The 56394-nt window shown below is 61.7% G+C and carries 64 protein-coding genes (1 of these 64 only partly in view); 43 read left to right on the top strand and 21 right to left on the bottom strand.

Annotation, left to right across the window (positions count from 1 at the left end; translation table 11 throughout):
- The 8 genes from rpoB to AC6CH3_RS14710 form a co-directional block, all read left to right on the top strand.
- Positions 1-1762, top strand: the 3' portion of a protein-coding gene (gene rpoB, locus AC6CH3_RS14745) for a DNA-directed RNA polymerase subunit beta (protein WP_498133134.1). Its footprint begins 1745 nt before the window's first position; 1762 of the gene's 3507 nt are visible here — the last part of the coding sequence; its start codon lies off the left edge, out of view; its stop codon occupies positions 1760-1762.
- 103 nt (positions 1763-1865) lie between these two features.
- Complete coding sequence (locus tag AC6CH3_RS14740; RefSeq protein ID WP_498133133.1) at positions 1866-5765, top strand: DNA-directed RNA polymerase subunit beta'; 3900 nt, start codon at positions 1866-1868, stop codon at positions 5763-5765.
- Between the two features lie 431 nt (positions 5766-6196).
- Positions 6197-6571, top strand: coding sequence for a 30S ribosomal protein S12 (gene rpsL, locus AC6CH3_RS14735; RefSeq protein ID WP_018773658.1), 375 nt, complete (start codon positions 6197-6199; stop codon positions 6569-6571).
- Position 6572: 1 nt separating this feature from the next.
- Complete coding sequence (gene rpsG, locus AC6CH3_RS14730) at positions 6573-7043, top strand: 30S ribosomal protein S7 (RefSeq protein ID WP_011692813.1); 471 nt, start codon at positions 6573-6575, stop codon at positions 7041-7043.
- 69 nt (positions 7044-7112) lie between these two features.
- The gene (gene fusA / locus AC6CH3_RS14725; protein ID WP_498133132.1) at positions 7113-9227 is read left to right on the top strand and encodes an elongation factor G; all 2115 of its coding nucleotides are present in this window, start codon (positions 7113-7115) and stop codon (positions 9225-9227) included.
- A 248-nt stretch (positions 9228-9475) separates the two neighbouring features.
- Positions 9476-10666 (top strand): elongation factor Tu, encoded by a 1191-nt coding sequence (gene tuf / locus AC6CH3_RS14720; protein WP_498133131.1) that lies wholly within the window; start codon positions 9476-9478, stop codon positions 10664-10666.
- Between the two features lie 161 nt (positions 10667-10827).
- The gene (locus tag AC6CH3_RS14715) at positions 10828-15024 is read left to right on the top strand and encodes a hypothetical protein (RefSeq protein ID WP_498133130.1); all 4197 of its coding nucleotides are present in this window, start codon (positions 10828-10830) and stop codon (positions 15022-15024) included.
- A 65-nt stretch (positions 15025-15089) separates the two neighbouring features.
- A complete protein-coding gene (locus AC6CH3_RS14710; RefSeq protein WP_498133129.1) occupies positions 15090-15215 on the top strand; it encodes a hypothetical protein in 126 nt (41 codons plus the stop codon).
- A gap of 11 nt (positions 15216-15226) precedes the next feature.
- Here the strand turns inward: AC6CH3_RS14710 and AC6CH3_RS14705 are convergent, their stop codons facing one another.
- Positions 15227-16675: a GH1 family beta-glucosidase gene (locus AC6CH3_RS14705; protein WP_498133128.1), complete on the bottom strand. Its 1449-nt coding sequence runs from the start codon at positions 16673-16675 to the stop codon at positions 15227-15229.
- Positions 16676-17139: 464 nt separating this feature from the next.
- Here AC6CH3_RS14705 and rpsJ point away from each other — a divergent pair, with 464 nt between their 5' ends.
- The 32 genes from rpsJ (at position 17140) to AC6CH3_RS14545 (ending at position 36266) form a co-directional block, all read left to right on the top strand.
- Positions 17140-17448: a 30S ribosomal protein S10 gene (rpsJ, locus tag AC6CH3_RS14700; RefSeq protein ID WP_003803825.1), complete on the top strand. Its 309-nt coding sequence runs from the start codon at positions 17140-17142 to the stop codon at positions 17446-17448.
- Positions 17449-17465: 17 nt separating this feature from the next.
- A complete protein-coding gene (rplC, locus tag AC6CH3_RS14695; protein WP_018769133.1) occupies positions 17466-18116 on the top strand; it encodes a 50S ribosomal protein L3 in 651 nt (216 codons plus the stop codon).
- A gap of 4 nt (positions 18117-18120) precedes the next feature.
- The gene (gene rplD / locus AC6CH3_RS14690) at positions 18121-18741 is read left to right on the top strand and encodes a 50S ribosomal protein L4 (RefSeq protein ID WP_400580291.1); all 621 of its coding nucleotides are present in this window, start codon (positions 18121-18123) and stop codon (positions 18739-18741) included.
- Positions 18738-19043, top strand: a complete 306-nt coding sequence (rplW, locus tag AC6CH3_RS14685; RefSeq protein WP_011692807.1) for a 50S ribosomal protein L23 — start codon at positions 18738-18740, stop codon at positions 19041-19043. Before rplD ends, rplW begins: the two co-directional genes overlap by 4 nt.
- 29 nt (positions 19044-19072) lie before the next feature.
- Positions 19073-19912: a 50S ribosomal protein L2 gene (rplB, locus tag AC6CH3_RS14680; protein WP_205652793.1), complete on the top strand. Its 840-nt coding sequence runs from the start codon at positions 19073-19075 to the stop codon at positions 19910-19912.
- A 12-nt stretch (positions 19913-19924) separates the two neighbouring features.
- A complete protein-coding gene (gene rpsS, locus AC6CH3_RS14675) occupies positions 19925-20206 on the top strand; it encodes a 30S ribosomal protein S19 (RefSeq protein WP_003803803.1) in 282 nt (93 codons plus the stop codon).
- A gap of 38 nt (positions 20207-20244) precedes the next feature.
- A complete protein-coding gene (rplV, locus tag AC6CH3_RS14670) occupies positions 20245-20610 on the top strand; it encodes a 50S ribosomal protein L22 (protein ID WP_003803798.1) in 366 nt (121 codons plus the stop codon).
- Positions 20611-21453, top strand: coding sequence for a 30S ribosomal protein S3 (gene rpsC, locus AC6CH3_RS14665; protein ID WP_400479013.1), 843 nt, complete (start codon positions 20611-20613; stop codon positions 21451-21453). It abuts the gene before it with no gap.
- Positions 21454-21870 carry a 50S ribosomal protein L16 gene (rplP, locus tag AC6CH3_RS14660; RefSeq protein WP_003803795.1) on the top strand — a complete coding sequence of 139 codons (417 nt, stop codon included), beginning with the start codon at positions 21454-21456 and terminating at the stop codon, positions 21868-21870.
- Between the two features lie 2 nt (positions 21871-21872).
- The gene (gene rpmC, locus AC6CH3_RS14655) at positions 21873-22208 is read left to right on the top strand and encodes a 50S ribosomal protein L29 (RefSeq protein WP_400580289.1); all 336 of its coding nucleotides are present in this window, start codon (positions 21873-21875) and stop codon (positions 22206-22208) included.
- The gene (gene rpsQ, locus AC6CH3_RS14650) at positions 22205-22510 is read left to right on the top strand and encodes a 30S ribosomal protein S17 (protein WP_400580287.1); all 306 of its coding nucleotides are present in this window, start codon (positions 22205-22207) and stop codon (positions 22508-22510) included. Before rpmC ends, rpsQ begins: the two co-directional genes overlap by 4 nt.
- Before the next feature lie 417 nt (positions 22511-22927).
- The gene (rplN, locus tag AC6CH3_RS14645) at positions 22928-23296 is read left to right on the top strand and encodes a 50S ribosomal protein L14 (RefSeq protein WP_003803789.1); all 369 of its coding nucleotides are present in this window, start codon (positions 22928-22930) and stop codon (positions 23294-23296) included.
- A 3-nt stretch (positions 23297-23299) separates the two neighbouring features.
- Positions 23300-23659 carry a 50S ribosomal protein L24 gene (gene rplX, locus AC6CH3_RS14640; RefSeq protein ID WP_498133127.1) on the top strand — a complete coding sequence of 120 codons (360 nt, stop codon included), beginning with the start codon at positions 23300-23302 and terminating at the stop codon, positions 23657-23659.
- Positions 23659-24240: a 50S ribosomal protein L5 gene (rplE, locus tag AC6CH3_RS14635; protein WP_400580283.1), complete on the top strand. Its 582-nt coding sequence runs from the start codon at positions 23659-23661 to the stop codon at positions 24238-24240. Before rplX ends, rplE begins: the two co-directional genes overlap by 1 nt.
- 82 nt (positions 24241-24322) lie before the next feature.
- Positions 24323-24721, top strand: a complete 399-nt coding sequence (gene rpsH, locus AC6CH3_RS14630) for a 30S ribosomal protein S8 (protein WP_018769139.1) — start codon at positions 24323-24325, stop codon at positions 24719-24721.
- A gap of 18 nt (positions 24722-24739) precedes the next feature.
- Positions 24740-25276 carry a 50S ribosomal protein L6 gene (rplF, locus tag AC6CH3_RS14625; protein WP_498133126.1) on the top strand — a complete coding sequence of 179 codons (537 nt, stop codon included), beginning with the start codon at positions 24740-24742 and terminating at the stop codon, positions 25274-25276.
- A gap of 2 nt (positions 25277-25278) precedes the next feature.
- Positions 25279-25662, top strand: coding sequence for a 50S ribosomal protein L18 (rplR, locus tag AC6CH3_RS14620; RefSeq protein ID WP_003803763.1), 384 nt, complete (start codon positions 25279-25281; stop codon positions 25660-25662).
- On the top strand, positions 25659-26387 hold the full coding sequence (gene rpsE / locus AC6CH3_RS14615; protein ID WP_494034619.1) for a 30S ribosomal protein S5: 729 nt from the start codon (positions 25659-25661) through the stop codon (positions 26385-26387). Before rplR ends, rpsE begins: the two co-directional genes overlap by 4 nt.
- A 3-nt stretch (positions 26388-26390) precedes the next feature.
- A complete protein-coding gene (gene rpmD, locus AC6CH3_RS14610; RefSeq protein ID WP_056626615.1) occupies positions 26391-26597 on the top strand; it encodes a 50S ribosomal protein L30 in 207 nt (68 codons plus the stop codon).
- Positions 26598-27092, top strand: a complete 495-nt coding sequence (gene rplO / locus AC6CH3_RS14605; protein ID WP_400580277.1) for a 50S ribosomal protein L15 — start codon at positions 26598-26600, stop codon at positions 27090-27092.
- Positions 27093-27285: 193 nt separating this feature from the next.
- A complete protein-coding gene (gene secY, locus AC6CH3_RS14600; protein ID WP_498133125.1) occupies positions 27286-28596 on the top strand; it encodes a preprotein translocase subunit SecY in 1311 nt (436 codons plus the stop codon).
- 5 nt (positions 28597-28601) lie between these two features.
- On the top strand, positions 28602-29171 hold the full coding sequence (locus tag AC6CH3_RS14595) for an adenylate kinase (RefSeq protein WP_498133205.1): 570 nt from the start codon (positions 28602-28604) through the stop codon (positions 29169-29171).
- 123 nt (positions 29172-29294) lie between these two features.
- On the top strand, positions 29295-30122 hold the full coding sequence (gene map, locus AC6CH3_RS14590) for a type I methionyl aminopeptidase (RefSeq protein WP_498133124.1): 828 nt from the start codon (positions 29295-29297) through the stop codon (positions 30120-30122).
- A gap of 127 nt (positions 30123-30249) precedes the next feature.
- Positions 30250-31224, top strand: coding sequence for a P1 family peptidase (locus AC6CH3_RS14585; RefSeq protein WP_498133204.1), 975 nt, complete (start codon positions 30250-30252; stop codon positions 31222-31224).
- A gap of 195 nt (positions 31225-31419) precedes the next feature.
- Positions 31420-31641, top strand: a complete 222-nt coding sequence (gene infA, locus AC6CH3_RS14580; protein ID WP_009358723.1) for a translation initiation factor IF-1 — start codon at positions 31420-31422, stop codon at positions 31639-31641.
- Between the two features lie 70 nt (positions 31642-31711).
- Complete coding sequence (gene rpmJ, locus AC6CH3_RS14575; RefSeq protein WP_009358722.1) at positions 31712-31825, top strand: 50S ribosomal protein L36; 114 nt, start codon at positions 31712-31714, stop codon at positions 31823-31825.
- Between the two features lie 182 nt (positions 31826-32007).
- Positions 32008-32382: a 30S ribosomal protein S13 gene (rpsM, locus tag AC6CH3_RS14570; RefSeq protein WP_090950898.1), complete on the top strand. Its 375-nt coding sequence runs from the start codon at positions 32008-32010 to the stop codon at positions 32380-32382.
- A 102-nt stretch (positions 32383-32484) separates the two neighbouring features.
- Entirely contained in the window at positions 32485-32886 is a 402-nt protein-coding gene (gene rpsK, locus AC6CH3_RS14565; RefSeq protein WP_003803734.1) for a 30S ribosomal protein S11, read from the top strand.
- A 131-nt stretch (positions 32887-33017) separates the two neighbouring features.
- Complete coding sequence (locus AC6CH3_RS14560) at positions 33018-34028, top strand: DNA-directed RNA polymerase subunit alpha (protein WP_056626606.1); 1011 nt, start codon at positions 33018-33020, stop codon at positions 34026-34028.
- Positions 34029-34107: 79 nt separating this feature from the next.
- Positions 34108-34707 (top strand): 50S ribosomal protein L17, encoded by a 600-nt coding sequence (rplQ, locus tag AC6CH3_RS14555; RefSeq protein WP_498133123.1) that lies wholly within the window; start codon positions 34108-34110, stop codon positions 34705-34707.
- 31 nt (positions 34708-34738) lie between these two features.
- Positions 34739-35629, top strand: coding sequence for a tRNA pseudouridine(38-40) synthase TruA (gene truA / locus AC6CH3_RS14550; protein ID WP_498133122.1), 891 nt, complete (start codon positions 34739-34741; stop codon positions 35627-35629).
- Positions 35630-35783: 154 nt separating this feature from the next.
- A complete protein-coding gene (locus AC6CH3_RS14545) occupies positions 35784-36266 on the top strand; it encodes a sensor histidine kinase (protein WP_498133121.1) in 483 nt (160 codons plus the stop codon).
- 54 nt (positions 36267-36320) lie between these two features.
- On the opposite strand, the gene AC6CH3_RS14540 is transcribed toward AC6CH3_RS14545, so the two are convergent.
- Both AC6CH3_RS14540 and AC6CH3_RS14535 read right to left on the bottom strand, forming a co-directional pair.
- A complete protein-coding gene (locus tag AC6CH3_RS14540; protein WP_498133120.1) occupies positions 36321-37613 on the bottom strand; it encodes a sensor histidine kinase in 1293 nt (430 codons plus the stop codon).
- Positions 37614-38130: 517 nt separating this feature from the next.
- Positions 38131-38373, bottom strand: coding sequence for a hypothetical protein (locus AC6CH3_RS14535; RefSeq protein WP_498133208.1), 243 nt, complete (start codon positions 38371-38373; stop codon positions 38131-38133).
- Here AC6CH3_RS14535 and AC6CH3_RS14530 point away from each other — a divergent pair.
- Positions 38257-39015: a response regulator transcription factor gene (locus AC6CH3_RS14530; protein ID WP_498133203.1), complete on the top strand. Its 759-nt coding sequence runs from the start codon at positions 38257-38259 to the stop codon at positions 39013-39015. The genes AC6CH3_RS14535 and AC6CH3_RS14530 overlap by 117 nt on opposite strands.
- A gap of 54 nt (positions 39016-39069) precedes the next feature.
- Here the strand turns inward: AC6CH3_RS14530 and AC6CH3_RS14525 are convergent, their stop codons facing one another.
- From AC6CH3_RS14525 to AC6CH3_RS14440, 18 genes are all read right to left on the bottom strand, one after another.
- Positions 39070-39522, bottom strand: a complete 453-nt coding sequence (locus AC6CH3_RS14525; RefSeq protein ID WP_498133119.1) for an Hpt domain-containing protein — start codon at positions 39520-39522, stop codon at positions 39070-39072.
- Between the two features lie 107 nt (positions 39523-39629).
- The gene (locus tag AC6CH3_RS14520) at positions 39630-40514 is read right to left on the bottom strand and encodes a type II secretion system F family protein (RefSeq protein ID WP_498133118.1); all 885 of its coding nucleotides are present in this window, start codon (positions 40512-40514) and stop codon (positions 39630-39632) included.
- Positions 40515-40522: 8 nt separating this feature from the next.
- Entirely contained in the window at positions 40523-41455 is a 933-nt protein-coding gene (locus tag AC6CH3_RS14515; RefSeq protein WP_498133117.1) for a type II secretion system F family protein, read from the bottom strand.
- Positions 41452-43023 (bottom strand): TadA family conjugal transfer-associated ATPase, encoded by a 1572-nt coding sequence (locus AC6CH3_RS14510; RefSeq protein ID WP_498133116.1) that lies wholly within the window; start codon positions 43021-43023, stop codon positions 41452-41454. The genes AC6CH3_RS14515 and AC6CH3_RS14510 overlap by 4 nt, the downstream gene beginning before the upstream one ends.
- The gene (locus tag AC6CH3_RS14505) at positions 43023-44231 is read right to left on the bottom strand and encodes a CpaE/TadZ family protein (protein ID WP_498133115.1); all 1209 of its coding nucleotides are present in this window, start codon (positions 44229-44231) and stop codon (positions 43023-43025) included. Before AC6CH3_RS14505 ends, AC6CH3_RS14510 begins: the two co-directional genes overlap by 1 nt.
- Positions 44228-45001, bottom strand: a complete 774-nt coding sequence (cpaB, locus tag AC6CH3_RS14500; RefSeq protein ID WP_498133114.1) for a Flp pilus assembly protein CpaB — start codon at positions 44999-45001, stop codon at positions 44228-44230. Before cpaB (AC6CH3_RS14500) ends, AC6CH3_RS14505 begins: the two co-directional genes overlap by 4 nt.
- 27 nt (positions 45002-45028) lie before the next feature.
- The gene (locus AC6CH3_RS14495) at positions 45029-46057 is read right to left on the bottom strand and encodes a pilus assembly protein TadG-related protein (RefSeq protein ID WP_498133113.1); all 1029 of its coding nucleotides are present in this window, start codon (positions 46055-46057) and stop codon (positions 45029-45031) included.
- Entirely contained in the window at positions 46045-46419 is a 375-nt protein-coding gene (locus AC6CH3_RS14490) for a TadE/TadG family type IV pilus assembly protein (protein ID WP_498133112.1), read from the bottom strand. The genes AC6CH3_RS14495 and AC6CH3_RS14490 overlap by 13 nt, the downstream gene beginning before the upstream one ends.
- A gap of 115 nt (positions 46420-46534) precedes the next feature.
- Entirely contained in the window at positions 46535-46774 is a 240-nt protein-coding gene (locus AC6CH3_RS14485) for a Flp family type IVb pilin (RefSeq protein WP_498133111.1), read from the bottom strand.
- 258 nt (positions 46775-47032) lie between these two features.
- A complete protein-coding gene (locus AC6CH3_RS14480) occupies positions 47033-47914 on the bottom strand; it encodes a type II secretion system F family protein (protein ID WP_498133110.1) in 882 nt (293 codons plus the stop codon).
- 10 nt (positions 47915-47924) lie between these two features.
- Positions 47925-48869, bottom strand: a complete 945-nt coding sequence (locus AC6CH3_RS14475; RefSeq protein WP_498133109.1) for a type II secretion system F family protein — start codon at positions 48867-48869, stop codon at positions 47925-47927.
- A 2-nt stretch (positions 48870-48871) separates the two neighbouring features.
- Positions 48872-50344 (bottom strand): TadA family conjugal transfer-associated ATPase, encoded by a 1473-nt coding sequence (locus AC6CH3_RS14470; protein ID WP_498133108.1) that lies wholly within the window; start codon positions 50342-50344, stop codon positions 48872-48874.
- Positions 50341-51540 (bottom strand): CpaE/TadZ family protein, encoded by a 1200-nt coding sequence (locus AC6CH3_RS14465; protein ID WP_498133107.1) that lies wholly within the window; start codon positions 51538-51540, stop codon positions 50341-50343. Before AC6CH3_RS14465 ends, AC6CH3_RS14470 begins: the two co-directional genes overlap by 4 nt.
- Positions 51540-52310, bottom strand: coding sequence for a Flp pilus assembly protein CpaB (cpaB, locus tag AC6CH3_RS14460; protein ID WP_498133106.1), 771 nt, complete (start codon positions 52308-52310; stop codon positions 51540-51542). The genes AC6CH3_RS14465 and cpaB (AC6CH3_RS14460) overlap by 1 nt, the downstream gene beginning before the upstream one ends.
- Positions 52311-52369: 59 nt before the next feature.
- The gene (locus tag AC6CH3_RS14455; protein ID WP_498133105.1) at positions 52370-53404 is read right to left on the bottom strand and encodes a pilus assembly protein TadG-related protein; all 1035 of its coding nucleotides are present in this window, start codon (positions 53402-53404) and stop codon (positions 52370-52372) included.
- 29 nt (positions 53405-53433) lie between these two features.
- A complete protein-coding gene (locus AC6CH3_RS14450; RefSeq protein WP_498133104.1) occupies positions 53434-53841 on the bottom strand; it encodes a TadE/TadG family type IV pilus assembly protein in 408 nt (135 codons plus the stop codon).
- 117 nt (positions 53842-53958) lie between these two features.
- Positions 53959-54165, bottom strand: coding sequence for a Flp family type IVb pilin (locus AC6CH3_RS14445; RefSeq protein ID WP_498133103.1), 207 nt, complete (start codon positions 54163-54165; stop codon positions 53959-53961).
- Between the two features lie 283 nt (positions 54166-54448).
- The gene (locus AC6CH3_RS14440) at positions 54449-55114 is read right to left on the bottom strand and encodes a prepilin peptidase (protein WP_498133102.1); all 666 of its coding nucleotides are present in this window, start codon (positions 55112-55114) and stop codon (positions 54449-54451) included.
- A 297-nt stretch (positions 55115-55411) separates the two neighbouring features.
- On the opposite strand from AC6CH3_RS14440, the gene rplM reads away from it, so the two are divergent.
- Positions 55412-55855, top strand: coding sequence for a 50S ribosomal protein L13 (gene rplM, locus AC6CH3_RS14435; RefSeq protein WP_400478972.1), 444 nt, complete (start codon positions 55412-55414; stop codon positions 55853-55855).
- Positions 55856-55891: 36 nt separating this feature from the next.
- The coding region (gene rpsI / locus AC6CH3_RS14430; protein ID WP_498133101.1) for a 30S ribosomal protein S9 at positions 55892-56394 on the top strand (503 nt) is incomplete at its 3' end.

Here is a 56394-nt window from a genome sequence, read left to right as displayed (position 1 = left end):
GGTGTCCGTGGCAACCGCCCTGATCCCGTTCCTCGAGCACGACGACGCCAACCGTGCACTCATGGGTGCCAACATGCAGCGCCAGGCTGTGCCGCTGGTCCGTTCCGAAGCCCCGTTCGTGGGTACCGGCATGGAACGCGCGGCAGCCGTCGACGCCGGTGACGTTGTCATCGCGAAGAAGGCCGGTGTGGTCACCGAGGTTTCCGCTGAGCTCGTCATCATGCTCAACGACGACGGTACGGAGACCAACTACCGCATCAACAAGTTCGCCCGCTCCAACCAGGGCAACTGCTACAACCACCGCGTTCTGGTGAGCGAAGGCCAGCGCCTGGAGGTCGGCGGCATCATCGCCGACGGCCCGGCAACGGACCAGGGCGAGCTCGCCCTCGGTAAGAACCTGCTCGTGGCATTCATGTCATGGGAAGGCCACAACTTCGAGGATGCGATCATCCTGTCCCAGCGCATCGTGGCTGAGGACGTTCTTTCCTCCATCCACATCGAGGAGCACGAGATCGATGCCCGCGACACCAAGCTTGGTGCCGAGGAAATCACCCGTGACATCCCCAACGTGTCTGAGGAAGTCCTTGCAGGTTTGGACGAGCGCGGCATCATCCACATCGGTGCCGAGGTTGAAGCAGGCGACATCCTGGTCGGAAAGGTCACCCCTAAGGGTGAAACCGAACTGACCCCGGAAGAGCGCCTGCTGCGCGCCATCTTCGGTGAGAAGTCCCGCGAAGTGCGCGACACCTCCCTGAAGGTGCCCCACGGCGAGTCGGGCACCGTCATCGGCGTCCGCGTCTTCGACCGCGACAACGACGACGAGTTGCCCCCAGGCGTGAACCAGCTGGTCCGCGTCTACGTTGCTGCCAAGCGCAAGATCACCGACGGCGACAAGCTCGCCGGCCGCCACGGCAACAAGGGTGTTATCTCCAAGATCCTTCCGGTCGAGGACATGCCCTTCCTTGCCGACGGTACCCCCGTCGATATCGTCCTGAACCCGCTGGGTGTCCCGGGCCGTATGAACGTCGGCCAGGTGCTGGAAACGCACCTGGGCTGGGTTGCCAAGACCGGCTGGAAGATCGAAGGCGAGCCCGAGTGGGCCAAGCAGCTGCCGAACCTGCCGCGCGAGAGTGGCCAGACCACTGTTGCAACGCCGGTCTTCGACGGTGCCCGCGAAGAGGAAATCACGGGCCTGCTGGACTCCACCAACCTGACCCGCGACGGTGAGCGCCTGATCAACTCCTCGGGCAAGACCCGCCTGTTCGACGGCCGCTCCGGCGAGCCGTTCCCGGATCCGATCTCGGTCGGCTACATGTACATCCTGAAGCTCCACCACCTGGTGGACGACAAGATCCACGCGCGCTCCACGGGCCCGTACTCCATGATCACGCAGCAGCCGCTGGGTGGTAAGGCACAGTTCGGTGGCCAGCGCTTCGGTGAAATGGAAGTGTGGGCCCTCGAAGCTTACGGCGCCGCCTACACGCTCCAGGAGCTCCTGACGATCAAGTCGGATGACATCCACGGTCGTGTGAAGGTCTACGAAGCCATCGTCAAGGGCGAGAACATCCCCGAGCCGGGCGTTCCTGAGTCCTTCAAGGTCTTGATCAAGGAAATGCAGTCGCTGTGCCTGAACGTGGAAGTGCTTTCCACGGACGGAACCACAATTGAAATGCGTGACTCTGATGACGCAGTCTTCACGGCTGCGGAAGAACTGGGCATCGATCTGTCTCGTGCAGAGCCCAGTTCCGTAGAAGAGGTTTAGCAGGGGTTTACGACGGCGGGTTCGCACCCGCCGTCGTACGCCACCTTCCTCATCCCGCAACCAAGACTTCAGAATTTAGAGAACAAGAGAGAACAGGGACCATATGTCCAGCGAATCCTCCTTCGGCCTCATGCAGATCGGCCTCGCCACCGCGGAAGACATCCGCGGCTGGTCGTACGGCGAGGTTAAGAAGCCGGAAACCATCAACTACCGCACGCTCAAGCCCGAGAAGGACGGCCTCTTCTGCGAGAAGATCTTCGGCCCGTCCCGTGACTGGGAATGCTACTGCGGCAAGTACAAGCGTGTGCGCTTCAAGGGCATCATCTGTGAGCGGTGTGGCGTTGAAGTCACCCGTGCCAAGGTGCGCCGTGAGCGCATGGGCCACATCGAGCTGGCTGCGCCTGTAACCCACATCTGGTACTTCAAGGGTGTTCCCTCCCGCCTGGGCTACCTCCTTGACCTGGCACCGAAGGACCTGGAAAAGGTCATCTACTTCGCTGCCTACATGATCACCAGCGTCGATGAGGAAAGCCGCCACGCGGAGCTGCCCAACCTGCAGGTTGAGCACGACATCGAGAAGAAGCAGCTGATCGACAACCGCGACTCCGACATCGCGACGATCGCCCGCGACCTTGAGAACGAGCTTGCCCGTCTCGAGGGTGAAGGCGCCAAGGCCGCCGACAAGAAGAAGGCCCGCGATTCGGCTGACCGCCAGATGGCGAACGTCCGCAAGCGTGCCGACGCCGAGATCGAGCGCCTCGAGCAGGTCTGGGACCGGTTCAAGAACCTGAAGGTCGCCGACCTGGAAGGTGACGAAGGCCTGTACCGTGAGCTGCGCGACCGCTACGGCATCTACTTCGAAGGCTCCATGGGTGCCGAAGCCATCAAGAAGCGTCTTGAGAGCTTCGACATGCAGGCCGAGTCCGACGCGCTGCGCGACGTCATCGCCAACGGCAAGGGCCAGCGCAAGACCCGCGCCCTGAAGCGTCTGAAGGTTGTCAACGCGTTCCTGACCACCAACAACAGCCCGCTCGGCATGGTGCTGGACGCTGTCCCGGTGATCCCGCCGGAACTGCGCCCGATGGTCCAGCTGGACGGTGGCCGCTTCGCGACCTCCGACCTCAACGACCTGTACCGCCGTGTGATCAACCGCAACAACCGCCTCAAGCGTCTGCTTGACCTGGGTGCTCCGGAGATCATCGTCAACAACGAGAAGCGCATGCTTCAGGAAGCTGTTGACAGCCTCTTCGACAACGGCCGCCGCGGCCGTCCGGTCACCGGACCGGGCAACCGTCCGCTGAAGTCCCTGAGCGACATGCTCAAGGGCAAGCAGGGCCGTTTCCGCCAGAACCTCCTCGGCAAGCGCGTTGACTACTCCGGCCGTTCGGTCATCGTGGTCGGCCCGCAGCTGAAGCTGCACCAGTGTGGTCTGCCCAAGCAGATGGCCCTGGAGCTCTTCAAGCCGTTCGTGATGAAGCGCCTGGTTGACCTCAACCACGCCCAGAACATCAAGTCGGCCAAGCGCATGGTTGAGCGTTACCGTCCGCAGGTCTGGGACGTCCTGGAAGAGATCATCACCGAGCACCCCGTGCTGCTGAACCGTGCACCTACCCTGCACCGCCTCGGCATCCAGGCGTTCGAGCCCCAGCTTGTTGAAGGCAAGGCCATCCAGCTTCACCCGCTGGTCTGTGGCGCCTTCAACGCTGACTTCGACGGCGACCAGATGGCAGTGCACCTGCCGCTGAGCCCCGAGGCCCAGGCCGAGGCACGTATCCTGATGCTTTCGTCGAACAACATCCTGAAGCCGTCCGACGGCCGTCCGGTGACCCTGCCTTCGCAGGATATGATCATCGGCCTCTACCACCTGACCACTAAGCGTGTCGGTTCAGCTGGCGAAGGCCGGATCTTCGGTTCGGTGTCGGAAGCCATCATGGCGTTCGATGCCCACGACCTGCACCTGAACTCCCAGGTCAAGATCCGCCTCGAGGGCTTCGTCCCTTACGCGGGCTGGGAAGCTCCGGAAGGCTGGGAACAGGGTCAGCCTGCGCTGGTCCAGACCTCGCTCGGCCAGGTCCTCTTCAACGAGACCCTGCCCGAGGACTACCCGTGGGTTGAGGCTGTTGCTGACAAGGGCGAACTGTCCCGCATCGTCAACGACCTCGCCGAGCGCTACCCGAAGGTTGTTACCGCGGCAACGCTGGACAACCTGAAGGATGCCGGCTTCTACTGGGCCACCCGCTCGGGCGTCACCGTCGCCATCTCCGACATTGAGGTCCCGGCCTCCAAGCCGGCGCTTCTGGCCGGCTACGAGGAGCGAGCTGCGAAGATTCAGGGCCAGTACGACAAGGGCCTGATCGACGACGACGAGCGCCGCCAGGAACTGATCGAGATCTGGAACAAGGCGACCAACGAGATTGCCCAGGCAATGCGTGACAGCCTCTCACCAATGAACACCATCAACCGCATGGTGTCCTCCGGTGCACGTGGTAACTGGATGCAGGTCCGTCAGATCGCGGGTATCCGTGGCCTGGTGGCCAACCCGAAGGGTGAAATCATCCCGCGTCCGATTAAGTCCTCCTACCGTGAGGGCCTGTCGGTGCTGGAATACTTCATCGCCACGCACGGCGCCCGTAAGGGTCTGGCTGACACCGCGCTGCGTACCGCCAACTCGGGTTACCTGACCCGTCGTCTGGTGGACGTTTCGCAGGACGTCATCGTCCGTGAAGAGGACTGCGGCACCGAGCGCGGCCTGGTGACTCCGATCGCCGTCGCCGATGCCAACGGTGAACTGGTGCTGGACGAGAACGTCGAGAACAGCGCCTACGCCCGTACGCTCGCCGTCGACGTCACCGATGCCAAGGGCAATGTCCTGGCAGCGGCCGGCACCGACTGCGGCGACGTCGTCATTGCCGAACTGTTCGCAGCCGGCATCACCGAGGTCAAGGTCCGCTCCGTACTCACCTGTGAGTCCAGCGTCGGCACCTGCGCCCTCTGCTACGGCCGTTCGCTGGCCACCGGCAAGACCGTGGACATCGGTGAGGCTGTCGGCATCATCGCCGCGCAGTCCATCGGTGAGCCGGGCACCCAGCTGACCATGCGTACGTTCCACACCGGTGGTGCAGTTTCCGCCGGCGGCGGCGACGACATCACCCAGGGTCTGCCCCGTATCCAGGAGCTCTTCGAAGCCCGTACTCCGAAGGGTGTCGCGCCGATTGCTGAAGCAGCCGGCCGCATCACCATCGAAGAGTCCGAGCGCCAGATGCGTCTGGTCATCACCCCGGATGACGGCTCCGAAGAGATCGCGTACCCGGTCCTGCGCCGTTCGCGCCTCCTGATCGAGGACGGCCAGCACGTCACGGTGGGCCAGAAGCTCATCAACGGCCCGGTCGACCCGAAGCAGGTCCTGCGCATCATGGGCCCGCGTGCCGCACAGAAGTTCCTTGTGGACGAAGTGCAGGGCGTGTACCGCAGCCAGGGTATTGGCATCCACGACAAGCACGTGGAAGTCATCGTCCGCCAGATGCTGCGCCGCGTCACGGTCATCGAATCCGGCGAATCCGACCTGCTCCCGGGTGAGCTGGCCGAGCGCAGCCGGTTTGAGGATGCCAACCGCCGCGTTGTGTCCGAGGGCAAGACTCCGGCTTCCGGGCGTCCTGAGCTCATGGGCATCACCAAGGCCTCCCTGGCCACCGAGTCCTGGCTGTCCGCAGCTTCCTTCCAGGAGACCACCCGCGTCCTGACGCAGGCGGCCATGGAAGGCAAGAGCGATCCGCTGCTCGGCCTCAAGGAGAACGTCATCATCGGTAAGCTGATTCCGGCCGGCACGGGTCTCCCGCGCTACACGGAGGTCACGGTGGAACCGACTGAAGAAGCAAAGGCCAACCTGTTCACCGGCCCGAGCGCATTCAGCGACTTCTCCTACGATTCCCTGGGCGGCGACGGAGCTCCTGAGTTCCACGCCATCCCGCTGGATGACTACGACCTGGGCAACGACTTCCGGTAACGGAACGCCTGGCGAAAGGCCCCGTTCACGCTCTGCTTTCATCAGCGGAGCGGGGCGGGGCCTTTCCCGTTCGGGCCCCGATCCCGTTCGGGCCCCGATTAAGGTCTCGGACCCGTCCATGTTAGACTGAGTACCAATTGTTATTGTGGCAGTGGATGAGTGCGCCCGGTTTAGCTAGATGGCTGTATCAGCCTAAAGGCAGAACCAGAGCGACGTTTCCGGTTTGCAGGGTTCTTGTGCAACGTATGCCACATTTTTGCATGCCTAGGGACCTTTGAGGACGAAAGTCTGGTCATTCCCCATGTGTGCGATCCGACTATTAAGGCTTCGCCTCAGCTGCTCTGGAGACTTCTTCAAAGCTCGGGCGGCGAGGCAAAGCAAAAAGAGAGCGGCTGTAAGAGGCTGTTCCGGATAAAACGGAGAACACGAAAGTGCCTACGATTAACCAGCTGGTCCGCAAGGGCCGCACGCCGAAGGTCAAAAAGACCAAGGCTCCAGCGCTTAACGGCAGCCCGATGCGCCGCGGTGTCTGCACCCGCGTGTACACCACCACCCCGAAGAAGCCGAACTCGGCTCTGCGTAAGGTTGCACGTGTGCGCCTTAACGGTGGCATTGAAGTCACCGCCTACATCCCCGGTGTAGGCCACAACCTCCAGGAGCACTCCATTGTGCTCGTTCGTGGTGGTCGTGTGAAGGACCTCCCCGGTGTCCGCTACAAGATCGTCCGCGGCGCCCTCGATACCCAGGGTGTCAAGAACCGTAAGCAGGCCCGCAGCCGCTACGGCGCAAAGATGGAGAAGAAGTAATATGCCTCGCAAGGGTCCGGCCCCCAAGCGGCCGCTCGTACTAGATCCCGTTTACGGCTCCCCGCTGGTCACCCAGCTGATCAACAAGGTGCTCGTTGACGGCAAGAAGTCCACTGCAGAGCGCATCGTTTACGGTGCCCTCGAGGGTGCACGTGCCAAGTCCGGCGGCGACCCCGTTGCTGCCCTCAAGAAGGCCATGGAGAACGTCAAGCCTTCCCTCGAGGTCCGCTCCCGCCGTGTCGGTGGCGCCACCTACCAGGTTCCGGTTGAGGTCAAGCCCGGCCGTTCCACCGCCCTCGCGCTGCGCTGGCTGGTCGGCTACTCCAAGGCCCGCCGCGAAAAGACGATGACCGAGCGCCTCCAGAACGAAATCCTGGATGCCTCCAACGGTCTCGGTGCCGCTGTGAAGCGTCGCGAAGACACCCACAAGATGGCCGAGTCGAACAAGGCCTTCGCACACTACCGCTGGTAAAACTTCCCGGACGCCGCCGGCTCAGACGAGCCGGCGGCGAACGCGTAGTCCATCCGAAAGGGAGACACCGTGGCACAGGACGTGCTTACAGACCTTAGTAAGGTCCGCAACATCGGCATCATGGCCCACATTGATGCTGGCAAGACCACCACCACCGAGCGCATTCTGTTCTACACAGGTGTGAACCACAAGATCGGCGAAACGCACGACGGCGCGTCGACCACCGACTGGATGGAACAGGAGAAGGAACGCGGCATCACCATCACGTCTGCCGCCGTGACCTGCTTCTGGGAAAACAACCAGATCAACATCATTGACACCCCCGGCCACGTGGACTTCACCGTTGAGGTTGAGCGCTCCCTGCGCGTCCTCGACGGTGCCGTTGCCGTCTTTGATGGCAAGGAAGGCGTTGAGCCGCAGTCCGAGACCGTATGGCGTCAGGCTGACAAGTACAACGTTCCCCGTATCTGCTTCGTCAACAAGATGGACAAGCTGGGTGCTGACTTCTACTTCACCGTAGACACCATCATCAGCCGCCTTGGTGCCAAGCCGCTGGTCATGCAGCTGCCCATCGGTGCCGAGAACGACTTCATCGGCGTCGTGGACCTGCTCTACATGCGTGCACTGGTATGGCCTGGCGATGCCAAGGGTGACGTCACCATGGGCGCTAAGTACGAGATCCGTGAAATCCCGGCGGACCTCCAGGCCAAGGCCGAGGAATACCGTGCAAACCTCGTTGAGGCTGTCGCAGAGTCCTCCGAGGAACTCATGGAGAAGTACCTCGAGGGCGAAGAGATCTCTATCGACGAGCTCAAGGCCGGCATCCGCAAGATGACGATCAACTCGGAGATCTACCCGGTGTTCTGTGGTTCCGCGTTCAAGAACCGCGGCGTTCAGCCGATGCTGGATGCCGTCGTTGACTACCTGCCGAACCCGCTCGACGTCCCGCCGATGATCGGTCACGATCCCCGCGACGAAGAGAAGGAACTGACGCGCAAGCCTTCTTCGGAAGAGCCCTTCTCGGCTCTTGCCTTCAAGATTGCCGCGCACCCGTTCTTCGGTCAGCTGACCTTCATCCGCGTGTACTCCGGTCACGTGGAAGCAGGCGCGCAGGTGGTCAACTCCACCAAGGGCAAGAAGGAGCGCATCGGCAAGCTGTTCCAGATGCACGCCAACAAGGAAATGCCTGTTGAGGGCGCTACCGCCGGCCACATCTACGCAGCCATCGGTCTGAAGGACACCACCACGGGCGACACCCTGTGCGACTCCAGCAACCAGATCGTCCTCGAGTCCATGAGCTTCCCGGAGCCCGTGATCTCGGTTGCCATCGAGCCGAACACCAAGGGTGACCAGGAGAAGCTCTCCACGGCTATCCAGAAGCTCTCCGCTGAGGACCCGACTTTCCAGGTCTCCCTCAACGAAGACACCGGCCAGACCATCATCGCCGGCATGGGCGAGCTCCACCTGGACATCCTGGTGGACCGCATGCGCCGCGAGTTCAAGGTCGAGGCCAATGTTGGCAAGCCGCAGGTTGCTTACCGCGAGACCATCAAGCGCGCTGTAGAGCGTCATGACTACACGCACAAGAAGCAGACCGGTGGTTCCGGCCAGTTCGCAAAGATCCAGATTGCGATCGAGCCGCTGGACACCGCTGAGGGCGAGCTGTACGAGTTCGAGAACAAGGTCACCGGTGGCCGCGTTCCGCGCGAGTACATCCCGTCTGTCGATGCCGGTATCCAGGATGCGCTGAACGACGGCGTCCTGGCCGGATACCCGGTTGTCGGCATCAAGGCCACGCTGATTGACGGCGCCTACCACGATGTTGACTCCTCGGAAATGGCGTTCAAGATCGCCGGCCGTATGGCTTTCAAGGAAGCCGCACGCAAGGCGAACCCTGTTCTGCTCGAACCGCTGATGGATGTTGAGGTCCGCACCCCTGAGGAATACATGGGTGAAGTTATCGGTGACCTCAACTCCCGCCGTGGCCAGATGCAGTCCATGGAGGATGCCCAGGGCGTCAAGGTTGTCCGTGCGCACGTCCCGCTGTCCGGCATGTTCGGCTACATCGGTGACCTGCGTTCGAAGACCCAGGGCCGCGCTGTGTACTCCATGACGTTCAACAGCTACGCCGAGGTCCCGAAGGCAGTTGCCGACGAGATCATCCAGAAGACCCGCGGCGAATAGTCTTCCAACTGTTCACGCGAAAAACTCGGGTGCGTTTTCCGGCAACGGGAACCCGCCTGGCTCAGGCGGCCGGCTTCCGGTCCAGACCGGATCCGGCCGCCTGAGCCGAACAGGCTCTAGGGGCTAGTATTAGTTCCTGAATCTGCAATTTCACCAATCCAAAGCCCCCAAGTAGACTTACTGGAGTTTCTGCCGCGACAAGCGCGGTCGAAGGGTAAGTCATTTGAAAAACGTTCTAGGAGGAACCTGTGGCAAAGGCAAAGTTCGAGCGGACTAAGCCGCACGTTAACATCGGTACCATTGGTCACGTTGACCACGGTAAGACGACGTTGACGGCCGCCATTTCCAAGGTGCTGTACGACAAGTACCCGACTCTCAACGAGAAGCGTGACTTCGCGTCGATCGACTCTGCTCCCGAAGAGCGTCAGCGCGGCATTACCATCAACATCTCCCACGTTGAGTACCAGACCGAGAAGCGCCACTACGCACACGTAGACGCTCCGGGTCACGCTGACTACATCAAGAACATGATCACCGGCGCTGCCCAGATGGACGGTGCAATCCTCGTGGTTGCCGCCACTGACGGTCCGATGGCCCAGACCCGCGAGCACGTTCTGCTCGCCCGCCAGGTTGGCGTTCCCTACCTGCTGGTCGCGCTGAACAAGGCAGACATGGTTGATGACGAGGAACTCCTCGACCTCGTCGAAATGGAAGTTCGTGAGCTCCTGAGCTCCCAGGGCTTCGACGGCGACGAAGCTCCGGTTGTCCGCGTTTCCGGCCTGAAGGCCCTGGAAGGCGACCCCGAGTGGGTCAAGTCCGTTGAGGACCTGATGGCTGCTGTCGACGAGTCCGTTCCGGACCCCGTACGTGACCGCGACAAGCCGTTCCTGATGCCGATCGAAGACGTCTTCACCATCACCGGCCGTGGCACCGTTGTTACAGGCCGCGCCGAGCGTGGAACCCTCGCCATCAACTCTGAGGTCGAGATCGTCGGCATCCGCCCGATCCAGAAGACCACGGTCACCGGTATCGAGATGTTCCACAAGCAGCTCGACGAAGCATGGGCCGGCGAGAACTGTGGCCTCCTGCTCCGCGGTCTGAAGCGCGATGACGTCGAGCGTGGCCAGGTTGTCGTGAAGCCGGGTTCCATCACCCCGCACACCGACTTCGAGGCCAACGTCTACATCCTCTCCAAGGACGAAGGCGGACGTCACAACCCGTTCTACTCGAACTACCGCCCGCAGTTCTACTTCCGCACCACGGACGTCACCGGCGTTATCACCCTGCCGGAAGGCACGGAAATGGTTATGCCCGGCGACAACACTGAGATGACCGTTGCGCTCATCCAGCCGATCGCTATGGAAGAGGGCCTCGGCTTCGCTATCCGCGAAGGCGGCCGCACCGTTGGTTCGGGACGTGTCACCAAGATCATCAAGTAGTAACTTGCTGATCATGGATCGGAAGGCCTAAGGGCCGGACAGATCTTCTAAACAGCCCCGCTGCTAGTGCAGCGGGGCTGTTTTTTGCTACTCTTAATCCATTCATTGGATTAATTGCTGCCGGAATCTCGTGGCGTCAGCAATAGTCGGAAGGCGGCGGCATGTGGACCTCGACGGATGAGGCGTACAACGCCGGCTACCGGGCCGGACACCTCCAGGGTTGGGTGGACGCTCTGGCCCATTCCGGAGCTGCGGCCCAACCGGCTGCGCCCTCACCGGCTGCGCCCCCGAACAGCGCACCCGCGGGAACTGGTGCCCATGCACCCGAACCCCCGGGACCGAAGCCCTCGCCGCCCAAGCCCGTGTGGCCCGAACCCCGGCGGCTGGCACCGCAGCCACGCCAGGTCGGTCAAGCAGCAGGACCGGCCGCCTGGGAACGTCCGTCGTCCATTCCTCCTCGCACACAGGTCGAACTCCGTACAGATGCCGAACTCATGGCCGAGCGCGAGCAGGCGCGCGCCAAGCGCGAGCGGCAAAATATCAACGTCACGCTCTACGTTGCCAGCCTGCTCCTCGTCGCCGCCGGATCGCTCTTTATCGGCACCGGACTCCCCGCACCGTTGCGGTTCGCGGGTGTCTGCACCATCACCGCCCTGTTCTATGTGGCGGGCCTGGTCCTGCACCGGCGGGCACCGCGGCTTAAGCCGGCCGCCGTCGCCTTCTCCGGAACAGGGCTGGCCCTGATACCGGTGACCGGCCTGGCCATGGACACCCTTGTCCTGGAGAATGCGCCGCTGTCCTGGCTGGCCACCTCAGCCGTAGGGACAGCGGCCTATGCCGTAGCGGCCGTTCGCCTGGAGAGCCGGGTCCTGGTCTATCTCTCGCTGTCATTCCTCGCAACCACCGCGTGGTCGGGGGTCGCGGTCCTTGGCGGGGCGCTGATCTGGTATTTCACGGCACTTATTGGGGTGGCGGTGTTCTTCACGGTCCTTGCCATCCTGCAGCCCCGGTGGCTGCCGCCGCTGTACCTCCGGCCGCTAGCCCGGCTGCATCCCTTCATCGTTCCGGCAGTGGCGGTTGCCGCCACAATCGTTCCTCTGATGCTTGGACTGGGGGATTATGCGCGCATTATGGCGATGTGCGGCTGCTACTTCGCGGTGACCTCCCTGTCAGCAGGGGCGGTTTTTCGAACACTTCAGTTCCTGGCGGCCAGGGTCAGCCTGACGGTGGCGGCGTCCGTCGCGGTATGGGACCTGACAAACCGGGGGAGTGCCGCCCTCGCCGCGGCAGCCATGCTGCTGGCCGCCCAGGCACTGGCAACTGTCCTTTTTGCCGGCCGGCTGGGAAGGGGGCCGTTCCAGGACACGGTCACCGGAGTCATACGCCACCGCAGGTGGCAGGCGGACGTGCTCGCCACTTTTGGCTGTCAGCTGCTGGTGACCGTGGTCTTCTCGGCCGCCGAGCCCTTGGATCTGATGATGGGGCTGGCAGGCGCAGCTGAAGGATGGATGCTGCCGGCACTGACGTGGATGGCGCTCCTGACAGGCATGGTGCTTGCCGCCAGGCAACGCGGGCCTGCGGAGTGGGCCCCTGTTGGAGCGCTCGGCATGGCCGTCCTCCTGGCGGGCCCGCTGGGTGCCTGGACGCTGGCTGGACTGCTCGCCGCCGCAGCCGTCTTTTGGATCCTGCGGGCGCTCCCGCCCGCTGCGGCGCTGCGGCTCCATTTCATCCTCGCGGCCCGCCTTGCCGTGAGCCTCGCGGCACCGGTTATGACGGCTGCGGTCGTTGGTGACAGCGACGCACGGTTCCAGTACGCCGTCCTGGTGCTGGTCCTGGTATTGGCCCTTCAGCAGCTGGGAACCGCTGCCTTGCTCCGGCGCCGCATTCGGGCCTTGGCACCGCAGGCCACCCTCGCGCTGTTCACCGCCGCAGGCGTGGGGGCCATGACGGTGCTGGCACTCGTTGAGGAGGAGTCCTCGCTGTTTCCTGAGGCGGAGCACGTAGGAGGCATAGCCCTCGGTGCCCAGCTTCTTGCTTCGCTGGTCGTGGGCGTGATGCTGTTTACGCGGCAGGAAAACAAAGGTGGCTGGCGTCCATCCATCCCCGAGGCTGTTCCGCTGTTCGTTTCCGCTGCAGCCGTGCCCCTGGCCTTCGAAACCCTCACACTCCCGCTGGGCAATGCGGCGCTTTTCGTCACTACGGGCTACCTTGCGCTGACGGCCGTCCGGGCAGGGAAGGACGCTGCCCCCATGGCGACCAGGGGAGCGCCGGCCGAGCCGTCGGTCCGTGGAGGAACCACGCGCGGGCGATGCTACTGGTGGCTCGCCCGTGCTGCCGCAACGGCACTGGTGCTGACCCTGTTCCACCAGCTCGTCCGCGACGCCGGTCCCGTGCGGCTCGGCGGGGAGCACCTTGCGCCGGCCACTGTCCTCGCCGTCGCGCTGTTCCTTCAGCTCGCTGTTCCGTTGAGGGCGGCACTCCGGGGGACGGCAAAAGGACATGATTTGGCGGACGCCGCCGTCCTTCTCGTGCTGCAGGCAGCAGCTATCGTTGCCGTGGATATCCCTGCGTCCGTCTTCGATCCGGAGACACTGTCGCCGCATGCCCTGTTCACCACGGTGCTCCTCTCCAGCGGTGCCGCCGCTGCGGGCTATCTGCTCCGGCGTCAGCCATGGTCGGCGGTGTTCGCTCCGGCTACGCTCGCCTTCCTGCTGCTGATACGCGGCGACAACCTTCCCGCCGTTGAGATTCTGCTGGCCGTCTTCGCGGTCTTCAGCGCAGCCATGGTGGTTGGCATGGAGAACCGCATGTGGAGAGGCGGGTACTTCGCGGCGGCCCGCGTCCTTGCTGCAGCGCTGGCGGTGGTGCTCAGCTACGACGTCTCGGCATCAGCCACCGTCGTCGCGGTGGCCTTCGCACTGGTGCTCGCGGCCCAGCACGTCATCCGCTGGGTCATGCGGTACCGCCTGGCGGACGTCCCGTTCCAGCAGGCAGCGGTCTGGATCACGCTGGCAGGCCAGGTGTTGCTTCCGCTCGTATATCTTGCCCAGCCGTTCCGTGGGGATCTTACCGCGGACGACGGCGGCCGTTGGGTCGTGCTGTTGTCCTTGCTTCTGCTGCTGCTCTCCGCCGTGGCGGCCGGCCGGTTCTTTGCCGCCCGGGGAGCTGTTTACCTCGCCGTCTACGCTGCGGCCTTCGCCGTGATCGCGCTGGGGCCGCTGCTGACCTTCCCTCCGCTTTCCTCGGCTGCCGTGTTCCTCGCAGCCCCCGTGTTGACCCACACGGGCGTCGCTTTGGCTTTGCTGGCGCTGTCCCTGGCCTCCACAGCAGGCGCAATTTTGTGGCGGCACAGCTTAGGCGAAGGGGTCGACCGCTGGCTGTGGCTGGCCGCTGCCCTCACATTCGGCTCAGTGTCGGCCGCGCTGGCTCCTCCGTCCGCGGAGTGGATTTCCGGGCTGGCTGTGCTCGCGCTCTCGGCTGCATGTTTCGCGGCTGCGCACCTCGACCCGCTCCCCGGTTTCTACCCGCCGGCAGTTCTGGCGGCGCTGGCTGGTGCAGTCATGGCGGCGGAGGACGCCTTGGGAGACGTGCCGGGACCGTGGGGCTTTTACCTGCCGTGGCTGGGTGGCGGCGGTGCAGCGGCCGTGGCACTCTACGCGGCGGGCAGGCTGCGCAGCCGCCGGCTGTCAGATGCGACGCGGCGGGCCCGCGGGCCGGTCGAGGCGGACGGCCGGTACCGCGACATTCCCTACGTCTCCCTGGTGGGAGCAGCAGTCCTGGGGTTTGCCGCCGCAGGTCTCACGGGGTTGCTGTACGGCGCTACATCCTGGGCGGGGGCTGCGCTGGTAACCGTCACCGCCGTCGTCGTCTGGCTGGAGGCGCCGGCAGCGGTGCGGAGGCCTGCAGCGGAGCTCGGTTCCCTGGCCGTGACTGCCGCGGTCCAGCGCGCGGCGCTGTTTGCTGAACCCGGGTGGCCCGACCCATTCTGGACGCTCCAGTGGTATGTGGTGTGGGCCGCGGCGCTTGGCGTGCTGCGCTACCGGTCCGGCCACGCCGCAGGCGGAAAGCTGTACCTGGGCCTTGCCGCCGGACTGCTCTCGTTGTGCGGGGTCCTGGTGATCCTCAGCGGCGATGGCGCCCAGCAGCTTTGGGTTCTGGCATTCTTCTCCCTGCTGCTCGTGGCGGGGCTGGGCTACGGCGAACGGCTCTTTGTTGGATGGGGTGCGGTGGGCGTCGCTCTGTGCATCATGTGGGCCATGCGCCAGTACACATATGCTCTTCTTGCCCTGATCGCAGTCGGCCTCATCGCACTCGCCCTCTGGAAGCTCAGCCGCGGTAAGCCGGCCGGGACGGACTGAGCGCAACCTGTCCATATGGCTTGGCCGTGCCCTGATATCGTTGCCCCAAGAGAGAGGGGCGCATCATGGAATTTCTGATCTTCCTGATCGTGGTTGCAGCGGTCGTGACGGGTGTTTTCTGGGCCAAGAAGTATTTCCGCAATGAGATTGACCGCGCCAAGCGCATCAACCGCGCCAACAAGAACAAATAGCGCCGGGTCTCTTAAGCGCGTGCCTTTCGGGCACGGCTGAGGGCCTGCAGCCAGTAGAACGACGTTTTGGGTGTGCGCTTGAGCGTGTCAAAGTCCACATGGACCAGACCGAAGCGCTGCGAATACCCGGCTGCCCATTCGAAGTTATCCATCAGGGTCCAGACGTAGTACCCGAGCAGTTCCACGTCGTGCGCAATCCCGCCCGGTGCGGTGGAAGCCATCGCATGATGGAGATGGTGGGCCAGATAGTCGATGCGGCGGGCGTCCTCGATGGGCCCGGTGACGTGCTCCGGCTCCGGGAAGCTCGCGCCGCTCTCCGTGATGTACAGCGGGGGCAGGGCCGCCCCGTACCTGTCCTTGAGTTCACGCAGCAGGACTCCCAGATGATCGGGCGCCACCGGCCAGCCGAAGCCTGTGATGTCGTATTCCGGAAAGGGCGCCATATGGAATGGCATACGGGCCATGATCTCGGTCCTGCCCGCGGGACTCCTGGCCGGGCCCCGTCCGGTGGCCACCTTCACCGGGTAGTAGTAGTTCACGCCGTAGAAGTCCAGGGGCTGGCTGATGAGGCGGAGGTCGTCGTCGGAAGCCCTCGTAAGGTACCTGAACCAGGGGCGGGCAGCGGCGGGAGGCTTTGGATAGCGGCCCAGGAGAATGGGATCGGCGTAAATCCTGTTGAGGACGAGGTCAAACACCTTGGCTAGCAAGCGGTCGGTGAATTTACCCGAGGCCGGACGCACGGGTGAATGAAGATTGGTCACACCGATGCCGCCGGTAACGCCGGCAGCCCGCAGCGCCTGGACGGCAAGCCCGTGCGCCAGCAGCTGGTGATGCACCGAGGGCAGGGCATTGAAGAGCAGGTCCCGGCCAGGCGCGTGCACGCCAAGCGCATAGCCGTTCAGGGTCACAGAGACAGGCTCGTTGAGCGTGACCCACTGTGCGACGCGGTCGCCAAGCCGTTCGCCGGCGGCCGCGGCATACGCCGCAAAATGCTCCGCCGTGGCGCGGTTCATCCAGCCCCCGCTGTGTTCGAGGGGGAGCGGCGTGTCCCAATGGTAGAGGGTCACCATGGGGGAGATGCCCGCTGCGAGCAGTTGGTCGATGAGCCTGTCGTAGAAACCCAGCCCCTGGGAGTTGAAGGCACCGCGGCCGTCCGGCTGGATTCGCGGCCAGGAGAGCGAGAAACGGTAGGAATCGATGCCCAGTTCCCGGATCAGGGCGATGTCTTCGGGAACCCGGTTGTAATGGTCGCAGGCCACCGCGGGGGAGTGCCCGTTCAGTATCTTCCCGGGTCTGGCGGCGAAGGCATCCCAGCCTGACGGGCCCCGTCCGTCGGCCGCCAGGGCGCCCTCGATCTGAAAGGCTGCGGCCGCCACTCCCAGGGTGAACCCGGGCCTGAGCCGCCCTGCGAGGTCCTGCACGGAAGAGTTGTCTACGGCATCAGCATTTTGCCCGGCCACTCATCTATCATCCATTCGAAAATTTCCGAAGGCAATGACGCCGATTTAGGGGCTGGTGAGAGGGGCGACGTCCCGGCAAACCGGCCCCTGAAAGCGCCAACTGGGACCGTGGAAGGCACGCTGCGGGCTGATTCGCTTCCCCGGGCAAAATCCGGCATACTAGATGAGTTGTTCAAGCGCTTCTTCGCGTCCCGATCCGGATAATGCCGGGTGCCAGGGTCCAAGTCGAAGTCCAAACATAACCCACCCCCCATGGAACTGCGGGCTCGCACGCTTCGAAGGTGCGACACGCCCGACCGCGGGGGTCGGTTACGCCGGCAGGTTGAGGAACCCGGATTCTTCCGGATTCAGCTTGTGCGGCGGGTGGTAGTTCTAACTTCAAATGCTTCGGCAGCCACACAACGAGTAAGTGAACAGGGCAGCCCCAACCAGGGGAAGCACAGACTGAAAGAGAGTCAGGCGACATGGCGGGACAAAAAATCCGCATCCGGCTGAAGTCATACGACCACGAGGTCATTGACGTTTCAGCACGGAAGATCGTTGAGACGGTCACGCGCGCAGGCGCAACGGTAGTCGGCCCCGTGCCGCTGCCTACGGAGAAGAACGTTTACTGCGTTATCCGCTCTCCCCACAAGTACAAGGACAGCCGCGAGCACTTCGAAATGCGCACGCACAAGCGTCTGATCGACATCATCGACCCCACGCCGAAGGCAGTTGACTCGCTTATGCGCCTCGACCTGCCGGCCGACGTGAACATCGAAATCAAGCTGTAGGGAGGTGCTGAGAGACTATGACCGCAACCCGTAACGTAAAGGGCCTGCTGGGCACGAAGCTCGGCATGACCCAGGTCTGGGACGAGAACAACAAGCTCATCCCCGTCACTGTTGTCCAGGCTGACTCGAACGTCATCACCCAGCTGCGCAACGCAGAGACTGATGGCTACGTCGCCGTTCAGATCGGCTACGGCCAGATCGATCCCCGCAAGGTCACCAAGCCGCTGGCTGGTCACTTTGAGAAGGCAGGCGTCACGCCTCGCCGCCACGTCGTCGAACTCCGTACCGCAGATGCTGCCGAGTACGAGCTGGGCCAGGAGCTCTCTGTAGAGGTCTTCGAAGCCGGCCAGAAGATCGACGTCATCGGCACCACCAAGGGTAAGGGCTTCGCCGGTGTTATGAAGCGTCACGGCTTCCACGGCGTTGGAGCTTCCCACGGTGCCCACAAGAACCACCGTAAGCCCGGTTCAATCGGTGGCGCATCCACCCCGAGCCGCGTCTTCAAGGGCATGAAAATGGCCGGCCGCATGGGCGCCGTTCGTCACACCACGCTGAACCTCACTGTTCACGCGGTTGACGTCGAGAAGTCGCTGCTCCTGATCAAGGGCGCCGTTCCCGGTGCCCGCGGCCAGGTCGTACTCGTACGCACCGCCGTGAAGGGAGCCTAGTCCAATGGCTAACACTGTCCAGGTTGACCTGCCTGCAGAGATCTTCGACGTTCAGACCAACGTGCCGCTGCTGCACCAGGTCGTCGTTGCACAGCTCGCTGCTGCTCGCCAGGGTACCCACAAAACCAAGACCCGCGCCGAAGTTTCCGGTGCAGGCCGCAAGCCGTTCAAGCAGAAGGGTACCGGCCGCGCCCGTCAGGGCTCGATCCGCGCTCCTCACATGACCGGTGGTGGCATTGTCCACGGTCCGACCCCTCGCGACTACAGCCAGCGCACCCCCAAGAAGATGATTGCTGCTGCACTCCGCGGCGCACTGTCTGACCGCGCCCGTAACGGACGCATCCACGTCGTTGCTGAACTGGTTGCCGGCTCCAAGCCGTCCTCCAAGGAAGCACTGGCAACGCTGCGCGGCGTCTCCGAGCGCAAGAACCTGCTCGTTGTCATTGAGCGCGCCAACGATGTTGCTGCACTGTCCGTGCGCAACCTCGAGGAAGTTCACGTTCTGTACGCAGACCAGCTGAACACCTACGACGTTCTCGTTTCTGACGACGTAGTCTTCACCAAGGCTGCCTACGAAGCATTCGTTGCTGACAAGGCTGCAAAGAACGAGGAGGATGCCAAGTGAGCGCAGCCACCATCAAAGACCCCCGCGACGTCGTGCTTGCACCCGTCGTGTCGGAAAAGAGCTACGGCCTGATCGACGAGGGCAAGTACACCTTCCTGGTGGACCCCCGCTCGAACAAGACCGAGATCAAGCTGGCCGTGGAGAAGATTTTCTCCGTCAAGGTCGAATCGATCAACACCATCAACCGTGCCGGTAAGCGCAAGCGCACCAAATTCGGATGGGGTACCCGCAAGAACACCAAGCGTGCGATTGTGACCCTCAAAGAAGGCACTATCGACATCTTCGGCGGTCCGCTCGCGTAGCGGAGACCACTTTAACGAGGAAATGAATTATGGGAATCCGTAAATACAAGCCGACTACCCCGGGCCGTCGCGGCTCGAGTGTAGCGGACTTCACCGAAATCACGCGGTCGACGCCGGAAAAGTCGTTGGTACGTCCGCTGCCCAAAAAGGGTGGCCGTAACAACACCGGTAAGATCACGACCCGTCACAAGGGTGGTGGACACAAGCGTCAGTACCGTCTGATCGACTTCCGCCGCCACGACAAGGACGGCGTCAACGCCCGCGTTGCCGAAATCGAGTACGATCCGAACCGCACGGCTCGCATCGCCCTCCTGCACTACGTTGATGGCACCAAGCGCTACATCATCGCCCCGAACAAGCTCTCCCAGGGCGACTTCGTGGAGGCCGGCGCCAACGCTGACATCAAGCCTGGCAACAACCTGCCCCTGCGCAACATCCCCGTCGGTACCGTTATCCACGCAGTTGAACTGCGTCCGGGTGGCGGCGCCAAGATGGCCCGTTCCGCTGGAGCTTCTGTTCAGCTCGTCGCCAAGGAAGGCCGTTTCGCCCAGCTGCGACTGCCCTCCGGCGAAATCCGCAACGTTGATGTGCGCTGCCGCGCAACCATCGGCGAGGTCGGCAACGCCGAGCAGTCGAACATCAACTGGGGTAAGGCCGGCCGTATGCGGTGGAAGGGCGTTCGCCCGACCGTCCGTGGTGTCGCCATGAACCCGGTCGATCACCCGCATGGTGGTGGTGAAGGTAAGACCTCCGGTGGACGTCACCCGGTCAACCCGAACGGTAAGGCTGAAGGCCGTACCCGCCGTCCCAACAAAGAGAGCGACAAGCTTATTGTTCGTCGCCGTCGTACTGGCAAGAACAAGCGATAGGAGCCTGGACACATGCCACGCAGCCTGAAAAAAGGTCCTTTCGTTGACCAGCACCTCTTTGTGAAGGTAGCAAGGGAAAACGAAAAGGGCACCAAGAACGTCATCAAGACCTGGTCCCGCCGTTCGATGATCATCCCCGACATGCTGGGGCACACGATCGCCGTGCACGACGGACGCAAGCACATCCCGGTGTTTGTCACCGAGTCGATGGTCGGGCACAAGCTCGGCGAATTCGCTCCGACGCGGACATTCCGCGGCCATGTCAAGGACGACCGTAAGGGCAAGCGCCGCTAGGCGCCTGCACTTACGTCAAAGACGAGAGAAGGAAAGCAATGGAAGCCAAGGCAATTGCGCGTCACATCCGCGTAACGCCTATGAAGGCCCGGCGCGTCGTCAACCTTGTTCGTGGTAAGCAAGCGAACGAGGCTCTGGCAATTCTGAAGTTTGCCCCCCAGGCAGCTTCTGAGCCGGTATTCAAGGTAGTTCAGTCGGCAATCTCCAACGCCCGGGTCCTCGCGGACCGCGACGGCGTTGCGTTTGACGAAGGTGACCTCATCATCAGCGAAGCGTTTGTTGATGAAGGCCCGACCATGAAGCGGTTCCAGCCGCGTGCTCAGGGTCGTGCATTTCAGATCAAGAAGCGCACCAGCCACATCACCGTGGTAGTCGCTACCCCGGAGAAAGAGGAGGCTCGCTAAGTGGGACAGAAAGTAAACCCGCACGGGTTCCGACTCGGCATCACCACCGATCACGTATCGCACTGGTTCGCTGACAGCACCAAGTCCGGTCAGCGGTACAAGGACTTCGTTCGCGAAGACATCCGTATCCGCCAGCTCATGTCCACGGGCATGGAGCGCGCCGGCATCGCCAAGGTTGAGATCGAGCGCACCCGCGACCGCGTCCGCGTGGACATCCACACGGCACGTCCGGGCATCGTCATCGGCCGCCGCGGCGCTGAAGCAGACCGCATCCGCGGCGAGCTCGAAAAGCTCACCGGCAAGCAGGTCCAGCTGAACATCCTCGAGGTCAAGAACCCCGAGATGGAAGCCCAGCTTGTTGCCCAGGGTGTTGCCGAGCAGCTGACTTCCCGCGTGGCGTTCCGCCGTGCGATGAAGAAGGCCATGCAGTCCGCGCAGCGTGCCGGTGCCAAGGGTATCCGTATCGCCTGCTCCGGCCGTCTGGGTGGCGCAGAAATGTCCCGCTCGGAGTTCTACCGCGAAGGCCGTGTGCCCCTGCACACCCTCCGCGCGAACATCGACTACGGCTTCTACGAAGCCAAGACCACCTTCGGCCGCATCGGCGTGAAGGTCTGGATCTACAAGGGTGACGTCACCTCCAAGGAACTGGCTCAGCAGGCAGCTGCTGCTCCGTCCCGCGGACGCTCCGGCGACCGTCCGGGCCGTCCCGGTGGCGCCGACCGTGGTGACCGCCGCCGTCGTACCGACCGTCCGGCAGCCGACGCAGCACCTGCTGCTGCAGCTCCGGCAGCCGAGGCTGCTTCTGCCGCTCCGGCACAGGCAGCAGAAGGAGGACAGGCTTAAATGCTTATCCCACGTCGAGTCAAGCACCGTAAGCAGCACCACCCGGGTCGTTCCGGCGCTGCCACGGGCGGCACCAAGGTCTCCTTCGGTGAGTACGGTATCCAGGCCCTGAGCCCGGCTTACGTCACGAACCGTCAGATCGAATCTGCCCGTATCGCGATGACCCGCCACATCAAGCGTGGCGGTAAGGTCTGGATCAACATCTACCCGGACCGTCCGCTGACGAAGAAGCCGGCCGAAACCCGCATGGGTTCCGGTAAGGGTTCTCCGGAATGGTGGGTCGCCAACGTCAAGCCGGGCCGGGTTCTCTTCGAACTCTCCGGTGTCAATGAAGAGGTAGCTCGCGAGGCCCTGCGCCTGGCAATCCACAAGCTGCCGTTGAAGGCACGCATTGTGCGTCGCGAAGGTGGTGAATAGAAATGGCAGTAGGGTCGAAGGATCTCGCACCCGCACAGCTGGACGGTTTCGACAACGAGCGTCTCGTTGAAGAACTCCGCAAATCCAAGGAAGAGCTGTTCAACCTGCGTTTCCAGTCCGCCACCGGTCAGCTGGAGAACCACGGTCGTCTGCGCGCGGTAAAGAAGGACATCGCACGCATCTACACCGTTCTCCGTGAGCGCGAGCTGGGCATTCGTGCCGAGGTTGCCGCACCGGTTGCGGAAGCCAAGGAAGAAAAGAAGTCCAAGAAGTCCACAGCCAAGGCTGAGAAGGCTGAGAAGCCGGCCGAGGCTGAGACCGAGGAGGACGCCAAGTGAGTGAAAAGGACGAGAACGTGACGGAAACTGGTTCCGCAACGGCAGCTGCCGAGCGCGGTTACCGTAAGACGCGTCGCGGCTACGTGGTCTCGGACAAGATGGAAAAGACCATCGTTGTCCAGGTTGAGGACCGCGTGAAGCACGCCCTGTACGGCAAGGTCATCCGCCGCACGTCGAAGGTGAAGGCCCACGACGAAGAGAACACCGCCGGCATCGGCGACCTCGTCGTGATCGCCGAGACCCGCCCGCTGTCCGCCAGCAAGCGGTGGCGCCTGGTGGAGATCCTCGAGAAGGCCAAGTAACACCTGCAGGTTTGCTGAAACGCAAGCTGCGCCGGAAACCCCCGTTCCCTTTGGGAGCGGGGGTTTCCTGTTCTTATGGGTGACAGGGGAAAGCCCGACGGCGGCGGCCCGGCTTAACACGGAGGCGGCTGCTGTGATATGGGGCTGGGCGCGAACTGTGCTAAGATTTTGAGTTTGTATGGCGCCTTTTGTGTGCCGTCAGCAAACCTCGTAAACAATCGTGCCACGGCATAGTGCCCCCTTGCGCTCGGACTCCGTCCAAACCCGCTTGGGAAGCAAATGTTTTTGGCACGGGCGTTTAGGCCTGGTCTGGCAAAATCCAGGCAGGTCAAGAGACACCCCGATCAACCGTTCCGCAAGGCTCATTCCGTAGGAAGATTTTCGGTCTGAGAACCAGCGCGACGCAAGGAGTAAATAGTGATTCAGCAGGAGTCGCGACTGAAGGTCGCCGACAACACGGGTGCTAAGGAAATCCTTACCATTCGCGTTCTCGGTGGATCTGGCCGTCGCTACGCAGGCATCGGCGACGTCATCGTCGCCACCGTCAAGGACGCAATCCCGGGCGGCAACGTAAAGAAGGGCGACGTCGTCAAGGCTGTCATCGTCCGTACCAAGAAGGAACGCCGCCGTGCGGATGGTTCCTACATCAAGTTTGACGAGAACGCAGCTGTGATCCTGAAGAACGACGGTGACCCCCGCGGTACCCGTATCTTCGGACCGGTTGGTCGTGAACTCCGTGACAAGAAGTTCATGAAGATCGTTTCTCTGGCTCCGGAGGTGCTCTAGTCCATGGCTAAGATCAAGAAGGGTGACCTGGTTCAGGTCATCACTGGCGCCAAGGCTGAGCGCGGCGGCGACCGTGGCAAGCAGGGCAAGGTTCTGCGCGTCTTCCCCGACACCAACCGCGTGCTGGTTGAGGGAATCAACCGCGTAACCAAGCACACCAAGGTCGGTCAGTCGCAGCGCGGCACCAAGACCGGTGGCATCGAGGTCATCGAGGCACCGATCCACATCTCCAACGTGGCTCTCGTGGACCCGTCGACCAAGAAGCCGACCCGCGTCGGTTTCCGCCTCGACACCGTTGAGAAGGACGGCGTCAAGAAGACCGTCCGCATCCGCGTGGCCAAGAGCTCCGGGAAGGACATCTAATGACTGAGACTCTCGAGACTCCGGCAACGAAGATCGTTCCTCGTCTGAAGACCAAGTACGCAGAATCCATCAAGGCTGCGCTGCAGGATGAATTCAAGTACGAGAACGTCAACCAGGTTCCCCGTCTGGTCAAGGTTGTTGTGAACATGGGTGTTGGAGATGCCGCCAAGGACTCCAAGCTGATCGACGGCGCTGTCCGCGACCTCACCCTGATCACCGGCCAGAAGCCGCAGGTAACCAAGGCCCGCAAGTCGATCGCCCAGTTCAAGCTGCGCGAAGGCATGCCCATCGGTGCACACGCGACCCTGCGTGGCGACCGCATGTGGGAATTCGTGGACCGTCTGGTCACGCTGGCTCTGCCGCGTATCCGTGACTTCCGCGGCCTCAGCGGCAAGCAGTTCGATGGCAACGGCAACTACACCTTCGGTCTTACCGAGCAGGTTATGTTCCACGAGATCGACCAGGATTCCATCGACCGCGTTCGCGGTATGGACATCACGGTTGTGACCACCGCCAAGACCGACGACGAAGGCCGCGCGCTGCTCAAGGCGCTTGGTTTCCCGTTCAAGACCGAAGCTTAATTAGCTACGTAAAAGGTCCGGCCGTATTGATCCCTCACGGGCAGCGCGGCGGAAACCGTTACGAGGAAGGGCAAGAGCCCAAATGACTATGACAGATCCTGTCGCAGACATGCTTACACGTCTGCGCAATGCAAACTCGGCATACCACGATTCCGTGTCTATGCCTTACAGCAAGCTCAAGGCACGCGTTGCCGACATCCTGAAGGCGGAAGGTTTCATCGCCGGCTGGAAAGAAGAAGACGCTGAGGTCGGCAAGAAGCTGACCCTCGAGCTGAAGTTCGGTCCGAACCGCGAGCGTTCGATCGCCGGTGTCCGCCGCATCTCCAAGCCGGGTCTCCGCGTTTACGCGAAGTCCACCAACCTGCCGCACGTGCTGGGTGGCCTGGGTATCGCAATCCTGTCCACCTCTTCCGGCCTCCTGACTGACAAGCAGGCCGGCAAGAAGGGCGTGGGCGGCGAAGTCCTCGCTTACGTCTGGTAACGGGAAAGGAAGAGAATAATGTCACGTATTGGACGTCTCCCCATCACCGTTCCTGCCGGCGTTGAGGTCAAGGTTGACGGCTCTGTCGTCAGCGTCAAGGGTTCCAAGGGCGAGCTGAGCCACACTGTGGCCAGCCCGATCGAGGTTGCTCTGGAAGACAACACCCTGACCGTCACCCGCCCGAACGATGAGCGCGCCTCCCGTTCGCTCCACGGCCTCACCCGCACCCTGATCTCCAACATGATCCAGGGCGTCACCGCAGGCTACGAGAAGAAGCTTGAAATCGTCGGTACCGGTTACCGCGTTCAGGCCAAGGGATCTGACCTTGAGTTCGCTCTCGGCTACAGCCACCCGGTCAGCGTTTCGGCACCGGCCGGCATCACCTTTGCAGTAGAGGGGCCGACCAAGCTCTCTGTCTCAGGCATCAACAAGCAGCAGGTCGGCGAGGTTGCTGCCAACATTCGCAAGCTGCGTAAGCCGGACCCCTATAAGGGCAAGGGCATTCGCTACGCCGGCGAAGTCATCCGCCGCAAGGTCGGAAAGGCTGGTAAGTAACCATGGCCATCGCAATTAACAAGAAGCGTACGAACAAGAGCAAGTCTGCTTCGCGCAGCCGCCGCCAGCTTCGTATCCGCAAGCGCATCTCCGGAACGGCTGTACGTCCGCGCCTGGTCGTCAACCGCTCCGCACGCCACGTATTTGTCCAGGTTGTCGACGACACCATCGGCCAGACCGTAGCGAGCGCATCCACACTGGAAGCCGACCTTCGTGCATTCGACGGTGACAAGACTGCCAAGGCCAAGCGCGTTGGCGAGCTCGTAGCCGAGCGTGCCAAGGCTGCCGGAGTCGAAGCAGTTGTCTTCGACCGTGGTGGTAACAAGTACCACGGCCGGATCGCCGCCGTCGCTGACGGTGCACGTGAAGGTGGGCTGTCACTGTGACGGAAGCAAACAAGGAAAAGGACACTGTGTCTGCAGATCAGAAGGCGACTGAAGCCGTAGCTGCTGAGGCCACTGAGACCACTGCCCCCGCAGCTGCCGACGACCGCCGTGGTGGCGCCCGTCGCGGCGAGCGTGGCGACCGTGGCCAGGGCCGCGGCGACCGTGGTGGCCGTGGTGGCCGCGACGGCGGCCGTGAAGCCGAGAAGAGCCAGTTCGTAGAGCGCGTTGTTACCATCAACCGCGTTTCCAAGGTCGTCAAGGGTGGTCGTCGCTTCAGCTTCACCGCACTCGTCGTCGTTGGTGACGGTAACGGCATGGTCGGCGTCGGTTACGGCAAGGCCAAGGAAGTTCCCGCTGCAATCGCAAAGGGCGTTGAAGAGGCCAAGAAGTCCTTCTTCCGCGTTCCCCGCGTTGGCAACACCATCCCTCACCGCGTCCAGGGCGAAGCCGCCGCAGGCGTCGTAATGCTGCGTCCGGCTTCCGCCGGTACCGGTGTTATCGCCGGTGGCCCGGTCCGTGCAGTACTGGAGTGCGTGGGCATCCACGACATCCTCTCCAAGTCGCTCGGTTCCTCGAACGCCATCAACATTGTTCACGCGACTGTTGACGCCCTGAAGCGCCTCGAAGAGCCGGCAGCAGTGGCAGCACGCCGCGGCCTCCCGCTGGACGAGATCGCCCCGCCGGCACTGGTGAAGGCTCTCCTGAACCAGAAGGCAGGTGTCTAAGCAATGGCAAAGAACCTGATTCCCTCCGACGCACAGTTGGAGATCACTCAGATCAAGTCCGCCATTGGCGGCAAGCAGAACCAGCGCGACACCCTGCGGTCCCTCGGCCTGAAGCGGATCGGACACACCGTTGTCCGCACCGCCGACGCCGTGACCGTTGGAATGCTCAACACGGTTCCGCACCTGGTAAAGGTAGAGGAGGCGAAGTAAATGGCAGAGAAGAACACTGCTGAGAAGGCACAGAGCGCCGCTGCTGAGAAGCAGAACGCGCTGAAGGTTCACCACCTGCGTCCCGCCCCGGGTGCCAAGACCGCCAAGACCCGCGTTGGTCGTGGTGAAGGTTCCAAGGGTAAGACCGCCGGTCGCGGTACCAAGGGTACGAAGGCCCGCTACCAGGTCAAAGCTGGCTTTGCCGGCGGCCAGCTGCCGCTGCACATGCGCCTGCCGAAGCTGCGCGGCTTCAAGAACCCGTTCCGGGTCGAGTTCCAGGTTGTAAACCTGGACCGTCTCAACGAGCTCTTCCCGGAAGGTGGCACTGTCACCGTGGAGGATCTGGTTGCAAAGGGTGCCGTTCGCAAGAACCAGCCCGTGAAGGTGCTTGGCACCGGCGACATCACCGTCAAGGTTGACGTCACCGCCCACGCATTCTCGGCCAGCGCCACTGAAAAGATCGCTGCAGCAGGCGGAAGCACCACCGCTCTCTAGGAGACGCCTCCAGAGGACGGTGGGCTGATGCCCGTCGTTGAACTCCCGGTACGCGGGGCCGAGGCCCCCGTGCCGGGAGTTTTCCGTATCCCGACGTCTTTCGGATTGTTCGCATAGCGCAATCAACCGTTAGACTCGGTTGTTGGGTTTATTGTCCCGCATCACAAGACTTATTACTTTCTGAGGAGGACGCTTGCTTAGCGCATTCGGCCGGGCTTTTCGAACGCCTGATCTGCGACGCAAGTTGTTGTTCACGCTGGGAATCATCACAATCTTCCGCTTGGGAGCCTTCATCCCCTCGCCTGGTGTGAACTACCAGAATGTCCAGCAATGCTTGTCGACCGGGCAGACCCAGGGGGGGATCTACCAGCTCGTCAATCTTTTCAGCGGCGGTGCATTGCTGCAGGTCTCCATCTTCGCTTTGGGAATCATGCCGTACATCACGGCAAGCATCATCGTGCAGCTGCTCCGGGTGGTCATTCCCCGGTTCCAACAGCTGCATGAAGAAGGTGCCTCGGGGCAGTCGAAGCTGACGCAGTACACGCGTTACCTCACCATTGCCCTCGGCCTGCTGAACGCCACCACGCTGGTGTCCCTGGCGCGCTCCGGGCAGCTGCTGCCAGGCTGCAACCTGCCGATCATTCCGGACAACAGCGTCATCACCACGATCCTGCTCATCATCACGCTGACGGCCGGCACAGGCCTCATCATGTGGATGGGCGAGCTGGTGACCGAAAAGGGCGTGGGCAACGGCATGTCGCTGCTCATCTTTACCGCCATCGCTGCAGGCTTCCCCACCTCCCTGGGTGCCATCTGGACCTCGCAGGGGGCGGGCACGTTCTTCCTCGTCCTCGCCATCGGCCTACTGACGGTTGCCCTGGTGGTCTTCGTGGAGCAGTCGCAGCGCCGCATCCCGGTGCAGTATGCCAAGCGGATGATCGGACGCAGGACTGTGGGCGGCACCAGCACCTACATTCCCATCAAGGTGAACATGGCCGGCGTTATCCCGGTGATCTTCGCGTCCTCCATGCTCTACCTGCCGGCGTTGATCTCGCAGTTCAACCAGCCGACGCCGGGGGAGCCGATCCAGCCGTGGGTTGAGTGGATCAACAACAACCTGACCCGCGGTGACCATCCCATCTACATGGCGCTCTACTTCGCCATGATTGTTTTCTTTACATACTTCTACGTCGCGATCACCTTCAATCCTGAAGAGGTCTCGGACAACATGAAGAAATACGGCGGCTTCATTCCGGGTATACGTGCCGGCAGGCCGACCGCGGATTACCTGCAGTACGTCCTGTCGCGGATCACGCTTCCCGGGGCCATTTACCTTGGCTTCGTGGCGCTGATCCCGCTGGTGGCGCTCGTGCTGATCAACGCGAACCAGAACTTCCCGTTCGGTGGCACCTCGATTCTGATCATGGTGGGCGTTGGCCTGGAAACCGTCAAGCAAATTGACGCGCAGCTACAGCAGCGTCACTACGAAGGGCTATTGCGATGACCAGAATGTTGATTATCGGACCACCGGGTTCGGGCAAGGGTACGCAGGCGGAACGCATCTCGGAGCGCCTCGGCGTCGTTGCGATCTCCACCGGCGACATCTTCCGTGCGAACGTCAAGGGCGAGACCCCGCTGGGTGTCGAGGCCAAGAAGTACATGGATGCCGGGGATTTTGTGCCGGACAGCGTGACCAACAAGATGGTCCGCGACCGCCTGAGCGAAACCGACGTCGAAGACGGCTTCCTGTTGGACGGCTACCCGCGGACCACGGCTCAGGTTGATTACCTCGACGAGATCCTGGCCAATGGTGACCAGAAGCTCGACGTGGTCCTGCAGTTGACGGCGGATGACGAGGAGCTCGTTGCACGCCTCCTGGGCCGCGCCAAGGAAACCGGGCGCAGCGACGACAACGAGGCCGTCATCCGCCACCGGCTGGACCTGTACCACGAGCAGACCGAGGCCGTTGTGGCAAAGTATGCCGAGCGCGGCATACTGACCCAGGTGGACGGCATCGGCGCCATTGACGAAGTCACTGACCGCGTCATGCAGGCCATCAAAGAGGCTCAGGCAGCCTGATTCAGTAACCACGCTACGAGGCTCCTCCCGGTTCATTGGGAGGGGCCTCCGGCTTTTAGCCGCACAACGGCTAGCCCTGCTGGCAGATCCGCCGGCGGGGGCACCACCGAGAGGAAACCGCAGATGGCATTCGGCCAGCCACGGATTGAATACAAGACCAACGCCCAGATGCGCACCATGCACGAGGCCGGGCTGGTCCTGCACCGCGCCCTGGACGCCGCTGTGGCCGCTGCCGCGCCTGGGGTCACCACGAAGCAGCTTGACGAGGTGTTCGCCGGGGTGCTCCTGGAGGCCGGCGCAAAGTCCAACTTCCTGGGCTACCACGGCTTCCCCGCCACCATCTGCACGTCCGTGAACGAGGAAGTGGTCCATGGGATCCCCGGATCCAGGGTGCTGCGTGACGGCGACATCATCTCGATCGACGGCGGCGCGATCGTGGACGGCTGGCATTCGGATTCCGCCCGCACGGTCATCGTTGGGACCGGTGATCCGGAGGACCAGCGTCTGTCGGACGTCACCCAGGCTGCCATGTGGCGGGGTATCGCCGCCCTGGCCATCGGCAAATTCGTGGGCGACATCGGCTGCGCCGTGGACGACTACGTCTCCTCCGTGCCGGGCAAACCACTGGGCATCCTCGAGGACTATGTCGGCCACGGCATCGGCTCCGAGATGCACATGGCTCCGGACGTGCTGAACTACCGCTCAAGCCACCGGGGCCCGAAGATCCGCCCGGGCCTGTGCCTCGCCATTGAGCCGATGCTTGTGCGCGGCAGCATCGAAACCGCTGTCCTGGACGATGACTGGACGGTGGTCACCACGGACGGCAAGCGGTCCTGCCAGTGGGAACACTCTGTGGCCGTCCATGAGAAGGGCATCTGGGTGCTGTCCGCGCCCGACGGCGGCGCGGCCCAGCTGGCACCGCTCGGCGTGGTCCCGGTCCCGATTCCCTGACGACGCTCAGTTGCCCTCGCGACACGCAAAATCCCTGGCGCTACCGGAATTCCGGTAGCGCCAGGGATTTTGCGCGTCACGGACGAGTTTGCGCATCGCGGCGAGGGAGTGGACCACAATGGGAGCCATGGGAGTGACGGGAAAGATCACTGACGTGCCGGGCCTGCGGGTCGGTCACCGGCAGAAGTCCGACGGCGGCTGGCTGAGCGGCGTGACGGTGGTCCTGCCGCCGCCGGGAACCGTGGGTTCGGTGGATGTCCGCGGGGGAGGCCCCGGCACCCACGAGACCGATGCGTTGGACCCCACCACCCTGGTCTCCACCGTGGACGCTGTGGTCCTCACGGGCGGGAGCGCCTACGGCCTTGTCGCCGCGCACGGCGTCCAGCGCTGGTGTGAGGAGCAGGGACGCGGATTCGCAGTCACCGGCGGGGTGGTTCCGATCGTCCCGGCCGCCGCCATCTTCGACCTCGGCCGCGGCGGCGACTTCTCCGCCCGCCCCGACGCCGGGATGGGCTACGCGGCGGCCGCCGCCGCCGGCGCGCAAATGGAAGGGCACGACGTCGACCGCGGCAATGTGGGCGCCGGCACCGGAGCTGTCATGGGACGGGGCAAATACAAGGGGGGAGTAGGCACAGCCTCGGTCTCCCTGGATAACGGCGTGGTTGTCGGAGCCCTGGCCGTGGTGAACGCGGTGGGACTGCCGCTGGCTGAGCCGGCGGAAACGGAGGCTGCCGATTTCGACAAGCTCACCCACCCGGAGGACCCGCCACTCAACACCACCCTCGTCGTTGTCGCCACCAATGCCGACCTTGACCCGGCCGAATGCAAGCGGACCGCGTCCGCGGCCCATGCCGGACTGGCCAGGGCGGTGAACCCGAGCCACACACTGGCCGACGGGGACACGGTGTTCTGCCTGGCGACCGGCAGCGCCACCCTGGATCGAAGCACGGAAACTGCCCGGCAGGTGAGCCTCATTACCCTGCAGAGTGCGGCAGCCGACGTCGTGCGGTTGGCCATCCTGGACGGGGTCCGCAGCGCGGAGGGCGTCACGACTGAGGCCGGCACCTTCGCGGCGTACAGATTTGATGCGCCCCGATTTTGATGCGTACGGCGGCATTGTGCGCTAACATGGCTGGATTTAACATTCCGGCCCGAATGCCGTAGTGTTGCATGTTGGTTGTCTGCCCTGCCACGCCCATTTGCGGCCGGCTGGCGACGATCAATCAATCAAAAAACGTCCGCAGTGATGCCCGGTGCAATTCGGGTGGGCTGAGGCAAACAACAGTTAGCGGAGGATATGGCCAAGAAGGACGGGGTCATAGAGATCGAGGGCGTAGTGACTGAGGCGCTGCCCAACGCGATGTTTCGCGTTGAGCTCACCAACAAGCACATCGTCCTGGCACACATCTCTGGAAAAATGCGCCAGCACTACATCAGGATTCTCCCTGAGGACCGCGTAGTGGTGGAGCTGAGCCCTTACGACCTCACACGTGGTCGTATCGTCTACCGCTACAAGTAAACGTTGGGCGGCCAGAGCAACTGCCGAAGGCCGGTCCATCGGACCAACTGCTATCACGCAAAGGAACGCCATGAAGGTCAAGCCGAGCGTCAAGCAGATCTGCGAAAAGTGCAAAGTGATCCGCCGTAATGGCCGGGTCATGGTGATCTGCGAGAACCCGCGCCACAAGCAGCGCCAGGGCTAATTCCCTTCCGGGAATCCCTGGGTTGCTAACCCACGCAAGTAAATAAAAGGCAGCACAAGCTGAACTGGAACATTGAGCTCTAAAGAGTCCGGACAGCTAACCCCCGGTCGGAGGCTGGGGCCGCACTGAAAGTGCGGGTGTACTGCCTACGACCTCCGGTTTATTCAAGGAGTACTGCCACTATGGCTCGTCTCGCTGGCGTAGACATTCCCCGCGAAAAGCGGCTGGAAATTGCGCTTACTTACATCTACGGCGTGGGCAAGACCCGTGCACACGAAACCCTGGCTGCCACCGGCATCAGCGCTGACGTCCGCGTAAAGGACCTCAGCGACGCCGAGCTGGTCCAGCTGCGTGACTACATTGAAGGCAACTACAAGGTTGAGGGTGACCTTCGCCGCGAAGTGGCCGCAGATATCCGCCGCAAGGTTGAAATCGGCAGCTACGAAGGCCTGCGTCACCGCAAGGGCCTGCCCGTACGCGGTCAGCGTACGAAGACCAACGCACGTACCCGCAAGGGCCCGAAGCGTACCGTCGCCGGCAAGAAGAAGGCCCGTTAAGTCCTCATTTGCCCCCTGAAATCGCTGGCGCGATTTCAAGGAACCCGGCAAATGTGGGAAATAGCGATCGCTTTCCCCCGATAACTTTCTGTAGGAGAAAAAATGCCCCCGAAGACTCGTGGCGCGGTTCGCAAGCCGCGTAAGAAGGACAAGAAGAATATCGCGCTTGGCCAGGCGCACATCAAGAGCACCTTTAACAACACCATCGTGTCCATCACGGACCCGACCGGTGCTGTCATCTCCTGGGCTTCCGCCGGTGAGGTTGGATTCAAGGGCTCCCGTAAGTCCACCCCGTTCGCTGCACAGATGGCTGCCGAAGCTGCTGCCAAGCGTGCACAGGAGCACGGCCTGAAGAAGGTAGACGTGTTCGTGAAGGGACCGGGCTCCGGACGCGAGACCGCGATCCGTTCGCTGCAGGCTGCCGGCCTCGAGGTTGGCTCCATCCAGGACGTCACACCCGCTGCGCACAACGGCTGCCGTCCCCCGAAGCGCCGCCGCGTCTAAGCTTTTCCGCTGCCCGGAGCTTGCCCGGACCCTTACCGGGTCCGGGCAAGCCCAGCGCGTTAAGTCTTCAGACCGATTTTCCACCACCTGTGTTGCGTCATATAGCGGATGCTCGCCGAAAGGAAACCTAAGTGCTCATTGCACAGCGCCCCACCCTCTCCGAAGAGGTCGTCTCCGATAACCGCTCCCGCTTCATCATTGAACCGCTGGAGCCGGGCTTCGGATACACCCTCGGAAACTCCCTCCGCCGTACCCTGCTCTCTTCTATCCCCGGTGCCGCTGTAACCAGCATCCGGATCGATGGCGTGCTGCACGAGTTCACGACGGTTCCGGGTGTTAAGGAAGATGTCACCGAGATCATCCTGAACATCAAGAACCTGTCCGTGTCCTCCGAGCACGACGAGCCGGTTGTTGCTTACCTGCGCAAGCAGGGACCCGGAGTCGTCACCGCCGCGGACATCGCTCCGCCGGCCGGCGTCGAATTCCACAACCCGGATCTGCACATTGCCACGCTGAACTCGAAGGGCAAGTTCGAACTCGAACTGACCATCGAGCGCGGCCGCGGCTACGTTTCGGCAGCTCAGAACAAGTCCGGCGACGCAGAGATCGGCCGTATCCCGGTCGACTCCATCTACTCGCCGGTGCTGAAGGTTACTTTCCGCGTGGAAGCCACCCGTGTTGAGCAGCGCACCGACTTCGACAAGCTCATTGTCGACGTCGAGACCAAGCAGGCCATCGCCCCGCGCGATGCGGTTGCTTCCGCAGGTACCACCCTGGTGGAACTCTTCGGTCTGGCCCGCGAGCTGAACACCGCAGCTGAAGGTATCGAGATCGGTCCGTCGCCGACGGATGCTGCCCTGGCAGCAGACATGGCTCTGCCGATCGAGGATCTGGACCTCACCGTCCGTTCCTACAACTGCCTCAAGCGTGAGGGCATCCACACCGTGGGTGAACTCGTTGCCCGCTCCGAGGCTGACCTGATGGACATCCGTAACTTCGGTGCCAAGTCCATCGATGAGGTCAAGGCAAAGCTGGTTGAACTGGGACTGTCCCTCAAGGACTCGCCTCCCGGCTTCGACCTCGCCGCCCGCGCCGCAGCCATCGAAGAGGACGACGCCGCGTTCAGCGACGACGAGCTCTAACAAGCAGATCTTGGCCGGCGGGCTGGATGCACCATGGTGTGCGCAGCCCCCACCGGCTTCCATATGAGGAGAAACAACTATGCCTACCCCCACTAAGGGTCCGCGCCTCGGTGGCGGCCCGGCTCACGAGCGTCTCATGCTCGCGAACCTGGCTTCCGCACTGTTCGAGCACAAGCGGATCACCACCACGGTCACCAAGGCCAAGCGCCTGAAGCCGTACGCCGAGCGCCTGGTCACCTTCGCCAAGCGCGGCGACCTCGCATCCCGCCGCCGCGTTCTCGGCCTGATCAGCAACAAGGGCGTCGTCCACGAGCTGTTCACCGACATCGCGCAGGCAGTGGAGAACCGCGACGGCGGCTACACCCGCATCACCAAGATCGGCAACCGCAAGGGCGACAACGCTCCCATGGCTGTCATCGAGCTGGTTCTCGAGCCGGTTTCCGCCAAGCAGGCTGTTGTAGCCGAGGCTACCGCCGCTGCTAAGCGCGATGCAGACAAGGCTGCTCCGGCTGCCGAGGAAGCTGCTGCACCCGTTGCAGAAGAAGAGGCCGCTGAGACCGAAGCCGCTGAGGCTCCCGAGGCTGCCGAGACCGAAGCTGCAGAGACCGAAGAGGCCCCGGCCGCTGAGGAAGCTCCGGCTGAAGAAGCTGCTGACGAGTCCGCAAAGGACGCGAAGTAATTCGCTGAATCCTTCGCATAGACTTAAGTCTATGAACGACCAAAAACCCGCGGCCCCCGTATTGGGGGGCGGCGGGTTTTTGCGTATCCGGCTTGATTTGGCGTACGACGGCGGCCCCTTCAGCGGGTGGGCGGTGCAGCCGGGGCTGCGCACGGTCCAGGGAACCCTGGAGGCGGCGCTGGAGCTGCTGATCCGCCGGCCGGTCCGGGTCACCGTCGCCGGGCGGACAGACGCCGGTGTTCACGCCCGCGGCCAGGTGGTCCATCTTGACCTGACCGAAGCCGAGTGGCTGGGACTGAACCGCGGCGCCGAACTTGATCCCGCCGTCGCGCTTTTACGCAGGCTGCGGGGTGCACTGAGCCGGGGGCTCGGGGACCTGACAGGCGCCATTGTGGTGCACCAGGTGTCCATTGCCCCGGAGGGCTTCGACGCACGCTTTTCCGCGCTGTGGCGCCGCTACAGCTACCGCATCGCCGACGGGCCGGCGCTCTGGGACCCGCTGGGCCGGTATGACACGCTCTGGCACAAGGCGCCGCTTGATGTGGACCTCCTGAACGAGGGGGCGTCCAAGCTGCTGGGGCTGCAGAACTTCCTCTCCTACTGCAAGCCGCGCGAGGGCTCCACGACCATCCGCGAACTGCAGCGCTTCGAGTTCACCCGCGGCCCGGACGGCGTCATTGTGGCCACGGTCCAGGCCGACGCGTTCTGCCACAACATGGTGCGTGCGCTCGTGGGTTCGGCGCTGTATGTGGGGGAGGGGCTCGAACCGCCGGGATGGCTGCACGAGCGGCTGCTGGCCAGGAAGCGCGACGCCCGCTCCGTGCTGGCGGCCCCGCATCCCTTGGTGCTGGAGGAAGTGGCCTACCCGTCGGACGACGAGCTGCTGGCACGCGCGGTGCTCACGCGTGCCCTGCGGGAGTAAGTCCCCACATGAACCCTCTTCTGAGGGCCCTGCCTCAGTTATCCGCGGCCTGGGATACACGCTGACGTAGGCCGCTGTGACGTGGCCCCTGCAAACGGGGGGTGGCACAGAAAAGCCTAAGAAAATGCCAAGGGTGCAGGAGCACCGTAGGAGCATGAAATCACTACGAAGCGACGAGGTTGTTGCAGTCCGCGGCATTCTTACCGATATGCACCCGGTCGATTTCTATGCGCTTGGCGTCGCGGGGGCGATTGACCGTTTGACCCTTCCGCTGCGCGAGCGCGGGGCCGTGGTTCGCCTGGAGGCACCGCACCACGGGATGGAAGTGGACCGGAAGTCTGCCACCCTCCTCTATCGGGCCGCCCAGGAGCTCCTCAGCAACGTGTATAAATTTGCCCATGCCTCGGCCGTCACCGTTCGGCTGGGCTGCGTTAGCCATCCGCCCCTCTGCCATGAGGTGCAGCTTAAAGTGACCGACGACGGCACCGGTTTCGATGTCGAGGCAGCAACCCAGGGCCGGCATTCCGGGATGGGGCTGCGGCTCATGCGACTGGCCGTGGAAACGGCGGGCGGCCACATGGTGATCGACTCGTCCTCCGCGGGTACGTGCGTGAACATCACCCTGCCCCTGGACTGAGCGTTCCTGGGCGGAGCGCCCCTGCTGGGAGCCGGCCAATGGAACCTGCATAGGTTAGGAAGGTTCCCGGGGCAGTGTCATGGTGAATGTAGTCCCGGCGCCGGGCTTGCTCTCGCACGTGATGGCGCCGCCGTGCCGTTCCACGATTGTCTTCGTGATGGAGAGGCCGAGGCCCACTCCGGGGATCGCCGCCTGCTGGGCGGCCTGAGTACGGAAGAACCTGGTGAAGATCCGGGACGTCTCCTCTGCACTGATGCCCATTCCGGTGTCCTGGACCTGCAGGTGCACCCAGTCATCACTGGTCCGGGCGCGGACCGTCACTGCACCGCCGTCGGGAGAGTATTTGATGGCGTTGGACACCAGGTTGTCGAGTGCCTGGGAGATGCGGAGCGGATCGGCATGCGCCCAGAGGGGCGCTGGGGCGTCGACGCTGAGGGAGACGTGGGAGGCGTCGGCCTGTGTCTGCGCGGATCCCACGGTGGTGTCGATGAGGCTGGCCAGATCTGTCCTCCGGGCATGGACCGCCAGGACTGCGGAGGCCGAGACGAGCAGATCGGACACCAAGGAGAGCAGCCGTTCGGCATTGCGCTGCACCACTTCCAGCCGGTGCACTGCCGCCGGGGACAGGGCGTCAGCCTCATCCAGCACCAGGTCAACGTTCCCCAGCACGGACATCAGCGGGCTGCGGAATTCGTGGGAGACGTTGGAGATCAGTTCCTCCTTCGCGGAGAGTGCGTCCACAAGCCCGGTCACATCGCTGTAGACGATGACAGCGCCGCTGAACCCGCCGTCGTCGTTCCTCATGATCCGGGCCGCCGTGGAAACGGCACGCCGCGCGCTGCCTTCGCCGAGCCACACCAGATAGTTCGCAAACGTTTCGCCCGCAATGGCCCGGTGGATCGGTCGCTTGTCCTCCGGCAGCGGGGTGACCTTGTCCTGCCCGAACAACAGCTGCTTGGATTCCTCGATTTCTGCGGCTCCGCCCGCGGGAGACGCGGCCCGCTGGAAGATTTTTTGCTGGTCATTGACGAGCACTTTATGGCCTTCGGCGTCAACTGCCACAATGCCGACGTCGACGGTGTCAAGAATGGTTTTGAAAAGCCTTTCACGAGTCCTGCTTTCTATGAGCAGTTCCCGGAGTTCGGCATCCTTTTTCTCGAGCCGTTGGCGCTGCACACGGATATTGGCGCTGGCGAACCGGATTGCCAGGGAGACGGCCAGCATCATGAGGGGCAACAGGGTGGCAGTGGCAATATCCGAAGGTGAAATATTGGGAGACTTCTGCAGCAGTGACGGCAGACCGATGAGTAGCGGCCCAAAGAAACTGAGCACAATGCTGGTCTTCACGAAGGAACCTGATGCCGATAGCCAGATCACCGGGAATATTGCCAGCACTCCGAGGCCAGCCACAGAAGGAACGGCTCCGTTACGGGCGAGGCCGATCACCAAAAGGTCAAGAATCGGAATAATAAGATAGGAATTGGTCGGAAGCCGCTCCCAGGGAACCACCAAGCACGCCAGGAACAAGACGCCCATGAGGGCTATGGACGCAAGAAAGACGGGACTCTCGATGAGCCTGGGCCACACTGAAGGCGCGGCGATGGCCAAAACGGCAAGAAGGAGCGTTACCGGGAGTTGGCAAAGAGCTACCTGGACCCTCGGCTTCAGCCTTCTGTAAAAGCGGTCAGTGTCACGGACCAACACGTGTTCACCCAAGGGCGCAGCCCCCGCCCTTGGAGTCGAATATCAAAACGTGAGACCGTATTATTTTGTCCCCACCCATGGTGCCATTATGCACACCATTTCCTCTGCGTCGGCAGCCCCAATCGGCTCTTGGTTGTAGGTTGCAAAACATATGCACAATTTAGGGTGTCTGGTTCCCGAGTCCGTTGTAGCCTAGGTAATCAGGTAGTGCTTTCCGCATTGCGCTGGGCGGTGCGGTGGTTTTACCTGATATGGGGTAATCGTGGGCGAACTTGGCGTGGCCGTAGTGATTGAAGATGACGACGACGTCCGCAATCTGCTTGACGCGGTCCTTCAGCAGGCTGGCTTCGAGGTGCACTCTGCAGCCACGGGACGTGATGGTGTTGACGTTGTGCGTCAGCATCCGGTGAATGTGATCACGCTTGATGTGGGCCTGCCGGACATTGACGGTTTTGAGGTTCTTCGCAGAATCCGGCAATTCAGTGATGCGTACGTCGTCATGCTCACGGGCAGAGACGAGGAACTGGACACAATCACGGCGCTTCAGGGCGGCGCGGACGACTACATCACCAAGCCGTTCAGGCCCCGTGAGTTGCGCGCCCGCATCTCGGCCATGATGCGGCGGCCGCGGCACGGATCGGCGGGCGACGATGATGCTCCGGCGTTGTCTTCCGGTGGCAGCGGCGCCGGCGCTACAATCGTGCGCCGAAGTAAGGTGCTGCAGCATAACGGTCTGTCGCTCGACATGGAGACCCGGACTGTTTCCCTTCGCGGCACGCCCCTGACGTTGACCCGCAGCGAGTTTGACCTGCTGCAGGAACTGCTGAAGGGAACAGGGGCCGTGCGCACGCGGGCCGACCTGGTCCGGGTGGTCCGCGGGGAATATTACGGTGAGGATACATACATCAGCGAGGCCGACGAACGGGCCGTCGAGGTCCACATCGGAAACCTTCGCCGGAAGCTCCGTGAGGACCCCCTGGAACCACGCTGGCTCGTGACGGTACGCGGCGTGGGGTACCGGTTGGCGCCGAAGCGGGCAGAGTAGCGCGGCCTGCGTCCGGCTGCGTCTCGGTCTCCGGCTGCCTCGGGGGGAGCTTGGCTAGCGTCCCCTGAGATAGGTTCGCTTCAGCGCGGTGACGGTCTGCACGCCTGTCTGCGCCACCACCGGCAAGAGCATCCTCAGCGCGGGGAGGTCACCGGCCCTGATGAGGCGCTCCGATTCCACGGCCAGGCTGGCGAGACGCGACCCGCCCACCATGAAGGCGGAATTCTTCAGGCTCAGGACCGCATCCATGGCGAGTTCCGGATCATTGTCCGTGACCGAACGCTCCAGATATGCCAGCCGCTTCGCCCAGATGCCGATGTAGTCCTTGGCGAACGCGCGGGCCACGCCGCTGCCGCCCAAGTCCTCCTCGAGCTCGCGAAGGACAGTGAGGTCCAGGATGGGGAGCCCCTCCGCCTGTTCCGATTCGTCCTGCGCGGCAGCCCCAGGGCCAGGCAGGCAAACGCCGTTCGCGCCGCCGTCGCTTGTGCTGGACCCTGAACTAGACATGTGTTAAGGCTACTTTCTGACCTTGGGAAAAACCTGATCCGACTTTGATCCTGTGGAAACCCTGCGCGTTCCTTGTGGTGCGTGGAATAGATACGGCATTTCCGACCCTACTGCCCGCTGAAAGTTTCGATGGTGTTGATGACGGCCGGTCCCAGGATCGCGATGAACAGGACCGGGAAAATGAAGAACAGCAACGGAAAGAGGATCATGACGGGCAGCTTCATGGCCTTCTCTTCGGCCCGCTGGCGCCGCTTCACACGCATCACCTTGGCCTGTACCCGGAGGACGCGGCTGATGGCGATGCCGTAGGTGTCGGCCTGGACAATGGCCTGGACGAAGCTCCGGAGCTCGGGGATGCTGGTCCGCTCGGCCAGGGCGAGGTACGACTCGCGGCGGCTGCGGCCCACCTGCATGTCCTGCAGCGTCCGGACCAGTTCCTCTGCCAGCGGGCCTTTCCCGTTTTCGCCCGCCCTGGCCATGGCGCCCTCGAAACCGAGTCCGGCTTCGACGGCGATCAGCATCTGGTCCATTGTATTGGCCAGTTCCAGCTGCATCGCCTTCTGGCGTTCTTGGCCTTTGCTGTACAGAAGCAGGTCCGGGATGAAGTACCCAAAAAAGATGACCACCACACCCACGAGCTTGATGATTGGTGTGGGACTGCTTGTGCTGATCAGGAATCCCAAGGCGGCGCCGATCAGTCCCAGGACTGGTTTGGCTGCCAGGATCCTTCCCAACGGCCAAGCGACTGGCCTGCCGGCGAGCGAAAGCAGCCGGTCGAGTTTGCGGGCGTAGGCAGGTGGGGTGAGGCTGTAGCCGAAGGCAGATAGGAAGCCGCTGCTGGTTTTTTCCGGGGCCTGGACGTCCTGCCTGCCGCGTGTGAGGATCTCCAAGGTGGCGGCCCGGGCCTTGCGATCAACAGAGAGGACGGACCACGTGAGGTAGCCGATGGGCACAGATACCAGGAGGAGCGAGGAAAGTATCAAAGGGTTCATGATTCAGCTCAGAACTTCAGGTCGATAATTTTGCGCATCCAAAGGCTGCCGATCGTCATGAGGACGACGGAGAGCCCGATCATGCCCCAGCCCAAGGGATTGGTGAACATCGGATCCATGTATCCGGGGTTTATAGCCATGAGCATGACCACGATCCCGATGGGCATCGCAATAAGAATGTAAGCGGAGAATTTTCCCTCTGCTGCCAAAGCCTTAATGTGGCCCTTGATTTCGGACCGCTCCCTGATGGTTTCATTTACCTGATCAAGGACCTCTGCCAAGTTGCCGCCCACCTCCCTGTTGATTTGGATGGCCTGCGCAATCCAAACGAAGTCTTCGTTCTTCATCCGCTCGGCAGTGTCGATGAGCGAGGCCAGCAGGTCGCGGCCCAAGCTCGTTTCCGTAATGACGCGGCGCATTTCTTCGGAAGTTGGGCTCTGCGACTCCGTGGCCGCTGCATCAACAGCGCGCAAGATGCTGTGACCGGCGCGTAGCCCTCCAGCCAGCAGCTGAAGGGTGTCACCTAGCTGCTGATCGAACTTGTTGCGCCTCTTGCCTGCCCGGAAATTCAGAACCAGATGCCCAACGAACGGAGCAAGGATAAACAGCAGAATGGCGAGGGGCGGTCCGAGTACAACCATGCCGACCAGTGCGCCCACAACGCCACCGGCCAGCACCAGGACAATGAATTCGGCCTGCGTCATGCGGAGACCTGCATGCTCCAACTTTTCCCGGTTGAAGAGGCGCAGGCTCCCTCCCTCGAGGGCCTTGTCGAGGGTCCGCACGGTAGAACCTGCGATGCGGGTCAGCTGTGAGGGCGGATCGGCTTCATAGGGACGTCGTCTGTCGAGGGGCACCTCTGGCGCAGGCCGGACGATGACGGCAAAGCCCAGCAGAACCACAGCTGCAAGGAAGATGGCAGCTCCGGCTGTCAGCATCATGGCCGGGCCGCGTTCGAGGCTCCGGGGGCGGCAGGGGTGGCGAAGACTCCTGGTGAGACGTGGATTCCCAGGTCCTCAAAGCGATCGATGAACCGCGGGCGTATGCCGGTGGCTACAGGGCTACCCAGGAAACGGCCGTGCTGATCAACGCCTGCTGAATAGTCAAAAACGAAGGCATCCTGAAGAGTGACGATGTCGCCTTCCATTCCTTGGACTTCCGTGACGTGAGTGATGCGGCGCGTACCGTCCCGCAGACGGGAGATTTGGACGATCAGGTTCACAGCTGAAGCGATCTGCTCCCGAATAGCGCGCAGTGGAAGATCCATGCCCGCCATCAGCACCAGCGTCTCCAAGCGGGCCACTGCATCACGCGGAGAGTTGGAGTGAACCGTGGACAGGGAGCCATCGTGGCCCGTGTTCATAGCCTGAAGCATGTCCAGGGACTCCCCACCACGAACCTCACCCACCACAATCCGGTCGGGCCGCATACGCAGGGAATTTCGAAGCAGCTCGCGGATGGTCACTTCGCCCTTGCCCTCGGTGTTCGGCGGCCGGCTCTCCAAACGGACCACGTGCTCCTGCTGGATCTGAAGCTCGACGGCATCCTCGATGGTGACGATCCGCTCGTCCGCGGGCAGGAAGGATGAAAGCACGTTCAGCAGGGTGGTTTTCCCTGTGCCGGTTCCGCCTGAAACGATGATGTTGAGCTTGGCCTTGACACAGGCGTTCAGCAGTTCCGCCATCTCCGGGGTGAGTGTTCCGAAATCGATCAGGTTTTTGACGGTCAGGGGTACTTTGCTGAACTTACGGATGGTGAGTGACGATCCACCCACAGCCAGGGGAGGGATCACCGCATTTACGCGTGAGCCGTCTTCAAGCCGGGCATCAACCAGGGGTGAAGACTCATCGATGCGCCGTCCCACCTTCGAAACAATGCGTTCAATCACCTTCCGCAGATGCGCTTCTGAACTGAAGCGGGAGTCGGTCAGCGTTAGGTGTCCCTTCCGCTCAACGTAGATCTGGTCCATGCGGTTCACCATGATCTCGGTGACCGCTGGGTCGTCAAGGAGCCTTTGCAGAGGTCCGTATCCCAAAACGTCATCAGCTACGTCACGAACGAGCCGGGATCGTTCCTCGGCTGACAACGGGACCTGTTCAGTGTCGATAATCCGTGTCAGTTCTTCGCGGGCCGTGGTCCTGAGTTCCTGTTCGGTGACTGCCGAATCGTTGAAGCGGGTTCCCATGCGCTCAAACAACGCGGTGGCAGCCCGTTCCTTAAGAGCCGCAAAGACGTCGACGGGTTGCTTCGTTTTGGGTTTGGCCACCTCAAGCTGGTCTGCGAAGCTGCCAGTCGAAGGAACGCTCGCCGGGGCAGCATGCAGTGCGGGGAATCCTGCCGTGACCGGCTTGGGGCCGGATCCGCGGACTTCAGCGCGCTTGAATTCACTAGGCTTGGACTGGCTGGGCGCTGCTCCCGGACGGCCGTGAGCAGGCGAGGCTACCGCAACAGCTGACTGCTGAGGCGCGCCCTTTACTTGGGCAGCTTGGATGCGCTCCGAAAGTTTCATTAGACAACCACCCTTCGATGCAGCTTTCGTTGTGCCTGGGCCCGCCACGTTGGGTTAAACCTGTCCACCAGTTGACGCAGGTTCTTGGTGGCCGGATCTTTTACGGTCTCCTGAAGGACAGGAACGCCACGGTTCGTGGACAAGGCGACAGCACGTGAACGGGGGACACTGATGTCCACCGGGGCGCCGATAGTCGACTCAACATCCTGGACTGTCAGCCCAGACTTGGAATCCGCCATATTGAGGACCACATGGCGGGTCTCAGGAAGGATCTCGAGTTGGCGCAGCACATCGAGCCCGGAGCGCAGTCCACGGACGCTGGGGATGTCCATACCACTCACCCACACAACGTCTGTACACTGCTCCATGGCTGCCAAGCCGATCTCAGGGAGACCCGGTGCAGTGTCAACAACGACGTACTGGAATTCTTCCGCGAGCTGTTCCAGCAGGCGGCTGATCTGCTCCGGGCTGATTTCGTCTGCATCGACAGGGGTTCGCGGAGCACACAGGGCATAGATGCTACCGGGATGGACGGTCAGGAAGGCCTTGAGGACCAGGGAATCCTGGGCTGCTGCCGGCGAGACGGCGTCCGTCACCGTGTGTTCAGGATTGAGGTAAAGCCCTGAGGCGACATCGCCAAACTGCAGATCAAGGTCCACAATAACCACGCTCATCGGCGCGATCTTGCCGAGCCCGATTGCGATGTTGGTAGCGATCGTCGTCTTGCCTACCCCTCCCTTTGGCGAAAAAACACCGATCACCAAACCCTTGGGAATGTCCGGGGAGCCTGGCTGCTTCGGCTCATGCACCGCAGCCCTGTGTCGGCTGGCGAATGACTGGCAGGCCCTTTCCAGGAGCACGCGGATCTGGGCTGGGTCCGATGCCGGGCTGAGGATATCGCGGATGCCAGCTCGCATAGCCTGGAGGATGAACGATGGATCCAGCTCATTGACGAGGATGACGCTCAGCTCGGGGAAGCCGACGGCCAATACCGTTGACAGACGGAGTGCATCCTCAACAGGAACGTCCGGTCCCAGGATGAGCACCTGAGGAAATTCCTGATCCAGCTGCGCGAAAAGCTCGTGGGGATCACTGGGCAGGGCGGCAGTAAAGAACGTTTGGACGCCACCTTGGAGTCCGCCTGCCACAGCCTGGCGCAGACGGCCGTCAAAGTCGGCGTCGGGCGTCACCAGTACGAAGCGGCTCATTTGTATACCTCCGGTCGCTGCATGATGCGAGGACCGCTATCCTTTGCATCGAGTGGTTCTCGAGTGAGCCAGATGGTGGCATATTCCGCGGCAAAGATGATCTTGGCCGCGTCGACGTCGTTCACTGCCACGGTCAGCATCAGCGAACCTGTTGGGAGAGTGGAATCCCGGGGATCTGCTGTCGGCTCAGTGCCGGCAGTTGGCGCCGGCTGGGCTGCAGCGGCTGCTTCTGGCGCCCGCTGGACCGCTGTGACCAAAGCCTTGTGGACGGAGAGCTTCGTGGTCTCCATATCTGCCTTAGCCTCGACGCCGCCCTCTTTCATGGAGATGAAGACACCAACATGGTCCCCGGGCGTTAACCGCCCTCCGACGACGCGCTGGGGTTCCAGCTGAAAGGACACCTCCTGGAGTCCCGCAGGGACCTTCACGGAGCCCGACGATTTCAGTTCTTCGGGTGCCACGAGGCGCTCGGCTACCAGCTGTTCACCTGGAACGAGATCCACGGCAGCTACTTTTCCGGTGACATCGTCAAGACTCTTGAGGGAGCTCTCCATAACGGAGGCACCCGGCAGTTGCTCAATGGCCACCGAGGCCTTGATGGCTTCAACTGGGGTGCCCGCAGGGATTGCCTGCTTGACTACCAGCACGCCCATCGGTTCCAGGTTCTGCACCGCACGCTGATCGGCTCCCTGGGCATAGGTAAACATGAGTACAGCGCCCACGATGGCTAGAACGACTGCGGCGACTCCTGCCAACAAGCGTGACTTCACTGATTACTCCTGTGCTTCGGAAAAGAATTATTGCGAGAAACGGACAATTGTGGCCCCATTGTCGTCAACCGGTCCAAGCGTGTAACCGTCCGAGAGGGACACGTACTTAATAAAACTGCCGATGATTCCGCGACAGTTTCCCTTGCATTCCAGAGCGGAAGTTACGTACGGTGATTCGTTGCGGAATGTGTCCGGGGTGGAGCTGTTACCACTGAATTTCCAGCCTGTAACTTTGAATGCAGCGAAAGAAACCATGTGATACTTAGCGCTGTTTCCCGTTCCAGAGACTGCATCGAATACGGGGAGTAGTACGACGATTTCGCGGCCGGCAGTGATCTCGTCCGCCCACTTCTGCAGCGTGGCGGCGCAGTTGCCCGGGGCGTTGTTGCCTGGGTCGCTGCCGCCCTCTTCAACTATAAGATCAATGGTTCCGCCGCAGACGCCGGGATCTTGCGTTAGCCAGCCAAAGCCGCCTGCAACAGCAGCGCCCGAGGGACCGTACTTACAGTCGTCGTCGGCAGTGTTGCCATGGTTCACCAACAGTTGCAGGGCTCCGCCGACTTTATCTTTGACCTGACAGATCGAGAACGTGACGGGGAATGCGGTACGTCCGGCAACGGGGCTGCCCCACTGGACGCTGGCGCTAGCATTGACTTCAGCGTCGGAAATACCCAGCGCGTTGGCAAAGAACAGCGACACTTTGTTTGGATCCTGGCCCAGTTCCTGCGCTCCAGCCGTCACCTTGACGGTTCGGTTGGAGATGTTGAGTGCGATGGACTTGACGTTGCTTCGGCCATCCAAGGCATTGCCGCTAACAATGGACGTTGCCAGGTCGGAGCTCGTAGCGCAGGCTACATCCGCCTGGTTCTTGGCGCACTTCTGTGCCACGAGTAGGGCTGTCGCGTCGGCGCCGTTCTGGAGTTGAGCTTTCTCGGAGTAAAGCATTCCGACGTCCACCGCGATGGCCGCGAATCCTAGGAGCACCACCATGAGGAGTGCAACGAGGATGCTAACGCCGCCGCGTTCCTTGTCACGATGTTTCTTCAGCCGGCGCATAGCATAACTCCTCTCCCTCTCATGGCGATTGGTCCAGCCACACCCGTCAGAGTGCTGAGCGAGTAGCTGACGGTTACCGTCATTTGGGCGCCGTTGGCGCAACTTGCGGCGCTGAAAGTTATGTTCGAGTCAACAAGAGTGGGGTTGAGGGACACGGCGGCGTTTTTTGCCGCTGTCCGAGCCGACGTCTGATTGTTGGAGATCGCCATGACCCGGACACCTTCCCGGGCTGCATTGGTCAGGGAAACCTGGGCGTTGTAGGCGCGACCAAATTCCATGATGCCCAACAGGATCATGACGAGGATCGGTGCCAGGATGGCGAATTCGACCGCCACTGCTCCGCGCTCGGATGCCTTGGACATTTGGTGTTGGCCTTTCGGGACGCCTTGGTTCTACGACAGAACAGTGGCGGCGGCATGGGCCGCCGCCACTGTTTTACGGGCTAAGCCCGACGAGGCCGAGTGCCTGGCTGTGGAGCTACGGTGCGCAGGTTCCGCCAGCGGCCGTGGTAGTGGTCTGGGCGACCGCTGTCCATGTGCCGCCACCAACCTGGCACTTTACTTGTTCGAACATTGTGGTCAACGTCCCACCGAGGAGGCCGACTGCGATAATGATCACGACGGCGATGAGGCCGACCATGATGCCGTATTCGACGGCGGTGGCGCCCTTTTCATCACGGTGGAGACGGACTGCCAGATTGGTGTAGAGAGAAAGCATTTTAGACTCCTGAGCGAGTTTGGGGAGGCTGGTCCTGCACCAGCTCTGAAATAAAATTAGCAAGCCAATTCGCGGCGGAATATCGATCTTGCAGCTTCCTGTGCTAAGCCTTTCCAAACTGCGCATTTCCTGCGTTAACCCTGCGCTTGGCCTGCATCTCGGCCGAATTTGCCGAGAACCGCGCGCACAAAAGGACCCCCTCGGTGCTGGGGTCCGAGGGGGTCCGGTCTTGTGTGGCCTGCTACTTAGGAGCCATTTTCAGGTAAATATAGCCATGATGTTGATGACGGCAGGCCCAAGGAGCACGATAAAGAGCACTGGGAAGATGAAGACCAGCAGCGGAAAGAGAACCTTCACGGGAAGCTTCATCGCTTTTTCCTCTGCTCGCTGTCGGCGCTTAACCCTTGCCTGTTTAGCCTGGACCCGCAGGACATTGGCAATACCAATTCCGTACTTGTCTGCCTGAATTACGGCCCTCACAAAGCTCTTCAAATCCTGTACGGAGGAGCGTGCAGCCAGGGATTCGTAGGACTCTTGGCGAGGACGCCCCACTTGCATGTCCTGCAAGGTGCGCCTGAGCTCCAGGGCGAGCGGACCGTCACCGTAGGCTCCGGCCCGGGCCATGGCGGCTTCGAAGCCCAGCCCGGCTTCCACTGAGATCAACATCTGATCCAGCGTGTTGGGAAGCTCGAGTTCGATTACCTGCTGGCGTTTGACGCCTTTGTTGTAGATCAGGAGGTCTGGCACGAAGTACAGGAGAGCCGTAATAGAAAGTCCCACCCCGATGTTTTGCGGGGTCGGCGACTTGCTGATCAGCATTATTCCGAGCAACGCACCGGCGAGTGCCAACAGGGGTTTGGCGACGATCAACTTGTCCAGCGACATGGATTCGGGCCGGCCGGCCAGTGCTAGCCAGCGATCCAGTTTCGCCACGTAGCCTCCCGGAGTCAACCGCTTGGAGAAGTCCAGCATTATGGGAGTGCGCTGCAACGCCACATTCACGCCGCCCTGGGCAAAGCCCTGCCCTAGATTGTTTTGAACTGCTAGGGCTCCCTTTCGATCCAAGGTAACGACAACCCAAGTGAAATAGGCCAGTGGGAGTACGATGGCTGCAATGATCAGCCAAGCAATTGGTGTCATGACAGGTCCCCTAGAACTTGATCTTCACAGTGCGGCTCATCCAGAAGCCGCCAGCCACAAACATGAGAAGACTGGCTACCATCATGATGTTTCCAGTCGGTGTATCGACAAAGACCGCCATGTAACTCGGATTGACCGCCAACATCAGTCCGGCGACTGCTACCGGCATCGCCATCAGGATAATGGCCGAAATTTTGCCTTCAGCGCTGAGCGAGCGAACTTGACCCTTAATCTGGCTCCGTTCCCTGATTGTGCCGGCAACTTCATCCAACACCTGGGCCAAATCTCCGCCGACCTCTCGATTGATTTGGATGGCTTGGCCAATCCATCGGAAGTCCTCGCTGTCCATACGGTCAGCAACTTCATCAATGGCCTGCCCAGAGTCCTTGCCAATCCTCGACTCGTTCACGATGCGTGACAGCTCTTCCGACGTAGGCGCATCGGCCTCTTGGGCCGCCGCGTCCATGGAACGCATGATGCTGTGCCCGGCGCGGAGGCCGCCGATCAGCATCTGAATGGTGTCAATCAGTTGGGCTTCAAACTTTCCTCGTCGCTTATCCCGGCGTACCACAAGCATGATCTTGGCGCCGAAAGGCGCAATCAACGCGAGCAGGATACCGACAAGGAGATTGCCCATAAGAGTTCCAAGCAGGCCGGCAACGAAGGTCGCTGCTGCGACCATCACGGTGAAATCTGCAGGTGCCATTTTCACGCCCGCGTTGTAGAGCACGTCCCTGTTGTAGGGCCCCCCTGATTCGCCTAGGAAGCCGCCCATGGCTTTGACTGTCGACTGAGAAACCTTGGAGATGGCAGAATAGTCATCCTGCACCAGGTCGGGTCGCCGCCGTTCAGCTGACAGGGAACCATAGCGGGGCTTCAGAACCACCAGGAACAGCACGAGGAGCGCTCCGAGACATAGCAGCAAGGCGACTACCAACACCGCTGGAGATTCCATGACTAACGCCTCCCGATCGGTACGGCTGAGCCGAAGACTGCAGGAGAGACCGAGATCCCGAGTTCGGAGAATCGATCGAGGAATCTGGGACGGATGCCGGTCGGAAGGGGGCGCCCGAGGAACCGGCCGTGTTGATCCATTCCGGCGGAGTAGTCGAACAGGAACGCATCCTGAAGGGTTACGACATCACCTTCCATTCCTTGAACCTCGGTCACATGTGTCACGCGACGGCTCCCGTCGCGAAGCCTGGTGACCTGGACGATAAGGTCCACCGCCGAAGACACCTGTTCCCGGATTGCCCGCAATGGCAGATCCATCCCGGCCATCAGCACAAGGGTTTCAAGCCGTGCAATTGCATCCCTCGGTGAATTGGCGTGCACGGTGGAAAGTGAACCATCGTGGCCGGTGTTCATTGCCTGCAGCATGTCCAACGATTCTCCGCCACGAACCTCCCCGACGATGATTCGATCAGGTCGCATGCGCAGGGAATTACGGACAAGTTCCCGGATTGCGACTGCACCCTTACCCTCGATATTGGGCGGCCTGCTCTCCAGACGTACAACATGCTGCTGCTGCAATTGCAGTTCCACCGCATCCTCAATCGTTACTATCCTGTCGTCCTCCGGAATGAATGAGGACAGCACGTTGAGGAGGGTGGTTTTTCCTGTGCCTGTGCCGCCGGAGACGATGATGTTCAAGCGTGCCCGGACACAAGCACTTAGCAATTCGGCCATTTCCGGAGTAACAGATCCCCAATCAATCAGGTTCTGGACGGTTATGGGAATGTGGCTGAATTTTCGGACTGTCAGTGATGGACCGTTAACTGCAAGTGGCGGGATAATCGCGTTGACACGTGAACCGTCTTCCAGCCGTGCGTCCACCAGAGGAGAGGATTCGTCGATGCGACGTCCCACTTTGGAAACAATCCGTTCAATAACTTTCCGAAGATGATCATCTGAACTGAACTGTGACCCGGTCAGTAACAGGTGTCCCTGGCGCTCAACGTAAATTTGGTCGAAGCGATTGACCATGATTTCAGTCACGGAAGGATCCTCCAGGAGGCGTTGCAGGGGACCAAGTCCCATTACTTCATCAGCGATTTCCCGAATGAGCCGCCGACGCTCTTCCGGAGAAAGCGGAACCTGCTCTTGGTCGATGACTGCAGAGAGCTCATCGACTGCCAGGCTGCGCAGGTCTTCATCTGACGTGGAGGTATCGCCGGAGCGTGTCCCCATACGTTCAAACAGCGCCGATGCTGCCCGTTGTTTCAAGCTGGCGAGTGCATCGACAGCTTGAATCACGGGTGCTCCGCCCAGGTTCAATGCCGATGGCACGGGCGTGTGTACCGGAGAAACCGTGGGAAGGGCCACAGGTGCGGCAGGTTTAGGTTGAGCGCCGGACATCTCGCCGCCAAATGACTGAGGTTCGGGTGACGTCATGTCACCCCGCCGCGATAAACGATCTGAAAGTCTCATGAGACAACCACCCTCCGGTGCAGCTTATTGTGGGTGGACGACACCCATTGTGGATCGAAGCGATCCACGAGCTTCTTTAGGCCCTTTGATGCAGAATCCCGGGTGTTGGCCTGCAACACCGGAACACCGCGATTAGTGGTAAACGGCAAGGTCCGGGACCGGGGAATAACGGCATCAATCGGTACGCCGATGGTGGCTTCGACATCCTGGACGGAGATTCCGCTCTTTCTGTCGCCAAAATTGAGCACCGTATGCCGGCCGGCGGGCAAGAGCTGCAGCTCTTTCAACACACTGAAGCACTTGCGAAGGCCCCGAATGCTCGGTACGTCCATGCCACAGACCCATACCGCGTCGGTGGCCTGCTCCAAAGTGGCGAGCACGTGTTCCCCGAGGCCAGGGGATGTGTCTACCACCACATACTTGAATTCAGTGGCCAATTGATTCAGCAGCCGACTGATGTGCTCTCCAGTGATGTAGTCGGACTCCGCAGGGGTCCGCGGGGCGCAGAGGGCGTAGATTCCAGCGGGGTGTACCGTAAGGAACGCCTTAAGGACCATGGAATCCTGGGAAGCAGCGCCGTGGACGGCTTCCGTTATGGAGTGCTCAGGCTCGAGCAACAATCCTGAGGCGACGTCTCCGAACTGGAGGTCAAGGTCGACAATAACCACACTCATCGGGGCGACCTTACCCAGGCCAATCGCCAGGTTGGTGGCCACAGTGGTCTTCCCGACCCCGCCTTTGGGAGACATAACGGCGATAACCCGGCCGCGATCACGGCCCGGCTCGGCAGCAGGTGCCATGCCGCGCCGGCGGCTGGCCGAGGCGAGACATGCCCGCTCCAGCAACACACGCAGGTCGTTGAGCTCTATCTCGGGCGTAACCACGTCACGGATTCCTGCGTGCATGGAGCGGAGAACCAGTTCGGGACTGGGCTCGGCTACGAGAAGGAGGCTGATCTCCGGGTACTGCAGATCAAAAACAGTCGCCAACTTCAAGGCGTGCTCTGGGGCGACACCGGGGCCAAGGATAAGGACTTCCGGGGGGTCTCCGCTGAGTTGCCTGAAGACGTCTTCCGGGCCGCCGGACAGCACGTCGGGGGAAAGTGTCTGGAGATCACCATGTACAGCGCCCGTGATTGCCTGACGAACACGGCTTTCGAAGTCGCGGACCGCCGTGATGGCCACGAATCGGCTCATTAGTACAGCCCTCCAAAGGTCGTCACCGGAGGATTGCTCTTCTTTGTGGTGTCAGTTTGCTTCGCCAACCACAACGTGCCGAATTCGGCACCGAAGACCAGCTTGGCGGCGTCGGCATCGCTCCTGGCCACGGTCACAAAGGCGGACCCGTTGGGCATTTCGACACCCTTTTCAGTGGAACTTGATTCAGTTTTTTTGGCGTCAGGCGCTGCTTTTTGCACTGCCGTGACAAGAACATCGTGAAAGAGGAGACCGGTGGACTGTTTCCAGCCCTTGGTTTCAGCTGGAACGTTGGCGTTGGCGGGCATGCCGTCGTCGGACTTGAAAGAGGAATACACCGTCACCTTGTCGCCGGCTTCGAGCCTGCCGCCCAGGATACGTTCCGGTGCGAGGAGGAAGGTGACTTCCTCGAGTCCATCAGGAACCGGCACAGTCCCGGGCAGGAGTTCTTTCGGGTCTACCAACCGGCTGGCGAGCACTTGCTCCCCCGCCTCAAGGTTTACGGAGGTGATTTTCCCCTTCTGGTCACTGAGGCCGGCGAGGTACCCTTCCGGAACCGCCGCCCTCGGAAGGGTCTCCAGTTGAACCTTGTCGCTCAGATCCTCCGCTTTTGTGCCAGCGGGAATTGTTTCTTTCACTACCAATACATCTATGGGGTCCAGCCCTTGCGCCGCCCTGCTGTCAGCTCCCTGTACGTACATGACCAGTAGTACAGTTCCGATAATTGCTAACAGCAGTGCTGCAATGCCTCCCAGCAGGCGTGTTTTCACTTCGATTGCTCCTTTTTTCGGGTTGATGTGTTGTTTAGTTCGGATGGAGCGCCGGCAGGCTACTCCGTAAGTACGGCTACCGAACCTCCATAGTTCGGGCCGCCGGTCAACGAAAGTCCCTCTTCAAGAGAGACAAAGCGGGTGAAGTAGCCTTGCAGGTGTCGGCAGTTGCCATCCTTTTTTCCCTTGTCGTTCAAACATTCCGGGGCCAGGGGGTCTATGTGCTCATCGCTGCCACTGAACTTGTAACCAGTAACCTGGAACGCGGCGAAGCCGATCAGGGAATAAACCGTGTTGTTGCCGTTGCCTGCGTTTGAGTCGAAGAGAGGGATAAGCGCCGGCTCATCCATGATTGTGGAATGCAATTCATCGCATACCTTATTGGGCTGATTCGGAAAGTGATTTCCAGGTTGCCCATTCACCGTTGCCGAGAGATCGATGTCCGTTGAACAACCACTATTGGTCTCGAGCCATCCGAAACCTCCGGGGCGATAGCCATTTTGCGCCTCACAACCAGGAAAGGTTGGCGTATTTTCGTCGTAGCGAAGCAGAATATGCTCGTCTGACGGGTATCCTGTGAACGTTCCAGTGCTAGTCAGCGAGGCAAGTTGGCTTGGAGTTAGGAAATGTTTGAAGACGCACTCACTCACGATCCAGGGTAGGGTGGTTGCCGCTGAAGGAGTGCCCCAAGATGCTTCAGCATCCGCATGGATAACGGCGGTTTCGTTGCCTAGTACCCGGGCGAAGAAAAGCGAGAAGCTATCGTCCGTCGACCCCGCCGCCTGGGCATTGGTCTCAACTCTGACCGTGTTGGCGTTGGGTTGGGTTACCGAGAACACCCCGCTGGAATCGTCGTTGGCGTTGTCATCAGCAAGGCGGTTAGCTGAATCAGTCATTTCGGTGGGGCAGTCAACTCCTTTTGCGCACTCTGCGGCGATGGCCAGTGCTGTCGCGTCGGCGCCGTTCTGGAGTTGGGCTTTTTCCGCGTATATTGCCCCGACATCAATTGCGAGGGCGGCGAACCCCAGCACAACTACGAGCGTGACGGCCACGACCACCGCAACAGCACCCTGCTCACTTTGCTGATCGGCCAACTGCTTGTGCCGTGCGGATCCAGATACTCTTAGCCGCCGCATCTCATCACCCCTACTCCTGTCATATCCAGCGGGAAGAGACCGGGAGATCCAAAGAATCCTGCGTCCAGGAACCCTGACATGGAGGACAAAGTGACGCTGGTAGTCACCTCTACGTCCTCTCCGGAAGAGCAATCAGTGGCGTTATCTGCGACGGCGACTCCGAGCCCACTGAGTGACGGAGCAGCTGCGAGAGCCGTGCCTTCAACGTCCAAGTCATCATCGTTGTAATGGATTGCCGCGTGTCGGGCACCCTCGCGGGCTGCCTGAGTCAATGAGACCTGGACGTTGAAGACCCGGCCGAATTCCATAATTCCGATAAGAATCAAAAGCAGTAGCGGGAGGACAAGGGCCATCTCAACGGCGGCTGCACCCCGCTCTTTTTCGTGTATCTTCAAGACGAACTCCCCCGATTTGTGTTTTCCAGGGAACAGACCCTGAACGGGCAGTTCCTCTAAAGCGGTTGGCTCTGGTGACGGCTGTTACCGTCACCAGAGCCAACAGTGAATTGCCTATTACGGGGTGGCTGCGCCGAGGTCCGCCGTGACGCCATCGAACAGGGTGTCGATGCCAATGCCCAGGGCGGTGGCACCCACTGCCACGACAACGGCGATGAGGGCGACCATCAGGCCGTACTCCACCATCGTTGCGCCCTTTTCGGATGAGAGACGATCCTTTACGCCGGCGACAAAAGCAAGCATAGAGACCATAAGAGAAGTCATTTTAGGTTCCTTTATTCGATGAAATTGATTTGGATATATTCCAACGAATCTCCAGCTGCCCCCATATTTCTTTAGCGGCTGGACTTCGCTAAGAAAAGATTGCCACTGGCATTTGGGCCCAACAATGCGTAGCAATACCTGACTTTCTCGGGGGAACCACAAGTAATCCCCCCAAGAAAGTACTCAGTCAGGAAACCCCAAGGTCGGAGACTACTTGGATTGATAAGCCTGGCTGGCTTTCTATTTCCTGAAAATCAGGCAGCAGGCGAGCATGCGCAGCTCGTCAGGACGTAAGCAGAACCATCCCAAGCGTCGCCGCCAGCATGGCTGGCCCGAAGGCCACTTCGGCCTGTTTTTCGGCGCGCTTAAAAGAAATCAAAACGACGGAGAAAATACCGCCCAGGATAAAGGCCAGGGCGCCACCGTAGAACAGCTGGCCCCAGCCTAAGTAGCCCAGGTACAAACCCATTGGGGCAGCGAGCTTCACGTCGCCCATTCCAATGCCGCGGGGCGAAATAATGGCCAAAATCAGGTAGACCACGAACAATATGGCGGTGCCCGCGGCCGCGCGGAGCAGGTCGGACCAGCCTGCGGAGGCCGAGCTGCTGGCCGCGAACAGCACCAGGCCCCCAATTAATAGGGTCAGTACGAGGGGATTGGGCAGCAAGTGGTGGGAGAGGTCTATCCGCGCCAGTTGTACGCCGAGGACGGCAAGAACCAGGAAAGCCGGCAGTGACCAGTCCATGCCCAGCCGCAGCGCTAAGGCGGCGCAGAGGGCTCCGGTGAGGGTCGCCGTCGTGATTCTTGACCTGACGGAAGGCAGGCCGCCGAGGCGGGGGAGGAGGCGTGCTATGAGCCGTTCGGTCAGTACACCAAGGACCGTGCCGAGTAAGCCGATGGCGACGACAAATGCGGGCCCGCCGCCGGCGGCCACACCTACAATGGACACGAAGACTCCCTGGCTGGATCGGCCCGGCGCCGCCGCGGGCATCCCAGCCCCCGCCACCGGATACCCCATTTTGACCCCGACGCCCCGTTCACGCTATTCTTGGTAGTCGTTGTGCGTGTCCTTTCTCGATGATGCGTGCCCTTGGGGATCCAGTTGCAGGATCGCTACTCAACGGGCATGTACGGGACTACTGGTTACATAGAGCCCTCACCTCTGTTCCGGTCGCGCATAGATAGTAGGCGCACCCCCGTGTGACGCCTAAAACAAGAACGCCAGAACAAGAACGAGGCAAACACCGTGCGTACGTACACCCCGAAGCCCGGCGATATCAACCGCCAGTGGCACGTCATTGACGCCACCGACGTTGTCCTGGGTCGTCTTGCCAGCCAGACCGCAACACTGCTGCGCGGAAAGCACAAGCCGACCTTTGCTCCCCACATGGACATGGGCGACTTCGTCATCATCATCAACGCTGAAAAGGTTGCCCTCACCGGCGCCAAGCTGGAGCAGAAGCGCGCATACCGCCACTCCGGCTACCCGGGCGGCCTGACCTCCGTCAACTACGCGGAACTCCTGGAATCCAACCCGGTCCGCGCCGTTGAGAAGGCCATCAAGGGCATGCTCCCCAAGAACTCCCTCGCTGCACAGCAGCTGGGCAAGCTGAAGGTCTACCGCGGTGCAGAGCACCCGCACGCCGCCCAGCAGCCCAAGACTTTCGAAATCACCCAGGTCGCCCAGTAGTCCTGGCCACCAACACTTTTATCTACAAGGAGAACCGTGGCTCAGAACGATGAACTGACCACCGAAGCCGTTGAGGCTGAGGAAAACCTGACCAGCTACACCTCGGAAAGCAGCGCTGCTGAAGCCGCCGCCCCGAAGAAGGAGCGTCCGGCGCTGACCGTTGCCGGCGCAGCTGTTGGCCGCCGCAAGGAAGCCGTTGCACGCGTTCGCGTTGTGCCGGGTTCCGGCAAGTGGACCATCAACGGCCGCGAGCTGGCAAACTACTTCCCGAACAAGCTGCACCAGCAGGACGTCAACGAGCCGTTCAAGATCCTTGATCTGGACGGCGCCTACGACGTCATTGCCCGCATCCACGGCGGTGGCCCCTCCGGCCAGGCCGGTGCACTGCGCCTCGGCATCGCCCGTTCGCTGAATGAGATCGACGTCGAGAACAACCGCGCCACCCTGAAGAAGGCCGGCTACCTCACCCGCGACGCCCGCGTCATCGAGCGTAAGAAGGCCGGTCTCAAGAAGGCCCGCAAGGCTCAGCAGTACTCCAA

The sequence above is a fragment of the Arthrobacter sp. GQ119 genome (assembly GCF_059759125.1).
This window is presented reverse-complemented; position numbering and strand designations above follow the sequence as displayed.

Bases quoted from the DNA above. Each gene is read 5' to 3' on its own strand.
- AC6CH3_RS14485 (WP_498133111.1), bottom strand. From the start codon at position 46,774: ATGCTTTCTCTCTACACCAATCTGGCAGTCCGTCTCCACCGTGATGAA.
- rplR (WP_003803763.1), top strand. From the start codon at position 25,279: ATGGCCATCGCAATTAACAAGAAGCGTACGAACAAGAGCAAGTCTGCT.
- AC6CH3_RS14495 (WP_498133113.1), bottom strand. From the start codon at position 46,057: ATGCGCCGGCTGAAGAAACATCGTGACAAGGAACGCGGCGGCGTTAGC.
- AC6CH3_RS14545 (WP_498133121.1), top strand. From the start codon at position 35,784: ATGAAATCACTACGAAGCGACGAGGTTGTTGCAGTCCGCGGCATTCTT.
- rpsS (WP_003803803.1), top strand. From the start codon at position 19,925: ATGCCACGCAGCCTGAAAAAAGGTCCTTTCGTTGACCAGCACCTCTTT.
- AC6CH3_RS14510 (WP_498133116.1), bottom strand. From the start codon at position 43,023: ATGAAACTTTCGGAGCGCATCCAAGCTGCCCAAGTAAAGGGCGCGCCT.
- AC6CH3_RS14525 (WP_498133119.1), bottom strand. From the start codon at position 39,522: ATGTCTAGTTCAGGGTCCAGCACAAGCGACGGCGGCGCGAACGGCGTT.
- AC6CH3_RS14585 (WP_498133204.1), top strand. From the start codon at position 30,250: ATGGGAGTGACGGGAAAGATCACTGACGTGCCGGGCCTGCGGGTCGGT.
- AC6CH3_RS14505 (WP_498133115.1), bottom strand. From the start codon at position 44,231: ATGAGCCGCTTCGTACTGGTGACGCCCGACGCCGACTTTGACGGCCGT.
- rpsG (WP_011692813.1), top strand. From the start codon at position 6,573: ATGCCTCGCAAGGGTCCGGCCCCCAAGCGGCCGCTCGTACTAGATCCC.
- rplE (WP_400580283.1), top strand. From the start codon at position 23,659: ATGACTGAGACTCTCGAGACTCCGGCAACGAAGATCGTTCCTCGTCTG.
- AC6CH3_RS14715 (WP_498133130.1), top strand. From the start codon at position 10,828: ATGTGGACCTCGACGGATGAGGCGTACAACGCCGGCTACCGGGCCGGA.
- AC6CH3_RS14515 (WP_498133117.1), bottom strand. From the start codon at position 41,455: ATGATGCTGACAGCCGGAGCTGCCATCTTCCTTGCAGCTGTGGTTCTG.
- rplO (WP_400580277.1), top strand. From the start codon at position 26,598: ATGGCAGAGAAGAACACTGCTGAGAAGGCACAGAGCGCCGCTGCTGAG.
- rplX (WP_498133127.1), top strand. From the start codon at position 23,300: ATGGCTAAGATCAAGAAGGGTGACCTGGTTCAGGTCATCACTGGCGCC.
- rpsK (WP_003803734.1), top strand. From the start codon at position 32,485: ATGCCCCCGAAGACTCGTGGCGCGGTTCGCAAGCCGCGTAAGAAGGAC.
- rplD (WP_400580291.1), top strand. From the start codon at position 18,121: ATGGCTAACACTGTCCAGGTTGACCTGCCTGCAGAGATCTTCGACGTT.
- AC6CH3_RS14475 (WP_498133109.1), bottom strand. From the start codon at position 48,869: ATGGAATCTCCAGCGGTGTTGGTAGTCGCCTTGCTGCTATGTCTCGGA.
- map (WP_498133124.1), top strand. From the start codon at position 29,295: ATGGCATTCGGCCAGCCACGGATTGAATACAAGACCAACGCCCAGATG.
- truA (WP_498133122.1), top strand. From the start codon at position 34,739: ATGAACGACCAAAAACCCGCGGCCCCCGTATTGGGGGGCGGCGGGTTT.
- AC6CH3_RS14740 (WP_498133133.1), top strand. From the start codon at position 1,866: ATGTCCAGCGAATCCTCCTTCGGCCTCATGCAGATCGGCCTCGCCACC.
- AC6CH3_RS14520 (WP_498133118.1), bottom strand. From the start codon at position 40,514: ATGAACCCTTTGATACTTTCCTCGCTCCTCCTGGTATCTGTGCCCATC.
- AC6CH3_RS14490 (WP_498133112.1), bottom strand. From the start codon at position 46,419: ATGTCCAAGGCATCCGAGCGCGGAGCAGTGGCGGTCGAATTCGCCATC.
- rplF (WP_498133126.1), top strand. From the start codon at position 24,740: ATGTCACGTATTGGACGTCTCCCCATCACCGTTCCTGCCGGCGTTGAG.
- rpmC (WP_400580289.1), top strand. From the start codon at position 21,873: ATGGCAGTAGGGTCGAAGGATCTCGCACCCGCACAGCTGGACGGTTTC.
- AC6CH3_RS14465 (WP_498133107.1), bottom strand. From the start codon at position 51,540: ATGAGCCGATTCGTGGCCATCACGGCGGTCCGCGACTTCGAAAGCCGT.
- AC6CH3_RS14535 (WP_498133208.1), bottom strand. From the start codon at position 38,373: ATGCTGACGCACAACGTCAACACCATCACGTCCCGTGGCTGCAGAGTG.
- rpsJ (WP_003803825.1), top strand. From the start codon at position 17,140: ATGGCGGGACAAAAAATCCGCATCCGGCTGAAGTCATACGACCACGAG.
- rpsH (WP_018769139.1), top strand. From the start codon at position 24,323: ATGACTATGACAGATCCTGTCGCAGACATGCTTACACGTCTGCGCAAT.
- rplV (WP_003803798.1), top strand. From the start codon at position 20,245: ATGGAAGCCAAGGCAATTGCGCGTCACATCCGCGTAACGCCTATGAAG.
- rplQ (WP_498133123.1), top strand. From the start codon at position 34,108: ATGCCTACCCCCACTAAGGGTCCGCGCCTCGGTGGCGGCCCGGCTCAC.
- rplC (WP_018769133.1), top strand. From the start codon at position 17,466: ATGACCGCAACCCGTAACGTAAAGGGCCTGCTGGGCACGAAGCTCGGC.
- AC6CH3_RS14480 (WP_498133110.1), bottom strand. From the start codon at position 47,914: ATGACACCAATTGCTTGGCTGATCATTGCAGCCATCGTACTCCCACTG.
- rpmJ (WP_009358722.1), top strand. From the start codon at position 31,712: ATGAAGGTCAAGCCGAGCGTCAAGCAGATCTGCGAAAAGTGCAAAGTG.
- rplP (WP_003803795.1), top strand. From the start codon at position 21,454: ATGCTTATCCCACGTCGAGTCAAGCACCGTAAGCAGCACCACCCGGGT.
- AC6CH3_RS14470 (WP_498133108.1), bottom strand. From the start codon at position 50,344: ATGAGACTTTCAGATCGTTTATCGCGGCGGGGTGACATGACGTCACCC.
- infA (WP_009358723.1), top strand. From the start codon at position 31,420: ATGGCCAAGAAGGACGGGGTCATAGAGATCGAGGGCGTAGTGACTGAG.
- rpmD (WP_056626615.1), top strand. From the start codon at position 26,391: ATGGCAAAGAACCTGATTCCCTCCGACGCACAGTTGGAGATCACTCAG.
- rpsM (WP_090950898.1), top strand. From the start codon at position 32,008: ATGGCTCGTCTCGCTGGCGTAGACATTCCCCGCGAAAAGCGGCTGGAA.
- rplB (WP_205652793.1), top strand. From the start codon at position 19,073: ATGGGAATCCGTAAATACAAGCCGACTACCCCGGGCCGTCGCGGCTCG.
- AC6CH3_RS14710 (WP_498133129.1), top strand. From the start codon at position 15,090: ATGGAATTTCTGATCTTCCTGATCGTGGTTGCAGCGGTCGTGACGGGT.
- AC6CH3_RS14445 (WP_498133103.1), bottom strand. From the start codon at position 54,165: ATGACTTCTCTTATGGTCTCTATGCTTGCTTTTGTCGCCGGCGTAAAG.
- AC6CH3_RS14595 (WP_498133205.1), top strand. From the start codon at position 28,602: ATGTTGATTATCGGACCACCGGGTTCGGGCAAGGGTACGCAGGCGGAA.